Source organism: Sulfurospirillum sp. HTRB-L1 (assembly GCF_059415125.1).
The window spans coordinates 516,916-563,613 of sequence record NZ_JCAHZR010000001.1; the positions used below are offsets into that span (position 1 = coordinate 516,916).

Consider the following 46,698-nt stretch of genomic DNA (forward strand, 5'->3'; position numbering starts at 1 on the left):
TTTCCCTTGGTTGAAAGGCTACTGTCTCCCCATGTGGGTTCTGCATAGGAACCGTCCCACGCGTAAAAATTACCAACAGGATCCATAGCGCTCGTCGCAAAGCGTGAATAGGCCTTAAGGGTTTGTTCGTTATACATCATACCTGCGACAAGTTCGTGCTCTCTGCCTCCGAATTCAAAGGGGATGGAAGTGTAAATATCCACGTTGTCTTGCTCTCTGGTTACATCATACCACCCCGCATACCCGCTCAATCCCAAACCTGTGCTTTTATCTAACTCTCCAAACATGTAAAACAATTTTGCATCCACAGTATTTTTACTGTGGGAGTAGGCACTATACACCTTGATATTGTTTGCAAAATAGTGCTCTAGTGATGAAAAATAGGTCTGCACTTCGCTACCCCATGCACTCCACTTGGGTGCTGTGGTAGAAGAACGGCTCAGATTGGTTTTCGAGCCATCGCTATGCCATGAAGGCAATCCGCCCCACATGCTTGAAGTTGGGTCATTTTCTTGGTAACTAAATCCCGCGGAAAACAGGGTATCATCCGTTACATCCACGTCCACAACCCCATAAAATAAGGTGCGTTTGTTTTCGTAAAAATCAATATAAGAATCACGCTCTTGGTATTTTCCCACCACGCGCGCACGGATGGTTTTGTCTTCATTTACAGGAGACTGGATATCAACTGTCGCGCCATATTTATCCCAACGCCCCACTTCTCCTTCGATACTCCCTTTAAACTCACGGCTTGTAGCATGTTTACGCACCATATTAATCGCCGCCGAAGGATTTCCCGCGCCACTAATGAGACCATTGGATCCGCGAATGACTTCTACGCGGTCATACATAGCCAAATCTTGGCTCGTCTCTCCCCCACTCCAGCCTGCTTCCCACGTGGTGGAGACGCCATCAATCTGGTAATTATCGATATCAAACCCACGCGCAGAATATCCTTGACGTTCGCTGTCAAAAGTCTTTGTACTCACTCCTGTGATGCTCTTAATGGCATCGGTAATGGTTTCTAGCTTTTGGTCTTCGATTTGCTGCTGGGTAACCACCACTACCGATTGAGGGGTTTCCTTGATGGATAAATCCAATCGCGTCGCTGTATTGGTGTTTTTAGCCGTGTAGGATTGAGTCGTTTCTGTCGGAACACTCACTACTCTTCCGGAGATGGAAATTCCTTCAAGGGTAGAGACTTGCGCAGGGTCACGACGGATGACGATGGTGTCGTTTTGGATGATGGCCTCTAGCCCTGTGCCCTCAAGCAAACGTTTAAAGGCTTCTTCGAGGGTTTCTACCTCGTTAATAGGGTTGGCTTGTTTTCCTTGTAAAATCGTGCCATCCACAATGTAGGGCATCTTGGAGGCTTCCGAGAGCTGTTTGATGGCTTCGCCCAGTGAGGTTGTGGTGATGGTGTAGGCTTCCCCTGCGTACACATTTCCTGCAAGCAGCACTGCCACGCTTGCACTCATGAGTGACTTTTTTAACAAACCCATGTTTTGTCCTTTTCTGTAGTGTAATGATTTTGAGAATGAATCTCTTTAGAAGAAGACGAAAAAAAAGCAGATTCCTGACAGGGAAAATGCTTTTTTGGTTATTTTTTTAAAGAAGCTTGTTTGATGTGTACCGTTTGGGCATTTCTTTCAACCCTAACGGGGTGAATCAGTGGCAATACATGTAAAAAATCTTCAAAGCGCGCCACGTCAAAGTTGCCGCTAATGGGCAAAGAAGCGGCAGTGGGTTTTTCAAATACAACCTCTATGTCCAAGTGTTTTGAAAATTCGCCAAAGACCTCTCCTAGGCTCGCTTGGGTAAAGGTGTATTTCCCTTTATCCCATCGTGCCACATGGCCCACGTCAATGGTTTGCAACCGTGTCTGTTGCGCATGGTGGTCAAGGCAAAGGCTTTGGCCTTGCTCCACAACGGCGAGTGCTTTTGTTTTTCCAAGCACCTCCACCCTGCCCTCCAACACACTCACCAGAAGAAAATCATCCTGATTCACCAGTTCAAATTTTGTCCCAAGCACCCGCACTTGCGCCCCTTGCATGATGATGACAAAGGGTTTTTCAGAGGAAGAAGTCACGTCAAAAATGGCCTTTCCGCGCGAAAGCCGCACCGTGCGCTTGGTCTCATAATACGCCACTTCCATCTGCGTCCCCGCGTCCAAAGCCACCGTGGTACTATCAGGCAAAACAATGGCAGGAGCCACTTTCCCTCCTGCTAAATACGTGTGTGAAAAGGTGGCAATGTCGACAAAAAAAGCCACACTCGCCACCAAAACCAAACAGGCCGCCACAAGAGGAGCGACCAAGCGACGTGCTAAAGGTTTATTCGCCGGCCTTGGGGCTCTGCTTTGGCGCACTTCGTGTTTAAGCTCTTCCAAAAACGCTTCAGGAAGCCCTCGCACCGCGTCAACTAACGCTTTCTCCGCCTCAAAAGCCTTTTTGTGGCGCACGTCCGCTTCTATCCATATCTTAAAGGCGGCCTCATTTTCTAACACATGTCCTTCGCGCTCCATTGCCGCAAAACGGCTCGCCTGCTGTTGAATCTCTTGTGTCATAACGTACCGTCTTCTTGTTGAATTTTATCCCGAAGGTCACTGCTTGCGCGAGAGAGATGCTTTTCTACCGCGTTGAGTGAAATACCCATCATGTTTGCCACTTCTTCTCTTTTGTACCCTTCTAAAACATGCAACACAAAGACTTCTTTGCGCATCTTTGGCAGGGTTCTTAGGGCTTGCATTAGCACCATTTGGCGGTCTTGCGCAAGAAGAAGCGTTTCAGGTTCGTGGGCAATGGAAACATGCGCATCCTCTTCATAGGGCACCTCTTGAACGCCAGCATGCTTTCGCACCCTGTCGATGATGATATTTTTTGCAATACGGTATAAAAGCGCCCTTGGATTGTCGATGCGCTCGTGATGCCCCACCGAAATAGCCCGTGCATAAGACTCTTGCACAATCTCTTGGGCATTGTCTTTGTTGGGGATTTTGTGTTTAATGTAGCAAAACAACTCTTGGTAGTATTGTGTCATGGATGCGGCATTCTTTGTGTCATTTTAAGGGAAAATTTATAAGGTTTTGATAATCAGTATCGTATATAAACTTGCCTTTAATGCAGGTTAAATTCGTCAGTTGGCTTGCCTAGCAACCCAAACGGATGGGCTATTGTGCCCATCCACCTCCTAAGACTTTGTGCAGTGTCACGGTCGCATTAAGCAAAGAAAGCAACTGGGTTGCCCGCTGGTCTTGGGCTTGGTAAAAAGAGCGCTGGGCGTCTAAAAGGGTAGCATAATCGCTCACTCCTTCTTGATAACGCAGCGTAGATTGGGCCAAGGTTACTTTTTCAAGGCTCAAAATCTCTTCTTGTAAACTCAACTGTTTGGCACTTAAAGCACGCTCTAGCAACGCATCCTCCACCTCTTTTAGCGCGGTTAAGATGGTTTTTTCCACATCAAGTGCTGTCTCGTCCCCTTTGGAGCGGGCCGCCTCAAGGGCTTCTTCTAATTTTCCGCCATCAAAAAGGGTGTAACTTAGCCCTAAGGCACCTGAGAGTGTGGTGGTAAGGGGATTAGAAAGAGAGAGCAGTGCCCCAGAAGCAAGCCCCGCACTTCCCGTGAGGCTAAAGCTTGGAAAACGCGCCGCGTGCGCCACATGGATGGCATCTTGTGCATTTTGGAGCCGCATCATCGCCGCGGCGATATCTGGCCGTCTCGTGAGTAGGGTTGAGGGAAGCCCTGCACCCACTTCTAGCGGTGCAATGGCATCAAAAGAGACCACAGACACCGCCAATTCTTGTACTGGCTTACCCAAAATCAACGCCAAGGCATTGGCCGTTTGTTCGGCTTGGTTTTGCAAAGACAAAAGGCTCGATTGGTTTTGCAAAAGGGTGGATTTTTGGCGGTTAACGTCCATAAGTGTTGCCAACCCCTCAAGCTCTTTGTGTTGCACGATTTCTAAAAGCTTTTTGGCTACGCTAAGGTTCTCTTCCGCCAATGCGATGCGTCGCTCTAGGGCACAAAGCTGAAGGTAATAACTCACCACGCTAGCACTCAGCGAAAGCCTAGAAGCTTCAAGGTCATACACACTTGCCGCGTACGAACTCTTCGCCATGCGCGTTTGCGCCGCAATCTTTCCCCACAAGTCAAGTTCATAATTCACCCCCAAAGAGAGGCGTGAAGACTCACTGTTAGACCACGATTCTCCCGTGCGTCTTGACTCCGAAGAAGAGGTATTGGCTGAAAAACTTGCACTTGGAAGGGCATTTGCTTCGGCAATGCGTATCTGGGTGCGGGCTTGGCGCAACCGCTCTTGGGCTATCAAAATGTCGCGGTTATTGGCCAGTGCCTCTTCCACCAATGCATCCAAGGCTTCAATGTTAAAGGTTTTCCACCACTGGGGATTGACTTGGGCATGTGCTTGTTCTACTTGCGCCTTATAAGCCTCAGGCAACACCTCTCTTGGCTGTAAGGATTGCTCGCTTATGCTACACCCTCCAAGGACTATTCCTACTCCTATTGCTAATCCAACGTATTTCATCTGTTTCCTCTATTCTGACGCCAAGGCAACCACAGGGTCAAGCTTGGCTGCTTTTTTGGCGGGCAAATACCCAAACACAAGACCCGTTAAAAACGAACACCCAAAGGCTAAAGCCACCGGCCACACCGAATACACTACCGCCACGCCAAAGTGGTTCATGGCCCCCGTTATCACTAGACCAAAAAAGACCCCGATAAACCCTCCAAGGGCCGAAACCACGATGGCTTCGATGAGAAACTGTTGCATGATGTTGCGCATCCTTGCGCCATTGGCCATGCGGATGCCTATCTCTTTGGTACGCTCCGTGACACTCACCAACATGATGTTCATGACCCCAATGCCGCCCACGAGCAAGGAAATCCCCGCGATAGACCCCAGTAAAATCGTTAAAGTATTTTGGGTTTGGCTCACATCTTCGATGAGCGAAGCCATGTTACGGATGCGAAAATCTTCCACCCCGTGACGGGTAATGAGCAGGGTCTCAATCTCTTTTTGGGTTTCATCGATGCGTTTTACATCCTCCACTGCTACGGTGATGTTGCGCAAGTAGCGGTATCCTAAAATATGTAAACTTGCCGTAGTGTAAGGCATAAACACCACATCATCCTCATCCTCGCCCATGGCTGAAGCACCCCGTTCAGACATAACATCAATGACTTGAAACAAGATATTTCCCACCAGTACAAACTCTCCCAAAGGGTCGTTTTGCCCAAAAAGGGAAGAGGCTACTGTTTGACCAAGAATGACCACCTTGGCAAGGTTTTCTTCATCTTCTTCGCTAAAGAATGTCCCATGTGCCACTGGCCAATTGCGAATGAGTGGCATTGCATAAGAGGTGCCATTAATGGGAGTCTGAGCATCATTGCTACCGTATCGCACTGTTGTGTTGCGTCTGGATTCAGGCATTGTGCCTAAAATATTTTCCATGTCATTGATGGCTTTCATGTCTTCAGGTACGAGTGTGGCAATGTTGGCAAACCCCCTTGTGTTTGGCCCACCTGGGCGAATCACCAACAAGTTGGTTCCCATGGAACTGATGCGGTCCACCACCTCTTTTTTTGCCCCATCACCAATAGCTAGCATCACGATGACCGACGCCACCCCAATGACGATGCCAAGCAGGGTCAAGATGGTGCGAAAAATGTTCATCCTTAAAGCACGCAACGAGGATTTCATCGCCTCAGCCAACTCAAAAAAAAGGGTGCTTTTAGAAGGGGTCGGGGTTTTAAAGGTGCTCTCTTTGCGCGTTTGGTCGCGGGTAGTATCTGCGATAATCTCCCCATCTTTAATCTCTATCACACGGTTTGCGTGGCTTGCTACTTCTTTGGAGTGGGTAATGAGAATGAGCGTATGCCCCGCTTGCCACAGCTCAATGAGCAGCTTCATGACGTCTTCACCGCTTTTACTATCTAGCGCACCCGTGGGTTCATCGGCTAAAATAATCTGCCCGCCGTTCATAAGCGCTCTGGCAATAGAAACGCGCTGTTGTTGGCCGCCTGAGAGCTGGTTGGGGTGGTAAGAAAGACGCTCCTCAAGCCCCAAATAACGCAACAATTCTCCAGCGCGTTCTTGGCGTGCCTCAAGACTAGCCCCTGCGTACACGGCAGGCATTTCGACGTTTTGACTGGCATTAAGCGAATGGATAAGGTTGTAGCTTTGAAAGACAAACCCAAAAGACTCACGGCGCAAACGGGCAAGCCCATCGGCATCTAGCCTTGAAACATCGGTGCCTTTAAAAACGTATTTTCCCGAAGTGGGTCTATCTAAACAACCCAAAATATTCATCAGGGTAGATTTACCCGAACCCGATGCTCCCACGATAGCCACAAACTCACCTGAATAGATAGTGAGATTAAGCCCTTTTAGCACTTGCACCGCAGCTTCTTTTTCCCCATAAGAGCGCGTGATATCAACCAATGCAATAAGTGGCGTTGCGCGTTCTTGCATTAAGGCATCCTTTGAGGGGCAGGTTGGTTCATTCCTCCAGGGCCTGCATTGTTTGTGCGGTTAGTGCTTGTCGTTCTAGCAACATTGGATGTTACTAGGGTTTCTCCCTCTTTGACACCGGAGAGGATTTGTGCATAGATGCGGTTTGTCACACCCACGTGCACCACACGCTCTTCGATGGCTCCTTTTTCTAAAACAACTTTTACCAAGGCTTCTTTAGGAACACTTTGGGTTTGATTTTCTCGCGAAGGACGTCGTCTTTCTTGCCCTTCTCCACGAGGTTGGCGTGCGCCCTCCTCTCTTGTGCTAGGAGCTTGGGGAGGTTGAACGCCTTGGGCATTGGCAGGGAGTGTATGCAAGGCTGAAAGAGGCACCAACACCCCATTGCGCGCCCGCGCTTTGATGAAAAACACTTGCACCGTCATGGAGGTCATGAGTTCCCCTGCGCTGTTGTCCACGTTAAACAAGGCGTTGTAAAGAACCACATTATTGGTGATGGTGGGTGTGGGTTCAACCATTTCCAGTGTGCCATTCCAGCGTTTTTGACTGCCTAAGGTTTTAAAATAGACTCCCATCCCTTTTTTAAGATGCATCACATCCGCTTCAGATACTTCCGCGCGCACCGTCATCGTGGCCAAATCGGCGATGGTTAGGATGGTTGGCGTTGACTGGTTGGCGTTGAGGGTTTGGCCTTTTTTCGCACTCACAGAAACCACTGTTCCACTAACAGGTGCGTAAATGCGCGTGTATTGGAGGTTGGCCTCTTCAGCACGCAAGGTGGACTCGTTTTGCTCTATCTGCGCTTCAAGCATCTTCACTTGCGCCCTAGCCGAAGTGTAGCTAAGCTCCGCATTTTGCAAACTTTCCAAGGTGGCGACGTTTTGCGCGTATAAACGCTGTTGGCGTTCATAAACAATCTTAGCAAGGGCTGCTTGGGCTATTTTGTCTTCCATTTGAGCTTTTTGGTATCTTAATTGGGCGCGGGTGCCATCTACTTTGGCTTCGTACACGGTCGCATCGATGGTCGCCAAAAGCTGCCCCTCTTCTACCTTACTCCCCACTTCCACTAAGATTTCCATCACCTGTCCCGAAACCTGCGCGCCCACGTCAACCGTTTCATGGGGCTCAACAGCACCTGTGGCTGTCACCACATCTTCGATATCATCCACGAAGGCTTTTACATGTACTTGCACGGGTGCAGGATTTTGACCTTTTTGGTACTGTAGGTATCCCACATACCCCCCTCCTCCTAAAACACCCAATACGACAACCGTTACAAACAACCGTTTCATCTTTTTTCATCACCTTTACATGTAAAGTCTTTAAATGCATTAACCCAATGCCCTCATTTTGCGTGCAACATTATGAGGACACTGGGTTAATGGTTTTTTAACAACCTAGAGAAGAGACCCTTCTCTAGGCGTTTTGTCTGCGTTTCTTTTTTCCTTCACGTTTGAAGCGTTCGATGTAGAGCATCACCCCTGTTACAAAGAACAATAACATGAGCAAACATGCCACAAACATCAGTGCTCGCCCAATCTCTCCAAAATACTCCCCACTGTGCAGGGGTAGCATGCTGCGCATGAGGCGCACGTTTAGCGGCCTGTCTTCGTAGCGATCATGGGAGAGCAGTTGCCACGTGTTTAAGTCCAATTCCAACTGACTTCTCGCCCTTGAATGGGCAGGATTGGCCTCAAGGTAATTAAAACTGTATGTGCTCCCTGAAGTAGGGATACGCAGTGAAGCACTCTCATAACACTGCCCCAAAAACGCTTCAAAAAGCGTCCAAGCCTGAGCCACAGACCCGTACGAAACCTCCTGTGCTTGTGGCGCGTTTGCACCACGTCCTCCCCCTTGCCCGCGCGCTTGAGTACGCTGAGGCATTTGCTCTTGCCCTAAGGCACGTTGAGCACCACGTTCTTGGTCTCGCGGCGCCTGAGCTTCACGCTCAGGACGTGCTTGCTCAAGACGCACTTGTCCCCCATTTTCTTGGCTTTGAGAGGCTTGTTGTGTCTCTCGTGGTGGACCTTGACGCACCGGCAAAGGAACCCCACTTAGAGTATGAAGACCCGCACGGTACCAATCGTACGACCAATACAATCCCGTCAAGACAGCCAACACATACAAAAGCGTGACCCACATGCCAACAGCCGAGTGCATACTGTAGAGCAAATAACGCCCTTTGCTTTTGAGGCTAAAGGTGAGCGATTTTCCAAAGCTTCGCCTAATGCGCGGCCAGTAAAGGTAAATGCCTGAGAAGACAAGCACAAGCAGGATGAGAGAAGACGCTCCCACAATCTGCTTGCCTACATTTCCATAAGTGAGCCGACGGTGCAAGTCTTGCATAAAAACAAAAAAGGCACGGCCTTGAATCTGCGGCAATATTTCCCCCGTATAGGGGTTGATGTAATGGGTCACTCCGCGCCTGGCATTGGCACCCTCTCCTGGCACTGTGACACTCATAGAAGCCCTTGGGTCACTAGAAAGCGCCACTGCACTGATGGGCTTTTTAAGCTCCTCTTGCACTTGCGCCAAAAGGCGGTCGAGGGGAAGTTTTTTTGCCTGCTGGGAAACGTCGACGGTATAGGTGTTCTTATTTATTGCGTGCAAAATCTCTTTCTCGTAAGTCAGTGCCGCGCCACTTAGCGCCACAATCACAAGCACCAACCCTGCCCCAAGACCAAGAATCCAATGAACTTTAAACCACAACCTACTAAACATGGCCGCTCCCAATGCTACTGTTTTGCGCAATCATCACTGGTATTTCCCCAGCCGATACCCTTATCCACTGAAAAATTTAAGCTCATGGCGTAAGTTGTTTGGTCGTACGCCACACCATCAACCTCGCCCTTGGTTTCATCCACATGGCGCACTTGGGCCAAGTAGTCGCCTCTCCACGGGGTTTTAAAGGTCACTTTGCCTGCATCATCACTGCGCAAGGCAATGCTCCATTTTGGTGGGCCCCACAAGGTCACAGAGGCTCTTGGAAGCGGCTCTCCTTCTAACATAACAGTAAATTCATTGCTATGTGGCGCTACTGGTACAAGGTCTAAAGGCAGAAGCACTTTACTCTCACTGCGCCCTGCTCTTCCCATGTAAAGGGTTCGGCCAACAGTATCAACAAGGCGGCTTTTACGTGGAGCGATAGGTTCAACCACGGCGACATCTCCCGCGTGCTTGGTTTGGATAAAAATATGGTCGTATTCCCGTGAAGCTTCCGTCCCAACACCTTGGGGCAATACGGTTTCTGCTTTGATGTTGTCCAGACGCTTGCCTGTTAACTCTTTGGAGTCTTTGTCCCAGTCTCCAAAAAATACCTTAGTAGCATCGCCCTCTTTTTCTACCCAAAGGGCATGAGCCATCAACGAACTCAACCCCAACGATGCGGCACAGACCGCGCTTAATAGTTTTTTCATTTTTTGCCTTTTTATGATTTTTCTTGCGGGGATTGTAAAACACCCACCTTAACAATCTGATAATGATAAGTGTAATCTTTAGTTGAATGCTTTACATGTAAGGAAAAATCCTTACATGTAAAGCGGTAGTTTAGAAGGTAGCGTTCACACTAAGCCAAAATCTTCGAGGCTCTTCGAAAATATTGTGCTTTTGGGCATAGGCAGTATCTCCGTTGGCGTTTGTGTATTTCTCATACTTGAGAAAATCTTCGTCAAAAAGATTGTAAATCGTGGCATTAAGTGTTACATTGCTAGCGATTTTATAAGAAGCACCAAGGTGGAAAAGCATGTACTGGGCGTAGTTTTTCCCCACTTGGTCGTAAATGAGCTTATTAGCAGCGCTTAAGCTGTCGTAGTTACCCGTAAACCTTGCTCGCTTCCCGCGATATTCACTTTTAAGCCAAAATTTCAAAGCATTTGAGTGGGTGTAGGAGAGGTTTGCGTTTGCCATGTGTTCTGGCACAGCGTTGAGTTTTCCTGTCTTTTTGCCATCACTATCGTACGCCTTGCTGTCGGTATAGGTGTAGTTTACCCTTAAGTTAAAGTTGTACGGCAAGTCAAATCCAGCCCCAGCTTCCACGCCATAGGTTTCTGCTTTGTCCACGTTGGTACTTTGGCGAAAGCTTTCGATGTTGGTAAAAGAACCGCTTCCTAGACTGTAGCACGGTCCTGAAGTGTAGCCCGTATATTCGCAGTTTGCGATGGGGTCTCCGGTGGTAATCTTGTCTTCAAAATCATTTTGAAACAACGTAATGTTGAAGTTTGCGCCCCTGTGCGTATCATAATAGGCCGCAATTTCTTTAGAAATACTCTTTTCAGGCTTTAACGAAGGGGTACCGATTGTCGGGTTTGTTCCTTGTCCGGTTAAGCCCGTGAGACCATCATGCAACTCATCAAGCCCAGGCGTTTTATAGCCCGTGGCAACGCCACCTTTAAAGGTTAAGTTTTCCGTCGCCGTCCACACCAAATACGCCCTTGGGCTCGTATTCCCACCAAAGGCACTGTGGTCATCGTAGCGCGCGCCCACGGTTAAGGCAAGATTATCTAAAATCATCCATTCGTTTTCAGCAAAAATTGACTGGGTGTCTTGCTTGAACTTTTCTGACGCAATCCCGTCTTCCATTTTTGCATCAATATACTGCCCACCCACGGACAGCATGTGCGATCCAAGAGGCATAACCACCTTTGAATCTATCACCAGGTTCGTATTTTCTATGGTGCGTGGGGTGCCATCTTTGCTTGTGCCTGTGGCGACTATGAGTCGTCCAACTTTTTCAGTTTTTGTATTTGTAACACTTGTTTCCCATTTTCCAAAATCATACCTACCCTCATGGGAAAGTGAGAGTTGTTCTTTGTTAAATTGGAGTTCTTTTTCGTACCCTCCCGTTGCGCCCAGCGTCCCTATTTGCCCGTCTTTGTTGTCGTATTTTTGCTTTGTTACATCAACATCAAGGGAAATATCATGAGCTTCATGGGGGGTTAATGTGAGTTTTGCACCCACGTTAGAAACTTCGGATTTTACTGGACTCGGGCCACGCTTACTGATGGTTACAGCGTTTGAAGCATCTCCGCTTGCTTCGAGGTCAGAAGCCTCTCGACGCAACAAACTTCCGCGAAGTTGCACACCCAATAAGTCTTTAATAACTGGTCCGCTTAAGTAGATACTCCCATTTTGCGTTCCGCCAAAATCCCTGTCAGACTGAATCGTCTGGTCAAGCGTAACAGAGCCTGTCCATTCGTTGGAGACTTTTTTGGTGATGATGTTAATCACCCCGCCCATCGCGTCACTGCCATAAAGCGTACTCATAGGACCCTTAATGACCTCTATGCGCTCAATCGCAGAAAGGGGAGGCATGAAACTTGTGGATGTTTCACCAAAACCATTTGGCGTGGTACTGCTTGTCGTGTTTTGTCTTTTTCCGTCGATGAGAATCAACGTATAACTGCTGTCCATCCCCCGAATCCGAATGTCCCTTCCGCCTGTTTTGCCTACTGTTGAACCAACATCCACCCCTTCGACGTCTTCAAGGGCTTGGGCAAGGTTGGAATAGCGTTTTTCCTCAAGTTCTTGCGCGGTGATAACCGTAATGCTCGCGGGTGCATCGGTGATTTTTTGCTCAAATCCTGCCGCACTCGTTACTGTCACTTCTGACAACTTTACCGTTGATTCGCTTGCTAAAAGGGGATTCCCTAAAATAGCAACGGCTGCCGCTACTGCAATGGCATGCTTTTTTTGAACCATGGCCTAACTCCTTAAAATAGTAAGATTTTTTGGCTGGCTACTGGCGAAAAAAAGCGCTGGCTGGCTAAGAGGTAATTGATAAAGAATCTCGAATAGTAGTTAATGTTTACTTAACATTTAATTATATTGAGTACAATTATCAACTTTTTCTAGAAAAAGAGCTAGTTTTGGGATATTAAGAGGATTTACTTGCGACCGTTCTTCTAAAATTGCCGCTGTAGTGCTATTGTGCAAAAATCTATCTGCTTCCACTCTTTGATGAAAAAATCCTCCCTCATGATGCAGTAAATCTACCCCAAGGGCATCCTTAATCCCTTCTTTGGCTTTGCCTTCATAACACACTTTTGCTACCACCCTTCTTTGCGGTTTCACGGTTTTAATCACAGCAATGTCACCAGCTTTGCTTACATGTAAGCCATTGTGCTCAAACGGGCATTTTTGTCCTTGAGATTTAAGGAAAAGTGACTAAAATCATACAGTTTTTTTAGGGGACAAAATGAAAGTGAAACCTTGTTTTCAGCCGGCCTTTAGTGGCTACTTATTTTAGTACTTAGGGAAGTAACAGATGAAGTACCTTGCGCTAGGTTTGGCGATATTATTGCTCTGTGGATGCGCCATCAACCAAGGGGAAGCCGCTCTTGTTGCGGTCGAAGAGGCACGGCTTGAGCCTAAAATTTACACGAGCGAGAGTCCAGTCCAAGAGCTCTTGCCCAAGCAAGATAAAGAGGACTTAGTTTTGCCTCCTACTCCTGAACGCTCCATACGTGAAACCATTGTTGAAAATGCGATGATGTATCTAGGAAAGCGCGATGGCCGTGATTGCTCAGGTTTTGTCAATCTTATCAACATCCGCTCAGGTCGTCCTTTTTACAATGACAAGGAACTCAGTGAGAGTTTCGATAATGGCCGAAAATCACGTGCGATGTACAATCTGATGCAGAAAAAAGGCGTTGCGTATAACGATAGATTGCCCCATGTTGGAGATTTGGTCTTTTTTGAAAACACCGAACAGCATCAGGCAAAAAGCAAGGTCGCTGGCGTAAAAAACATCACGCACGTTGGTATCGTAACGCGCGTCGATGGAGATGAGACGGTGGAGTTCATACACCACTCCAACGGGAAAAATATCTTGGGTTATATGAATTTCAACTTTCCAAAACAAACCCACAAAAATGGCAAAAAAATCAACACCTACATCAAACGCTGTCCTTCGCAAAACGGCGCTATCCAAACGGCGTGTCTTAATATTGCTTTTTTTGTGGGATATGGAACCTTTTAGGCGTTTTGCCTGCGTTTCTTTTTTCCTTCACGTTTGAAGCGTTCGATGTAGAGCATCACCCCTGTTACAAAGAACAATAGCATGAGCAAACACGCCACAAACATCAGTGCTCGCCCAATCTCTCCAAAGTACTCCCCGCTGTGCAAAGGAAGCATGCTATTCATCAGTCGCTCATTTAACGCTTTGTCTTCGTAGCGCTCATGGGAGAGGAGCTGTTGGGTGCTAAGGTTTAGGCTTAGTTGATTTCTAGCACGCGGGTGGGCAGGATTAGCGTCAAGGTAATTAAAACTGTACGTGCTCCCTGAAGTAGGGATGCGCAGTGAAGCACTCTCATAAGGGCGCTCCACAAAGGTATCAAAAAGTGTCCAAGCTTGCGCCACAGGCCCATAGGAGATTTCTACTGGCGCTTTGGCGCTTTGACCACCGCCTTGACCCCGTCTTGTGGCTTCTTGGCTTTCTCCGGTTTTAGCGCCTTGACCCATCCCTTTATTGTGTCCGTGGCCCATTTGCATCGGTGTGTTGGTCATGGTGTGTAGCGCCCCACGGTACCAATCGTACGACCAATACAACCCCGTCAAGACTGCAAGCACATACAAAAGCGTGACCCACATGCCTAGGGCTGAATGCATACTGTAAAGAAAATACCGTCCTTTGCTTTTAAAATTAAACGTGAGTGATTTTCCAAAACTTCGGCGAATGCGCGGCCAGTAGAGGTAAATGCCTGAAAAAACAAGCACAAGCAACATGAGTGACGAAGCTCCCACAATCTGTTTGCCCACGCTCCCATAAGTCAGCCGACGGTGCAAATCATGCATAAACATAAAAAAGTCCCCACCTTGAATCTGCGGCAAGATTTCTCCGGTGTAAGGGTTAATGTAGTGCGTTACCCCACGCCTAGCATTGGCCCCCTCTCCTGGTACTGTGACACTCAAAGAAGCGTTGGCATTGCTAGAGAGCGTAACCGCGGTAATGGTTGTTTTTAGCTCTTTTTGCACCTGTGCCAAAAGGTGGTCTAGGGGGAGTTTTTTTGCCTCCTGAGGAACCTCAACCGTATAAGTGCTTTTGTTCATAGCGTACAAAATCTCTTTTTCATAGCTTAGTACCGCGCCACTCAAGCTCACAATTACAAGCACAAAGCCCACAACAAGACCCAATAACCAATGTATCTGAAACCAAAATCGATGTAGCATTTTAACTCTTTTTGTAGATTTTATTGTATGGATTATAATACGCGTATCTTAATCATCTGATAACAAATTTTTATTGACACACTCAAAGTGCAGGGGCTTTACATGTAAGGAAATTCCTTACATGTAAAGCGATATTTAGAAGGGAAGAAACGCCATTATTGTGAAACATCAGGCAATGGGGCGCCTTCTTTGACATTAAAAAATAGCGTCATGATGTAGTTAGTGTGCTCATAAGGCTTTCCCTCAACCTCGCCTTTGGTTTTGTCGGTGTAGTTAACTTCTGCCACATAATCACCCTTCCACGGGCTCTCGATGGTCACTTTTCCTTCCAAATCACTGCGGAAGGTTTTGCTCCACGAAGTGGGTGAAGTGACTTTTATGGGCGTTGCGGGCAAGGGTTCGCCCTCTAGCATCAGGATAAACGTGTTGGCGTTAGGCGCTGTTGGTACAAGGTCAAGGGCGAGTAAATTAACACTCTCACTACGCCCGTGGCGCGCCAAGAAGATGGTGCGCACGATAAACTCCACCAATTTTCCTTTGCGCGGTTCCATGGCTTCCACCACACCAATATCGCCCGCTTTGCTTACATGTAAGACATTGTGGTCAAACTGACGCTCGGTCTTGCTGTGCACTCCCTTTGGCACCACCACGGTGCCTTTGATGGCTTCTAGGCGCTTGCCATCGCTGTTTTCCTTAAAGTTTGGCCAATGCCCAAAGTACTCCTTCACCACATCCCCATCACGCTCCAACCACAACTGGTGTGCCAATGCTGGCAACGCCACCCCTACACAAACCGCCAACGCGATAATAACTTTTTTCATCTTTTTCCTTTAGTTAAAATGTATATCTAAACGAAGCGCGGATATCTCGTCCCGCTTCCTCACGCAACGAATCATCCCCGCCCTCTAAAGAGGTGTGTTCCACGTACGTTTTGTCAAAAAGGTTATTAACCCCAAGGCTTAGCGTTAGCCCTTTGATGGCTGGGGGCATGTACTGCACTTGCACATCGTGCAACACGTAACTTGGCCGCACAACCTCGCCCGCAGCCACATCATCAAACTTGCTCACGGAGGTTAGCGTGTAGCCAAATCTCCACACTTTTGTCGGGCTCCACGAAGTGTCCCACACGAGCGTGTCGCCCATAGAACCCGCCTTGCGGCGCGTGTTCATGATGGCGTTACCGTTTTCATCTTCGGTGTTTACATGTAAGAATCCCAACGAAGTCCTTATCGCCTCTTTTTCCCAAACGGCTTTGATTTCATAGCCTTTGGAAATCACATCAAGCGGGTTGTTGATGATAGCCGTCACGGGCCCACCACCCCCACCAACGCGCTCTACAAGGTCAGAAATCGTGGTACGAAACACACTAAAGCCAAGGCTCAGGCTATCTTCTTGGGCAAAAACACCTCGGGTGGTGTACTTCACCCCGCCTTCGACTTGTTTGGAGGTTTCAGGCTTAATGGTGCCATTGGTTGACCCGTTAAAGGTTGTACCGCTGTCAACATTGGAAAGCCACTGGATGGGAATGATGCTACCTATCTTAATAGACTCACTGTAGTTGGTAAACACGCTTAAGCCCTCCACCACCTGCACTTCAATGCCTGCATTGGGAGAAAATTCATTTCCCTTAAACGTGCGCGGCCCATACCCTGCACTGTAATCATCAAACCGCACCCCGTAGTTCACCATCACTGGTCCCATGTTGGTGTTGCCTTGCGCAAACAGGCCTAAGGTTTTTGACGTGTTGGTGGTGGCATTTTTTGTGATACCATCCTCGACATTGTAGTCCCCGCCCACCGTAAAAAGGTGTGCCAAGGGGCCTGTTTCAAAGGCCATGACGTTTTTGATATTGCCGCCTGTGTTTTTACTGGTTACTTCTGTGTCACTGGTTTTGTTGTACAAAATGCGTTCATTGATGTAAAGGTTTGTCTTAAGATCCACCCATGGCGTGGCGGGGTTGTAGCGGTAATCAAAAGTGTACGTCTTGCGTGTGCTTTCGATCTTGCTCGTATCTTGCGTGGCGCTTGGCACCCCTCCATCCGAACCCGTAGCTCCAGCCCACACGTAATCTCCCTTGTTTTGGTTGCGGGTAGCGGAGAGTTTAAGGCTGTGGTCGTTGTAGTCTAAAAAGCTAAACTTTAAAAAGTAGTTCTCATCTTTTGTGGCCGTATTGGGTGCGTCGTTTCCACTACCTGTGCGGTAGTCTTTTTGGTCAACACCCGAAACATCCAGTAAGATTCCTGCGTAAGGGTTTAGCTTTCCAAATACGCTCAACCCGCCACTTTTTCCCTTGGAAGCACCATAATACCCACCCCGCAATGCCGCGCCGAATTCTTTGCCTTTTTCGAGCAAATCCTGCGCATCTACGGTTTCAAAGGCGATACTTCCCCCCAACGCCCCACTGCCTTGGTCGGCACCTGCAATGGTCGAAACTTCAACCCGCTTTAGCAAATACGGGTCAATCCCACCCGCATCGCCTCCGTGTTGAAACAAGCTTCCCCCTTGCTTTGCTCCATCAATGGTGATGTTGAGGTTCGTCCCTTCAATCCCGCGCAAATAAATACGCTGGGCATTGCGCGCCCCGCCACCCACACTCACGGTAGGCTCACCCGCAAAAACATCTTTCATCTCTTTAGCTTGGGTGCGTTCGAGTGCTTCTTTTTGAATCACCGCCGCATCCCCGATGCCCGTTAACGCTTCCTCAGAGAGCATAATGGTCTCCAACGTTACAAAAGCATCTGCATTTAGCACGGGGGGAAGGGTTAACAACGCCGCCGCACCAACACTAAGCAATACTCGCTTACGCATATTTTCTCCTTTTGTTGCACTTTGGCTGGCTACACGGGTTGTGATGGCTGGCTACTATTTCAATAGTTATTCTAATAACTATTATCGGAATAATAACCGAGTAAAACTTTTTTGGTGCTTAAATAGCAAAAATTTAACTGTTTAGTCGCCAGAAACAAAGGATGGCTTTTAAAGTGAGAAGAGAGGGTGTGCGCTAAAGGCTTCAACAGGAGCCAAAGCGTCCAAAGACTGGGCAAATACCGTCTTTGGACGCAAGAAGAAGAAAAGGTTAATTCAGTCGGAAACCGATAGGGAGAATGATGGTCGATGTTGTCTTTGGCTTGGGAAAACTGGCCTTAGCCACCCGCTCCACTGCGCGCATAGCAGCACTATCAAGCACGCTTGAATCAGAGCTTTTGGAAACAAAATATTCCAATAAGTGGCCTTGCTTGTCAATCACCAAGGTCATCTCCACCACTCCCGTTTGCCCCATGCGACGCGCGATGTTTGGGTAAACCAAATTGCGCAGTACCATGTCGCGGATGATGGTGAAATTCGTCTGAACAAACTGCTGTGCCGAACTTGCTACCAAAGGAGCATCAGGGGAAGCCAACGAGGCAAGAGGAGGACCTGCTGGAGCGGGAGAGGCCTCTTTAAAAACCTCAGTTGATGTCTCTTTTACCGCTTCATATTGTGGCGCCGCTTCCACGACTTCTGGTTCCATAGGAATCACCGGCGCTTCCTTGACCACGGGCTTTGGCTTAGGCTTTACTACGGGTTTTGGAATCTCTTTTTTGACGATGGGCTTGGGAGGCTCAACGGGCTTGATGATTTCTTTTGGAGGTGGTGGAGGCGGAGGCGGGATAAACTCATGCACGATAGGAGCAGGTTCTGTATACTCCACCATACTAATTTGCATGCTAATGGTCTGTGGAGCAGAAGTGTTGGCATGAATATGGTGGGTTTGTATCAGCACAAGATACCCCAAAAATACTGCCCCATGCAACGCAAACGATGCCATAAAACTTCTTCGTTCAAGTCGCTTTGTCATCTCCTCTTCCTTTCTTACTTTGTCAAAATCAGCTTGTTGTCTTTAGTGATGCGCAGTACATACACATTGCCCTCGTGGGCAATCTTTACCACGCAATGCTCGCCAAAGATTTCCTTTGATTCGATTTTTTTGGGTCCGTCCGTGTGCTTTTTCACTTTTTGACCACCATAGAAATCTTATCAATACTGTTTTGTTTTAAGATGTCGATGACGTAAATAAAATCTTCATAATACGCCAGTTTGTCAGACATAATAGTCACCACATCCTCTTTTGAAAACGCCTCTATCTTAACCATAAGTTCTTCGCGAGAAATAGGCACATCGTCCAAGAAAAACTCTTTTTGTTCATTAATCGTAATAGTGCGCTTCACATGTTCAATCTCTTCCATAGCAGACGCTTGAGGAAGGTTAATGTCAATCTTTCCAAGAGCAATAAAATTTGAAATCACAAAGACAATCGCCAACAACACCAACAACACATCGATGAACGGAATAACGTTCATCGAGTCTTGACGTTTAAGCGACCTCATCTTCCCATTTCCCCACCAAGGTATCGGCTTTGCGCAAATACATGTTGTAAACCATCGTGGTTGGAATAGCCACAAGCAAGCCCACCGCAGTGACTTTTAACGCCATCGAAAGGCCCACGACAATGACGCCAGGATCAACCGAAGATTGGGTTCCCATGTCATAAAACACAATCATAATCCCGCCAACTGTTCCCAAAAGTCCCACATAAGGTGCATTTGAACCAATAATGGAAAGTGCAGCGAGGTTGTTGGTAAGCTGGGTCTCAGCCTCATTTTTCGTCTTAAACTGGCGCAGGTCAACTTTTCGGTAGTAAAAAAACCGCTCGATGGCAAAACTTAGCGACACAAAGCTCATGAGGAGCAACAAGGCTAAAACAGCCCATTCAACGTAGTCTTTTAACAGTTCCATAAACATCCTTGGGGGGCATGATAATCAGTATCATTACTTAAACGGAATGTTAACACAGGCAAACTTTAAGCACTCTTAACACTCTAAAAATTTAACATTTGACTCAGATAACTGCCCATCAATAGGGCGTTTGAGGATAAAGAAAATCGTAATCATAACTACAGTTCACAGCAGATTGTAGACACAAAAAGGGAAGATAAAATCAATCTTAAAAAAATATCTGAAACAATAATGTCATATTATCTTTATTTTTAACGTCATTCGTGCTACACTTTCACCTTAGCCTTCTACACTTTAGTTTATAAAGAGTAACGATGAAACCCTATTCCATTTATCCTGACCAATTCTTCTTTAAATTCAAGAAAATCATCAGCAAACTGGGCTTCATCAAAAATTCAAAACGCCACGAAGGGTTATTGCGCGAATACAAAGAAGCTATCGACCGAAGCGCCATCGTCTCCAAGACCGATCCAGAGGGCACCATCACCTACGTCAACGATGCCTTTTGCGCCATCAGTCAATACAGCGCCCAAGAACTTCTGGGAAAACCCCACAACATCATCCGCCATCCCGACATGCCCGCCCTCGCCTTTGAAGAAATGTGGCAGACCATCACCTCCAAACGTCCGTGGGGTGGCGTGGTCAAAAACCGCAAAAAAGACGGCACGGCTTATTACGTCAAAAGCCTCATCAACCCCATCCTTAACGAACACGGAGAAATCGAAGAGTTCATTGCCATCCGCCACGATGTTACCGAGTTAGAAATGTACCGCCAAGACTTAGAAACGCGCCTTCAAGAAAGTGTCGATGAAATCGTCCAAACCCAAAGAGAGATTCTCTACACCATGGGCGCTATCGGCGAAAAACGCAGCAAAGAAACAGGCTTACATGTAAAGCGTGTAGCCCATTATTCTTACGTCCTTGCCAAGCTTTATGGGCTCGATGAAAAACAAGCGCAACTGCTCAGAGAAGCCAGTCCCATGCACGACATCGGCAAAGTTGGCATTCCAGATTCTGTACTACTTAAACCTGGTCCGCTAGAGGATGAAGAGTGGGAGATTATCAAAACCCACCCAACACTAGGGTACGAAATGCTCAAACATTCCAAGCGTGAAATCCTCCAAGCGGCCGCCATCATCGCCCATGAACACCACGAACGCTGGGATGGCAAAGGCTACCCGCGCGGCCTTAAGGGTGAGGAAATCCACATTTTTGGACGCATTACGGCTATCGCAGACGTGTACGACGCACTAGGGCACGACCGTGTGTACAAAAAAGCCTGGTCTTTGGCACAGATTCAAGAGCTTTTTCACGAGGAACAAGGGCGCGGCTTTGACCCTGCTTTATCCGAACTCTTCCTCACGCACATCCACCAATTTGAAACCATCAAATCCAACCTCTCCGAATCTTCTTTTTAATTTTTTACCGCCATTTTAAGCGCTCTTTTAGAGCCAAATCGCTAAGGTTATAGCCCAAGGAGTTCCCCATGAAATCCCCTTCTGTCTTAGTATTGATGGACTTTTCACCCAAAAGTTTTGAAGCCCTACCTCACGCCCTTGCTTTGGCTGGTGGCAAACCTGTGTACGTGCTTCATATCGTAGAAACTTCTTTCTTTTCTGGCAAAGCCAACATGGAAGCCATTGCAAAAAGCTTACTCGGGCAACTGCTTTTGGCATTTCCCCATTTCCCCAAAGAACACTTTGTGTGTGCGTTAGGCTCCTTTAACACCGTTTTAAAAGAGCACATTGCCGCGCTTAATGTAACCCTCGTGGTCATGGGGCAAAATGGCGAAAAAGGAGCGTTGGAGACATTTTTTCTAGGCTCTCATGTCAAATCCATCGTCAAAACCGCGGGGGTCCCAACTTTATTGCTCAAATCCTACACGCCTGTGCCTTACACCCATGTACTCATCCCCTCAGATTTAAGCGGTGAATCCAAAGAGCACATCGCACACATGGTCGCACTGTTTCCCAAAGCACACTTTAGCGTGGTTTACATGTATACCGTTCCTTTTGAAAACCGCCTTAGCTTGTACGGCTTTAACCAAAACGAAGCAGAAACCTTTAAAATGGGATTTGAAAACGAAGAAGAAGACAGAGCAAAACTCTTTTTCAAGCACCTCAGTGACACTTACCCCAACATGCGTTGCATGGTGCGCAACGAAAGCGTGAGCCCCGCGACGTTTGTCGAACTTGCCGACACCCTAAAAGCTGACCTCATCGCCGTGCACACCACGGGCAATTTTAGTTTCTTAGCCTTTGATCTTTTGGAAGTGTGCGAGGATGATATTCTCATCCATCAAAAATGACCCATACCATCGACTCCCTGCTCTTAGAAGAATTTGGGCACCGCCACTTTAGGCCCAAGCAACGCGAAGCCATTGAGGCCATCTTGGCCAAACGGGATGTGCTTATGGTGCTGCCCACGGGCGGGGGGAAATCTCTCGCCTTTCAGCTCCCTAGCCTTCTCATGGAGGGTGTGACGCTCATCATCTCGCCCCTCATCGCCCTCATGCAAGACCAAGTGCGCGCCCTTCGCGCCAACGGCCTAAAAGCAGCCATGTTAAGTTCCGCTCAAAACGCCGAGGAAAACGCCATCACCATTGCCGCCATGCGTAAGCGCGAGCTCTCTTTTGTCTACCTTTCGCCAGAACGCCTCAACACCACGTTTATGCAACACGTCCTCTCCTCCATTCTCATCAACTTTTTTGTCATCGACGAGGCACACTGCATTAGCGAATGGGGACACGAATTTCGCGAAGATTACCGCGCGCTCTCCTTGCTCAAAGCCCAATTTCCCACCGTTCCCATCGCCGCATTTACCGCCACGGCGACCCCTGAGGTCCAGCGAGACATCCTAGGACAACTGCGCTTACACAACCCCCTTGTGCTCAAAGGCGACCTCTTTCGCTCCAATCTTTTTATCAGCGTCCAGCCCCGCCTCCAAAAAGGCACCGACGCTCTTTTGGCCTTTTTAGCACCCCGCGCCCATGAGAGTGGCATCATCTATGTTTCAAGCCGCAAACAAAGTGAATCCCTCGCGGCCCAGCTGCGCGCCAAAGACTTTCGCGCAGGGTGTTACCACGCAGGCATGAGTAAAGAAGACAGAGAGAGCGCCTTTGAAGATTTTGTCTTTGAGCGCGTAAACATCACGGTAGCAACCATCGCGTTTGGGATGGGTATCGACAAGAGTAACATCCGTTTTGTGGTACACATGAGCTTGCCCAAAACCCTCGAAAACTACTACCAAGAAATCGGACGCGCGGGAAGAGACGGTGAAAGGGCCGAAGCGCTGTTGCTCTATGGCGCAGAAGATGCCCTCTTGGCGCGCATGCGCATCGGGGAGGTTCAAGACACGGCACACCAACAGCTCTTGCACCAAAAACTCAACGCCATGGTGCGGTTTGCCTCGGCACAAACCTGTCGCCATCAAAGCATCGCGCGGTATTTTTCCGACACCATTGACCCTTGCGGCGAGGCGTGCGACAACTGCAAGGCAGGACCCGTAGAAGAGCGCGACATCACCACTCAAGCCCGTCAATTTCTCTCGACCATCATTCGCACCCACCAACGCTTTGGCAAAGGCTACCTCATCGACATCTTGCGCGGCAGTGGCACCCAAAAAATCACTCAAAACGGCCACGACACCCTCAGTGTGTTTGGCATTGGGAAAGAACACAGCAAAAAAGAGTGGTTAAGTATTGTTGACCGTTTGTTAGAGATGGAAACGTTGGGGCTTGGAGAACATTTTGAACTCTTTTTAACCCACGAGGGCGCACGCCTTTTAAAGGGCGAGACCACTTTAAGCATCGCTGCACACCGCCTCACGCCGCCTAAAAAAGAACGCACCAAACCTTTACATGTAAGAGAAGGGCTGTTTGAACATTTGCGCCAAACCCGCACAGGCATTGCCACACAAAAAGGCATCCCTGCGTACCTTGTTTTTAGCGACAAAACCTTGCACGCCATGGCCGAAGCAAGACCCCAAACCAAAGAAGAGTTACTCGAAGTAGGCGGCGTGGGAGAGAAAAAATACGAAGCCTACGGAGAAGCGTTTTTAGAGGCTATTGGGTCTTACATGTAAGGCTCAAAATCACCTCTTTGATGGTCTCGAAAAAGGGCGCAACGATGGCGGGTGTGTCCATCCCAAGCACTTCTTCAAGCTCCACCCACGCTAGGGCTTGGTGCTCTAAAAGTTGCAGACTTTCACCCGTGTTGAGCGTACAAGCGTACAAATGCAAGGTCACTTCGCCGTGGTCGTAAGGCCACACCTGTTTTCCCAAATAGACCTGCGGCGTGATGCGCGCACCCAACTCTTCCATGATTTCGCGTACGACACAGGCTTCTAGGGTTTCACCTAGCTCTATCTTGCCCCCAGGAAACTCCCATTTATCAGCCAAGGCTTTGCCTTTGGGGCGTTTTGCCAAGAGCACCTTACCTGCTTCGTCGTAAAGCACTGCCCCTACGGCTTCGATTTTAGCCATGTTTTAGGCCAAAATCTTTTTTACGCGCCCCACAGCGCCACCCACCAAACGCACTTTGATGCCATGGGGATGGGTGGGGGAGTTGGTCAAAAGGCTTTGCACCACACCCTCGGTAAGTGTTCCTGTGCGCTGGTGTTCTTTGAGCACAATAGCCACGCGAAGGCCTGCGCGAATCTCGCTTCTACGGGTTCCGTCCATGCTTTTTCCTTATTTTTGGTAAGATTATACCACGACGGTCTAAAAGGGAGGTTTTCATGCACACGACACTTCTTGCGCTTGCCCGCGGTGCCATCAAGGAGGTTTTTGACCCCTCTTTTTCCCTTGATGTACAGGCGTTAAAAGCGCAATATCCTGAGCTCTTAGCACCCCAAGCTACCTTTGTCACGCTTACCCTAAACGGAGAACTTCGAGGTTGTATCGGAACCCTTGAAGCGTACCGTCCTTTAGCAGATGACCTCATCGCCAATGCCAAGGCGGCGGCTTTTGAAGACCCGCGGTTTTACCCTTTGAGCCCTGAAGAGTTTGAGAACACCTTACTTGAAATCTCCCTACTCAGTGCGCCACAAAAACTCACTTACCACGACATCGCCGACCTTAAAGCCCAAGTCGTCCCAGGAGAAGATGGCATCATCTTACAGCTTGGGCATCGGCGCGCAACCTTCTTGCCCCAAGTTTGGGAGCAATTGCCACACTTTGAGCAATTTTTTAGCCACCTGTGCCAAAAAGCAGGTCTTGGGGCCAACTGCCTTGCTTCGCATCCTGACATCTACCGCTACCGCGCCCAGAAAATCCGATGATTACCTGTCCTTATTGCGCCCACCACTGCCGCCTCAAAGAGGGCCAGATAGGGCGTTGTGGGGTCAATCAAAACCTTCAAAACGCCCTAGTCACCCTCGTGTATGGCCATCCTGAAGCCTTGCATGTTGACCCTGTGGAGAAAAAACCTCTTTACCATTTTTTGCCTGGCTCCTTGACCCTTTCTCTGGGCACCGCAGGGTGTAACTTCGTGTGCGATTTTTGCCAAAACTGGCAACTCTCCCAATACGTCCCCAAAATATTCGCGCGCACCCTCTCTCCCGAGGCCATCGTCGCCCTCGCCCAAGAAAAAGGCTGCGCGTCCATCAGCTACACCTACAACGAACCCACCATTTTTTTTCCCTATGCCAAAGACATCGGCGTGCGTGCTAGGGATGTGGGGCTTAAAAACATTTGGGTGAGTAACGGTTTTTTCTCCCAAGAAACCCTGCGCGCCCTGCCCTCTTTTATAGACGCGGCCAACATCGACCTTAAAGCCTTCAACCCCACCACCTACAAACGCCTTGGCGGAAAACTTGAGGTAGTGTGCGACAACCTCATCGGCCTTAAAGACCTTGGGATTTGGACAGAAGTGACCACCTTGCTCATCCCTTCTCAAAACGACAGCGAGGCGGAGGTGCGTGCCCTTGCGCGGTTCATCGCCACCCAGCTTGGCACGACCACCCCGTGGCACGTGAGCGCGTTTCACCCGACCTACAAACAAACCAACTTACCGCCCACCTCGCCCCAAAGTCTGCTTCGTGCCAAGGCCATCGGGCAAGAAGAAGGCTTGGCAACCATTTACCTTGGTAACGTGGGGCTAGACAACCCCACCCACTGCCTTACATGTAGGACTTTACTCATCGAGCGAGACGGTTTTAAAAGCCGTGTTGTGGGACTCAAAGAGGGAAAATGCCTTACATGTAACCGCCCCTTAGAAGGAGTTTTTTCATGAGTTCACGCCCCTTAGCCGTTGCGGGAATGTTTTACCCCGAAGCGTGCGAAGAGATCGCGGGTTTGGTCGCCTACGCCAAAGACCGCGCCCCTGTTCTTGCCTCCTCGCCTCGCGCGCTCATCGTGCCTCATGCGGGGTACATTTACAGTGGGATTACCGCGTCGTTAGCCTACGCTTCTTGCGCCACGCCCAAGCGTGTGGTGGTCATCGGCCCAAGCCACCGCGTACGCTTAAATGGTGCGTCGGTGGCCCAATACGCCCACTTTCCCACCCCTTGCGGCGCCCTTGCCATCGACACGAATTTTTGCGCTTTGTTGCGCAAACAATTCGACTGGCTTGGGTTTTTACCCTCAGCCCATCACGAACACTCCACTGAAGTGCAAATGCCGTTACTCAAGTGCTTTTTCCCAAAAGCCAGTGTCGTGGAAATCGTCTATGGCGCCCTTTCCCATGAGGCCCTCGCCAAGCTTGTGCGCACCTGCCTTGACGCGCCAGAAACCTTGGTGGTCATCAGCACGGATTTGAGCCATTTTTACCCGCTTGCTGAGGCTAAAGAAAAAGACAGTGCGTGCATTGAGGCCATCAAAGCCTTACATGTAAAGACGTTAGAGGGGTGCGAAGCGTGTGGGATTATTGGGGTTAAAGCCCTTGTAGACGTCGCCGTATCATTCCCGCTCTCGCCCAACGTGCTAGAGTACCGCACCAGTTTTGAGCGCAACGGGGATGAAAACAGCGTTGTGGGGTATGTTTCAGTGGCGTTTAGCTAATGGCGACCTGATTAGCTTCGGTTTGCTTTCCTTCGCCCTTGATGTTATCGATTTTTTCCATTAAAGAGGAAATGTCGCCCACTCCGTCTTTAAGACCAACGCTAGAGAGCATATAGTCCACAATAGGTGCTTGGGCTCTGTATTTTAAAAGGCTTTGGATGATTTGTGCAGTGATGTCTCCCGCACCACCTTCAGTACTACCTTGCCCACCTACGACGCTTGCAAAATTACCTCCGTTGCCCGTGTCCATGATTTTGATGCTTTCAATGTTTTGCATGGGTTTTACGCTCTCGGCAATGATACTTGGAAGAACCCTAAAAAGCTCCATTTGTAATTTTGCAGCAATTTGCTCTGAAGAGAGTTGGTTTGCCGCCTCGTTGAGTTCACGCTTGCCCTTGGCTTCAACGCTGTAATCTTTTTCTTTTGCCTCAGCTTTAATCTTGAGTGCTTCTGCTTCTGCTTTTGCGGCGGTTGTGATGGCTTCTGCCCTATCTTGCGCTGCTAGTTTCTCGGCTTCCGCGCCAACCTTAAGCTCCGTTGCCTCTTTTTCTGCTTCTCTTTGTGCATCGATGATTTCAACACGTTTTTTACGTTCAGCCATTTCAACTTCTCGAACCGTTTTGATTCCCTCTTCTTCTTTGATAGCAATAGCCCTAGCCTTGTCCGCTTCACCACGTGCCACAGACTCTTCTTTGGATCTGTTGTTGATTTCAATCTGCTTGAGCTGGGCTTCAAGTTCGACTATTTTATCCCTTTGGATTTTGCGTTGCCCAATTTCTTGTTCGCTTAAAATCCGTGTTTGTTCGATTTTTTTATCCGCTTCTATCTTTGCCTCTTCTGCCAATTGTTTTTGTAACGCGCGCTTGACTTCAATATCTGCTTCTTGTTCTGCCCTTTTGGTTTGAATCTCTCTAACTTGTTCCAACGAAGCATACTCTTCATCTTTTTTGATATTAAGGGATTCTTTAGTCGTTTGCAAGTTTTTTTGTTGGATTTGCAACTCCGTATCTCGCTCGATATCGTTGCGTTTTTTTCTTCGTTCTTCAATCTCTTCAGTCAGGCGAAGCAAACCCTCTGCGTCAAAGGCATTGTCAGGATTAAAATGTTCTTTGCTTGTTTGGTCAAGACCTGTCAAAGAGACCGTTTCAAGCTCTAAGCCATTTTTAAATAAATCCTCAGCAACCACGGTTTGAACTTTTTGTACAAAATCAGCTCGTTTTTCGTGCAATTCCGTCATCTGCATTTCAGCAGCCACAGAGCGTAATGCGTCTACAAATTTACCTTCAATCAGTGCTTTAAGCTCGTCGGGGTAAAGTGTCCGTGAGCCAAGTGCTTGCGCCGCTTGCGCAATAGAATTTGCCTCAGGCTTAACCCTCACGTAAAACTCCGCTTGCACATCAACACGCATTCTATCACCAGTAATGAGGGCTTGATCATTTTTACGTGCAACTTCTAGGCGCAACGTACGCATATTGACCGATGTAATCTCATGAAAAACAGGTAAAACTATCGCACCACCGTTTAAGATTACTTTTTCTCCCCCCAAACCTGTACGCACAAAGGCCATTTCTTTTGTGGAACGCCTGTAAAGCCTTGCGACCACCAAACCAACAGCAATCAACGCCACAAGTATGGTTATAATCACTAAAGTTGCAAAATCAATGTGAGTATTCAATCCCATTTTCTCCCCTTATTTTAAGTATTCATTCGTAACATCTACGACGTAAAATCCAAATTTTGTCTGTTTACTCAACATAACAGAATCGCCTTGATAGAACACTTTATCTTTTTCTGGCTCTACCATAAAGTGGTGGTGTTGTCCGTAGCGATCCACATAACGTGCTTCTGCGGGAGCACCTTTTTTGGCAGTCCCAAGCGTAATAACAGCAACTCCGCCAATAAAATCTTCAAGTCGCAATGCGGAACTCTCATCTGAGGGTAAAATTTTACCCATGAGGTGTGTTGTTTTTTTCACAAGGGGCAAAGACCCTGCAAGTACTAATGGAACAGCCAAAAGTGGCGAGAGATAACTTCCGCTCACCGCAAACATAATGTACTGGACCGCAAAACCGCCAAGACCAAACAAGACCAAGATTGTAATAATAATTACAAGAAGCGGCACCTTTCCAACGTTCATCCAACCCAAGATTTGGCTTAATGCATTCGGGGACGCATCTAGGTCAAAATCAAAATTTGGCAAAAATGCGTCAAATACATTTGATAACCCCGCACCGAGTAAAAGACCAACTCCCTCCAGTAGGGCTATTAAAAACATTAGGCCAAGAGCTACACTAAAGGGCATCAATGCAGGGTCAAAAAGGACACTACTCATGCAGTGTGGCTTTAATGGCTTCTAATCGTTTTCGTACAGCAGTATCTTTGGTAAGATTTTCAAGCTCGGTGAGCTTGTTTTTTTGGGCACTGTCCTCTTTGGCCCGAAAGACCCCATCGGCGCCCATGACGCGGTGGAAGGCTGTTTCTGCGTCGCTTAGTTGCTCTTTAGAGGCAAGTAGCATGGATGCACTTCCAACCTTTTTGAATTGCTCCAATTCTTTTTCAATTTCACTTTTTTTTGTTTTTAAAGCACTTAAAAATCCCTCATACTTTTGAAGCTCTGCCTCTGTTTTGGTGATGTTGGTTTTTAAGGTTTCAATTGCTGATTCGATGCTCATTTGTTCTTCAATTCCCGCTTGCGCCAAATCTTCTCTCTCTTCGTGCAGTGCTGCTTTGATTTGGCCCAAAAGTTCTGCGTGCTCACTTTGAAGATGCATCAATTTTTCTTGAAGGTTTCTTTTTTGAAGGTCAAGTTTTCCAAGCTCTAGCTTGTTCTCACTCGCAACACTTTCGATTTCGCGGATGGTTTGCTTGGCTATGATGGCAGGATTACTGCCCTCTGCTGCGTCAATGAGTGCATTGATGTTCCCCTTAATAATGCGCGTTACCCTACTGGCCATATTATCCATCTCCAACTCCTTATTATTTTTTCATCCACAATTATAGACCTTTTTATGTTACAATGTCAAGACATTTATAGGTCATTTGGTACATATATGTCCTTTATAATGCAAAAAAAGAGGTAACATGCACACAGAATTTGATTGGGAAAAATTTGTAAGCACGCAAATAAAAGCGGAGATTAAAAAGAGAGAAATTGATATGGCGAAGCTAGAACAGCTTTTTAAAGCCCATGGATACACGGATACAACAGAAGGATCTATTCGCAAAAAACTAGACAGGGGTTCTTTTACAGCAGTCTTTTTATTTCAACTCATGCACGTCCTCAATCTCAACACCATAAAATTTAATTTTTACGATCAATACACTGAGCCAAACCTGCAACTCATGAATACAAAATCATAAATACAGGCATATTTGTTTAGCCTTCGTATTCGCCACATTGTAGAAAGCGAATAAGGAAGTTAAAAATTAAGTATTAATCTACTTCAAATGTTACCCACCGTTTACTCCTTTGGTGTTAGCATGGTTTATGGGAAAATTCCCAAATCCAATACAGGAGGAGAAGATGAATGTGGACACCTACTCTTTGTATGGAAGCGTTGCCTACCCGAGTTATTACACGGGTGCGACAGCCAAAGCTTCCCGCGAAGAGTTAGCCGATGCCTTGTTTAAGACCGTCGACTCGGACGAGAGTGGAGGAATTGACAGGGTGGAGTTCAGCCAAGCGGCGCTAGAACTCTCAAATATCAGTGACGAAAAAGCGCTTGAAGAAGCCTTTACCGCCATGGATACGGACGAAGACGGCTCACTAAGCTTTGAAGAATTGCTCAGTGGTCTTGAAGCAAGTGCTTCGGCTGGAACCGTAAGTGCAGCGCCACCTCCACCGCCACCGCCTTCGGGTAGTGAAGAGGATGAGGAAGAAGAGGACGAAGTTGGCACATTGCAAGCAAGCGCATCCAACTCTTCTGTTGCTGAAGCAGCCGATACTAACGAAGATGGAACCGTCACTGCTGCTGAAGCCATGGCTTACCAAGCTTCCCTCAAAGAAGCCAAAGAGGCCTCAGAACCTAAAGATTTGATGCAACTTTTGATGGCCAACATCATTGCTTCTTATTCTACTTCTAGTCTTACTGCCGAATCTGCTCTTAACCTTAGTGCCTAGCACGCGCAAACCACGCATACCCCGATGCGTGGTTTGTTACTTTTGGTTTACTCGGTCTTGGCTATAATCTCCCCCATGATACGCATACTCATCATTGAAGACGACAGCGAGCTTGCACAACTTTTGGGTGCGGCGTTACACACCGAAGGCATCGAAGCAAAGCTGGCCTACTCGCCCCTAGAGGGGCTTACTGCCTTGCAAGATGAGCGGTTTGATGCGCTGGTACTTGACCTCTCTTTGCCCCAAATCGACGGCCTTGAAATTTGCCGCGTGGTGCGTGAGTCTATCCCTGAGCTTCCCATCATCATCTCTTCAGCGCGCAGTGACATGAATGACAAAATCATGGGCTTTGAGCGGGGCGCGGATGATTTTTTACCCAAACCTTACAACCCCAGAGAACTCGCCTTTCGCCTGCGGGCGATTTTGCGTCGCGGCAATGGCGCTGTGGAGTCGGCGGTACCTTTTTACATTGACCACGAAAAACACCTCATCTTAAAATCTGGCAAAGCCCTTAAACTCACCCATGCGGAGTACGACATCGTGGCGTACATGCTCAAAAAAGAAGGCTGCGTCATCTCCCGCGAAGAAATCTTGCTCAACATCGCTGCTATCAAATACGAAAGTAGCCTCAAAAGCATCGATGTCATCGTCGGGCGTATTCGCCAAAAGATAGGAGACAATCCCAGAGACCCCCGCTTCATCCTTTCTGTGCGTGGGGTTGGGTACAAGTTTCTCAATGCGTAACCTTTCCATCACCGCCCTTGTTTCGCTTTTTTTTGCGTTTACACTCGGCCTCATTAACCTCGCACTCACCTTAGAATACAAACGCCAAATCAGCGAACGCCAAACCTTTGCTTTTCAGCGGTTTATGTTGGCCATAAAACTCCTGCACGACACACCACAAGGGGAAATAGCGCAGCATTTAGAAGCGTTACATGTAAGCATCAGCGAGCTGCCAAAATCTTTGCTTTTGGAAAAAGGGGTGACCCTTTTTGAAGACCATTTTTTCACCCTTGTGCGTTTTGATGAGACCCTTTATTTTGTGCCAAATCCACCGCCTCCACCTCCGCCTTTTACTCCCAATGAGGCGCATTTTCCACCGCTTCCGCCCCATACGTTGTTTGTCCTAGAAGACACCAAAGACGACGCGGCACACCATGTGTTTGTGCTTGGCATTCTTATCAACGGGTTACTGTTGGTGTTTTTTGCCGTGGTTTTGCGCAAACTTTTACGCCTTCAAAACCTAAAAAACGCTATCAAAGCCTTCAGGGAAAGTCCCGCGTCAAGCCCTATTGCCCTAGAGGGGCATGATGAACTTGGTGAGATTGCCCATGAGTTTAACATCACCATGGAAAAGATACACCACCTCAAAGAAGCCCGCACGCTTTTTTTGCGCAACATTTTGCATGAGCTTAAAACTCCCATCATGAAAGGGAAAATCCTCTCCGAACAAGTAGAAAAAGTGTCGCAAAGAACCTCGCTCTCGCGGGTTTTCGTGCGCTTGGAAAGTTTGTTAGAAGAGAGCGTAAAAGTAGAAAAACTCACCTCCAACGAGTGGTATTTTCAACTTGAAGAATACCGCCTTGTGGATGTTTTGGACCATGCGATGGATTTGCTCATGGGGGAAACGTCGCGGGTGCGCATCATGGGAAGGTCAGTAGCAGGGCTTGTGCGGGTGGATTTTGAGCTTTTTGCTACGGCCATGAAAAACTTGATTGACAATGCCTTGCGCTACACGCAAGATGGCGTGGAAATCACCCTGAGCAAGCGCGAGGTTTGTTTTACAAGCGTGGGCGAACCCCTGCCTAAAGAGCGGCTGGATTTTTCGCGCGCCTTCAACCGTGACCAAGAAGGGGCGAGCAATGGCCTTGGTCTTGGGCTTTACATCGCCAATGCCATCATCCAAAAGCACGGGTTTTTCTTGGCGTATTACCACGACGAGGGGAAAAATTGGTTTTGTGTCAGTTTTGAGAGGCAGGAAGATAGCCCCTCAAACGCTTAAAATTTTTCTTTAAAATCAATAGCCGTGACGTTGAGATTTTCAAGTGTGATGATAGTGAAATGGTCCTCTTTTTTAGGAAAATACGCCACATCGTCTTTCTCTTTAAGTAAGCCAATAGCATAAGTGTACTTTTTAAACTTTGGCAGCATAAACAGGCTCATGACTGGCCCAGGCACTCCTGCGGCATCCATGAGGTAAAGCGCGTCATTTTCACGCAAATAATCAGGGTTTTCCTCTAGGAGTTTTTTCATCACAGCTCCGTGCTTTTTAGTGTAAGCAACGATGATTTGACGGGTTTGGGGTGTCGCAACGAGGGGTTTTTCAAACTGGTCTTGAACGCTAGGCAACGCAAGAGGCGCACCCACGCTTAAAACATTAGCAAAAAGCCCCAAAGGCAGCAGCAAGAACAACGCGGTAAGAACGTATTTCATAATATTCCTTCAACAGTAAGATTAAAACGCATTATCAAAAAATGAGTATAGCAGGGGTTATTTAATAAAGTTTCAAATGCGTTACATGTAAAGAAAAAGCCCTGAAAATGGCGACAGTTTAAGGTGCTAAAATCTCTTTATTTTCAAAGGAGAATGACAATCTTTTAACCGTCCTAGCAAGCCATAATTCCATTATATCTATATAGGTGAAGATGACAGGTACCACCAGAAGGCTTAAAAGAGTTGAGGTTATTAGTCCGCCTATGACAGTAATCGCCATAGGTTGTCGAAAACTCGCATCGCCCCCCATGCCAAGAGCGATGGGCAACATGCCAGCAATCATGGCTGTTGTTGTCATAATGATGGGTCGCGCGCGCTTATGGCAAGCATCGAGGATGGCATCAAAACGCGAAAGACCTCTTTTTTGCATACCCATGATAGTGTATTCCACGAGCAAGATAGAATTTTTAGTAACAATACCCATAAGCATAATAATGCCAATGAGCGCAGGAAGGCTTATTTGCTCACCGACCATCAAAAGTGCGAGAATTGAGCCGCCAAAAGACAAAGGTAAAGCGGAGAGAATGGTAATGGGCTGGAAGAAATCCTTAAACAAAAGAATCAGTACGCAAAAAACACATAAAACTCCAGTGAACATGGCAATACCAAACCCCGAAAACAATTCGTTCATCAATTCCGCGTCACCTTTTTCCAATACGTTGATACTAGAGGGTTTATTCTTAATAGCCGGTAGCGCCAGGGCTTCATCGAGTGCTTGGCCAAAAGCCGTACCGCCTAAATCTGCACTGAGGGTCACATAGCGTTGTCGGTCGTAGCGGTCAATCTGAGAAGGGCCGGTACTGGTGGTGATACTAGCGACATTGGAAAGTGCCGTTTGCCCCAAATGTGTTGGGATGCGCAAAGCTGAGATGGTATCTATGTCGCGCAAAGCACTCTCGGCCATTTGCACCCGAATGTACAATTGCCTAGAGTCAAGATTGAGTCTTGAAAGATGCGGGTCAAAATCACCAGAAGTTGCTATACGTACTGTATCGGCGATGGCTTGCGTTGTTATGCCAAGTTCTGCGGCGCGGGCAAAATCTAGGCGTATATTAATCTCTGGGCGCTGAAGGCTGGCCGTTGAATTGATGTTGGACAAAATTTTCAAACTGCGCAACTCTTTTTCCACGGCGGCGGCAGTTTGCATTAACGCCTCCGTATTCTCACTAGAAAGGGAAATAGAAAAATTTTCACCTGGCCCGTCATTTCTCAACGTAAATTTAGCGCCGGGGATATCCAGTAGCACCTTTCTGATTTCACGGTCAATCACATTTTGTGACGGACGCTTTCCCTTTGGCTCAAAAACTAAAATCAACGTGCCTTTACGTACAGTGCCCGCAGCGTTCTCGTCATCTTCTCCCCCAGCACCAATCATCGCAAAGATATTTTCAATACCCTCAATATTTTCAACCGCCTTGCGGACAGCCTCCGCGGTTAACACTGTATCTTCCAAGGCACTACCAGGAGGCAGTTCGATGCTGAGGTTTGTGTATCCCATGTCAGAAGATGGTAAAAACCCCGTAGGGAGTTTTGTCGCTAAAAACAGTGACATTCCAAAAAAGGCAGCAGCCAAAAATAGGGTTTTCTTTTGATGAAAAAGGCACCACCGTACCGCAATGAGGTATTTCTTCATGATAAAGCCATCTTGCTCATGATGGTGTTTTGTGTTACCTTTAAGAAAATGCACGGCCATCAGTGGCGTTATGAGCCTTGCTACCAATAAAGACATAAGAACAGAAATAACAATTGTCCAGCCAAATTGCCTAAAAAGTAGCCCTGTGATTCCACTCATGAGAGCAGTTGGCAAAAACACCACAACAATCGTTAGTGTTGTGGAAATTACCGCCATGGCGATTTCATTTACAGCTTCTTTTGTCGCTTCGAGGGTACTTTTGCCCATGCGTTTATGGCGCACGATGTTCTCAATCTCCACAATCGCATCATCAATGAGGATACCAACGACAACGGCCAAAGCCAAAAGTGTCAGAGTATTAAGAGAAAAGCCAAACAAATACATAATCCCAAAACTTGGAATAATAGACAACGGCAAGGCTGCTGCAGAAATAAGTGTCGCACGCCAGTCTCGCAGAAAAAAACCAACCACGATAACAGCAAGAATGGCCCCTTCGTAGAGCATGTGCATCGAGCCTTCGTATTGTTCTAACGTATAAGTCACCGAATTTACAATAGGAGTGATTGTTAAGTCTGGGTATTCTTGCTTAAGGTATTCAATGGCCAAGACCACATCTTCTGCAATTTGCACCTCATTGGCGCCTTTGGAACCGTATATTTGAAATGCGATACTTTCCTTTCCATTTAACAAAGCAGCTTCAGTGCGCTTAGCGTGAGTATCATACACATGCGCTACTTGGTCCAATCGGGCATGACGACCGCCAGAGAGTGCAAGTGGCAAGGCGTTTAACTCTTCTACTCGCGTTACTGTTGCGATTGTCCTAAGGGATTGCTCCGCCTCCCCCACATAGGCACGTCCACCTGATGTTTCAAGTTGCACTTGCTTTAGGGCCATAGAAACATCCGCCGCTGTTATGTTTAAAGCCGCCAGTTTTACAGGGTCAACCTCAACCCTAACTTCGCGACTAACCCCGCCAACCCTACCAAATTTCCCCACACCCTCAATAGACGCAAAACGTTTACCTAGCGTGTCGTCCACAAACCACGATAACGCTTCCTCATTTAATAGTGAAGAAGAAATCGCATAGGTCATTAAAGATGAGTCGTTAAGGCGTATGGCAGAAACCCTTGGCGCTTCGAGGTTGGCTGGCAAATCTTGCCAAACGCGCTCAACAGCATCTCTTGTCTCTAGGAGTGCATCTGAAATATTTTTTTCAAGCACAAAAGAAACCCCAATTACAACACTGCCCTCTGTAATCGACGTGGACAGGTGCTTTATGCCAGCAACACTGGCGATTGCATCTTCCACTTTGCGAGCAACTTCTGTTTCGAGTTGTGAAGGTGCCGCACCAGGAAGAGACAAAGAGACCTCAACTTGAGGAAAAGTGATATCAGGCAAATCCTGAATTGTAAACTTGTTAAAATTATAAAGCCCGGCAAGGGTTAGAAGTATAAACAACAAAACAGAAGGTATCGGGTTTTTTATGGACCAAATGGCAAAATTCATTCTTCACCCTCTTTTCTAGGCAAAACCCGTACGTTATCGCCATCGTTTAAAAAGCCTGTGCCTTGCAACACAATACGTGTGTCTTTTGTTATGCCAGATAGAATTTGCGCCTTGCCGCCTTGCACCTGACCAAGCTGGACTTCATGTTGACGAACGACCGCACCCAAGGCATGGTCATTGATACTAAAAACATAGTTGCGCCCGTCGCGGATGAGAACGCTCTTTGCAGGGAGGCTTAGGGAAATTTGCCCACCAAGAATGATTTCCCCTTGCGCATACATGCCCGCTTGGGCGGCGCTACCCGCTTTAATATCCACAAAAACTGTCCTCATGCGGGTTTCTGGATTATAAAAAGGGGCAATCTGTCGGACTACTCCCTCCGCCTTATCGCCGTTTGGCAGTGACAATACCACAGGCTGAGATTGGACAACATGGACCATTTGCGCCGCTGTTAATTCGCCCCGCCACTCGAGTCTATTTTGTCTGATAAGGCGGAACAATTCATCTCCGGCTGCACCCACAGCGCCCAATGTTGCATGACGCGCACTAATAATCCCATCATCCAGCGCAACAACATTTGCATAGTTAAGCTGTAGCGCTTTAGCATCCATTTGCGCCTTCGCTACGGCTGCTTTATTGATGTAGTCATCCACAACCTGCCCGCTCATTGCGCCCGAGTCCTTCAGGGCTAGGGCGCGCTTTTGGTTTGATTCTGCCGCCACCCAATTTGCTTTCAATTCGGCGTATTCGGCTTCGAGTATTTCAGTATTGAAGCGGGCCAAAATATCACCTTTTTTTACAGTATCGCCCACATCAGCCATAATAGCAACTAGCCTATGGCCAGAAATTTCCGCACCAATAATCGCCTCTTGCCAAGCAAAAATGGAACCGGTAGCTTTTGCAGTCCTTGTCCATTCTGCCTCGATTGCCCTTGTTTCACTTACCGTGAGTGCCGCTATTGCTTGTGCTATCTCAGGTGCGTCATTTTCGGGCGCACTTTTTAGCAAAAAAAAGGCAATAAGGGCAAAAAACACAACAACAAAGAGTGTTAATAGGTTAATTTTTTTCATCAGTCCTGTTTTCAAAATAAACAGATACGCCAAACCCTCAGGGAGGCTTACCTGTGTGATAATAGAGTCGCGCTAGACTACCACCTTTATTTCATGTTTCTTTTGGCTTAGAATTTATAACTCATGGTTACAAATGTGGCGGGGTTAAAATCGTCTTTCACTATAGGGCTGTCTGCGGCATCGCCTAGTAGTTTGTCTGCTTTGACCATCACCTTTACTTCCCAGTTTTCTGTAACAGAATAAAAGGCACCAACAGCAAGACCAATGGACTTGATTCCAGATGTTGCATCATAGCGGCCATAGCCCGATCGCGCAGATTGGGTGGGAGAAACACCAAAATAACTCTTCATGTGATCCGTATCCGCCCAGGTTGAACCGACCGAAGTCATCAGCGTGAGTTGGTTGTTAATGTGAAACATACTGCCTACTTCCACTGTTGCGGTAGTACCATAATCACTGTTGCCTTTTGTAAGTTTTCCTGAAACTTGGATAGGGCCAAAGCTGTATTCACCCATCAAGTTAGCAACGAGCGACGTATCGACATCGCCCATGCCCCGCAGGTTTTCCTTATCGTCATCTTCGTCTCGCCCAAATTCAAATCCTATAGATGCTCCGATTTTATAATGTTCACCACGGATGGGATAACTGCCGATTCCATCAAAAATAGTTGCAAAGAATAAACCATCTTTGTAATCAACAGAAATATCAGGAAGCGCCTTGGCAGTGTAATTGTCCGAGCCTTCATACTTAGGGCCGTACATCACACCCCCACCTAGCGCAAAATTCCAGTCCTTTTTTTCAAACCATTTAGGACTAAGCCAATTTTTTTGTTCAGGGTTTGACCCGACCATTATTTCCTCAGCATGCACACTAGTGGCAGGCATAATGGCAAGCACAGAAAGGCTTACCAGTGAAAGTAACCGTATATTGCGTAACATAGATGACTCCTTTTGTTTGTGGGGTTGTATGAAATCGAAAATGGGAATATAGCAGTTTATTGCATTTAGCACATCGGGCTAAAGTCGCATAGGAGGGAGAAAATCATTGCAACTCCGCCTTAAGGAGGATGTAATTTTTGAAGAATTCTTTTATAATGCGGCATGAAGAATTTATCTAACTATTATCCGAATTTCATGAGGTACTTGTGGTGTCAACTTGCCATAAGCTACACACTGCTTTCTTTTTGTGCGATGATGATACTCATCATTATGCTATATGGCATCAATGACTACAGTGATTTCCGCAAGGCCATCACCCCTGAGGGTATCGAAAGCCTAGTGGCCGGTGAACAACTCATTGTTGCGCAAGCAATCCGTGACACCAACAACACCAAGTGGCTAGATAAGGCACGAGACAACATCCGCGAAAGATTGATAAACATAGAAGAACATGTTGGCGGTATTTCAACCTACCGCATTACCAATTCTAGTCGACCTGAAGTGTATATTCAGATTACCGACAAAAACGACCACCTCTTGTTATCTGACCCTGTAGATTTTCCAATAGACATAGCGCATGTATTTGCCTTGCAAAAACAACTGCCTCTCATGCAAGACCACGTCACGCGGTTGGCAAAAAAGGGGTCCATCTGGGTAGATAAGCACATAAGAGATGAGCATGGCACACTCATTGGACATTTGCGCGTTTTGCATATCGCCGAATTTAATCTCTGGATACAGCTCCAAAGCACCTTCTTTTTTCTGTTTTGCATCATCGGCGATTTACTTTTTCTCTCTGTGCCAATAGGCATAGCTTGCGGCTTGATAGCTTCTCGTTACGTGACAAAGCAATTGCAGAAAATGAACGAAGTTACGGAGAGTTGGCGGCAAGGTAATTTTGAGGCACGAATCGCACTACCAAGTGATGATGTGCTCATTCGACACAGCCAACATCTTAACGACATGGCCCAAGATTTGGAATTGTTTTTAAGCTTGAAGCAAAACATCGCCGTGAGTGATGAGCGAACCCGTTTAGCGCGCGAATTGCATGATACTGTAAAACAAAAACTGTTTGCGCTGGGACTTCAACTAGCAACAGCCAAGACCAAGCCCGCCGTAATGGAAGCCGCGCGTGAGCACATCCTTGAGGCCGAGGCTATCACCCGTGAAGCACAACATGATCTGATGGAAATCATCACCCAACTGCGCCCCACAGGGACTGGTGATGCCTCGCTTTATGAACGTATTACGATGATTGCGGATGATTTCAAGCGCCGCTTTGGCACAGATATTACGTTGGAACATTTTGATTCTATCCAACTTAACGCGCACACCGAGCACCATGTACTGCGCATTGTGCAAGAATCCTTCATAAATGCGGTACGTCATGGCAAAGCGTCTAAAATCATGGTAGCAAGCAAGATTAATCACAACAATGCCACCCTTACCATCACTGACAACGGAAGCGGTTTTGATGCTGAGAAAAAAACGAAAGGATTTGGCCTAATCTCCATGCGTGAGCGAATGCGAGATTTGCCACACGGAACATTTGATATCAAAAGCACTATGGGCACTGGAAGTCAGATTACGCTTTCGTGGGAGAATGAAACATGACCGATAAAATCACACTTATTTTGGCTGACGATCACGCCATGGTTCGCAAGGGCTTGAGCGTTTTTCTTGCCACCGCCAAAGACATTGAAGTGATGGCCGTTGCTTCTTGTGGAGCTGAAGCCGTGGCTGCTGCAAAAAAATATGCGCCTGATGTGGTGCTGCTTGATTTGTTTATGCCCGATCAACCTGCGGTTGAAACCGTGCGTCAGATTAAAAAAGTTAGCCCACGTAGCCAGATTATCATGGTCACTTCTCACGAGGGGGATGAATATGTTGTTCCAACAACCCAAGCAGGCGCAATCTCTTATATCTTAAAAGATACGACACCAGAAGACCTCATTGGTGCTGTGCGAAAAGCAGCAGCGGGCGAAAGTACGATAAGCCCACGCATTGCCAAAGCACTTGTGTCGGTTGTCACGCGAACGCAGGAGGCAAAGAGGCAAGAAGATTGTCTGCACGAAGACTTAACCGAACGTGAAATGGAAGTGTTGCATTGCATCGCAGAAGGAATGTCAAACATGGACATTGCAAACCGACTAACAATCTCAGAAAAAACCGTAAAGTCCCACGTGAGCAATATCTTAAGCAAGCTCTACTTGGAAGATCGCACCAAAGTCGCCGTATATGCGTGGCGTGAAGGAATCGTAAAATAACCCACACGTCTCACCAAGCTACAAACAGACCTTAACTCCTCACACATTGCTTTTCACGCAGTTGCGCCCTGCTTCTTTGGCTGCGTAGAGCAAGTCATCCGCCTCTTTGTAGAGTGCATCAAGGCTTGCGATCTCGCTAGCAGCCTTTACCACAAGCCCAAAAGAGGCCGTGATACAAGGGCTTACACTGTTGTGCTCGTGCGTAATGCCAAGCTCTTCGATGTCCACGCGCACGCCCTCTAAAAACGCCCTAGATTGTTGCGCGTCCAAGCCTCGGTAAAAAATGCCAAACTCTTCGCCGCCTAGCCTAAACAAAATATCGCCAGAACGGTTCAGGCTTTTCCCTACCCTTTGGGCAATCTCGCGCAACGCCCTGTCGCCCTCCTGGTGCCCGTACGTGTCGTTGTAAAGCTTAAAATAATCCACATCAAACACCGCAAAAGAAACCATCGCTTCGTCGCGTTTTGCACTGTTGAGCATCTTTGGAACACTCTCGTTAAAATGCCGTCGGTTAAACACCCCCGTGAGTTCGTCTTTTACAGACATCTCTTCAAGCAGTTTTTCACTGGTGATGCTTTGGCGAATAGCGGTGTAGCCTATCTTCTTGCCCTTATGGTCGAAGATAGAAGAAATCGCCGCGCGCACCCAGTAGTAGGTGCCTTTTTTTGCCTTGTTGCGTATCTCTCCTGACCAGTATCCTTCTTCAACCAACGCCTTCCACATCTGCTCGTAAAATTCTCTTGGCGTATCAGGGTCTTTGATGATGTTGTGTTTTTTCCCAATCAACTCTTCTTTGCTGTAGCCTGAAATCTCGCAAAACTTGGTCGAAACCTCCGTAATCACGCCATCCAAGTCTGTGCTGGAAATGATGATGTGTTTATCCACCAAATCGATGTAGCGCGTGAGCTTTTGCTCGATGATTTCCCGTCTGTCAATCTCGCCATTAAGCTTTTGGTTGGATTTGGCGACAAAGAAAACGATGACCCCAAAAACACTTGAAAGCCCCGCCATCCACCACAACACCAAAACATAATCACTCCGTTGCTCATAGCTCACCGACACCCAGCGGTTCAATATTTCCTGATGCACTTGGGGCGATGTCATGACGATGGCTTTGTCAAAGATGTCCTTTAGCATGGGCTCATCACTGCGCACCCCAACGCTTAAAGATAAAAATTCATCCAGTTTTGTAGCAATCTTTAGCTGTCCAAAATACCGCTGCTGAATCTGATACCCCGCCACAGGAAGCGTGTTGACAAACCCGAACAACTCACCCCGACGCACAAGCTCAAAACCCTTCTCAAGGCTCTCCACTTCTACAAATGTGATTTTTGGGTAGTTGGTTTTTAAGATTTCGTTAATCGCATGGCCCGCAATGATGCCAACTTTTTTGTCTGACAATTGATGCAATGCCTCCACAAAGAGTTGGTTAATGCTTGTCACAAGCACGAGCGGGACAGTTAAATACGGTTGCGTAAAATTTAAAAAACTGCGGCGCGCAGGCGTGTCCGAAATAAAAGGAATGATGTCACATTTTTGCTCCCGCACAAAGGCTAAAGACTCACTCCAACTAGAGGTTTCTATCAGTTGTGTGGGCACATCTGTATGTTTTTCAAACAGCGCCATATAATCCGCGCTCATCCCCACATGCGTCCCGTGTTCATTTTTTTCAAAGGGCATCCAATCGGGCTGAATGCACAAACGAATCATCTTCTTTTTTGCCAGATACGCACGCTCCTCGGGAGTAAACATCGGTTTGCTTGGCTGCGCGTTTTCGCTATAAGCAGCAAACACATACTCATCCACGGGCACGTTATTGTCGATGAGTCCGTGTTGCGCGTAGGTTTGTAGGGTGTATTCTAGCCTTCCTTTATCAAGCGTCCCAAGGGGTGTAATCTTGTGCGCAATCATCTGCTCAATGGCCTCTGCTTCAAAGCGCAAGTGTTCGATGGACTTATGGGGAGCGTATTTTTGATGAACAAGACGGATGATTTCTTCTTTGTTTTCAAGGGCATACTGCCACCCTTTTAACGAAGCACGCCGAAAACGCTCCACGCGCTCAGGGTGTTCCTTTGCCTCAGTTTCATTAGTAAAGAGCATGTCGCCATACATCGCAAACCCGTAGTTGGAAGGGTTTAGGATGTTCACTTCCATCCCCTCTTCCAAAAAATAAAATGGCTCATTGGTCGCGTACGCGCTAAGCGCATCCACCGCGCCTTCTTTTAAAAGTGTCACGCTATCTTGCGACTTTTCCCGAATGAGTTGCGGTTTAACATCCAAATGCTTTAGCATTGCCAAGACGCCAAACCCATCTGTATCTCTTGGGTAAAAAATGAGCTTTTTGTTTTCAAGCTTATAGGGCGAGTCGATGCCACTGCTTTTGAGTGTCAGAACGACACTAGGGGAGTGTTGAAAAATGGGAGAGACGATAACCACAGGCTCGCCCTTTGCACGGTAAAGCAACAAGATAGAATCCGACACGCCGTATTGGGCTTCGCCTCCAAGCACTTGGTCGATGTTGTTCACAAAAGGGTTGCGCGCCCGAATCGTTACATGTAAGCCTTCTTCTTCATAAAACCCTTTTTCAAGAGCAGCATAATACCCCGCAAACTGGAATTGATGAAACCATTTGAGCTGAAGCGAAACGGCTTCTTGAGCACTTATGCTTGAAAATACGATGAAAAAAATACTGATAATACGCACCATAGTTATCCATTAAACTGTTTGGGCTATTGTATACTTTTTAAAATGAAAATTGCGATAAAAACTAGCACAAATCGCGCGAATCCCCAAGCACACTTTTTGTACAATCCCTCATTATCTTTTGGAGCCATTGCCCATGCACCCCACCGTAAAAGTTATCTTGTTTTACTTAGCCATGTTTTTAGCCTTAGGCATTTTTTGGTTTTGGATGGCTTTGCCCTCGGGCAAACTCACCACACTCGCGCCAAATGTCAAGCTACAATGCCTCTCCTACGCGCCCTTTGGCAAAAACGAATCCCCTTTTGACTTTGACAAAGGGCTAACACTCTCCAAAGACCGCATGGATAAGGACTTAGAACTTCTCTCCCGTTACACCGACTGCATCCGTACCTATTCAAGTCTTGGGCTCGAAGAGCTCCCCGCACTCGCGCGTCAACACGGGCTTGGGATGTGGCTTGGAGTGTGGGTAAGTAGCGACCCTATTGCCACGCAAAAAGAGATAGACAAGGCCATCCTTTTAGCCAAAGAAAACGCCGATGTTGTCGAGGTAGTAGTCGTCGGCAACGAAGTGCTTTTGCGGCGGGAAATGAGCGCAACCCAATTGGTCGCGCGCATCGAAGGGGTCAAAAAAGCATTGCCAAACACGCGCGTCACCTACGCCGATGTGTGGGAATTTTGGAACCAACACCCCAGCGTCATCCCCGCAGTAGACAGGGTTACTATCCACATCTTGCCCTACTGGGAAGACGAACCTATCGCGGTGGACAAAGCACTCTTACATGTAAAGGATGTTTACGAAGAGATGGCGCGCAAAATTCCCGACAAGCAGATTGTCATCGGCGAAACAGGATGGCCAAGCCAAGGGCGTAGGCGCGAAAGTGCGTCGCCTAGCCCCACCGCTCAAGCTGCTTTTGTGCGCGGATTTGTACAGATGGCCGAGCAGGAAGGGTGGAAATACAACATCATCGAAGCCTTTGACCAACCTTGGAAACGCGCCAACGAGGGTACTGTTGGCGGATACTGGGGACTTTTTGATGCCAATCGCCTAGACAAGCACACCCTGCACGGGCAAGTTTCCAACTTCCCCGCCGCCCTTTGGCTCTTTTTGGGAAGTTTTGGATTGGCACTAGGAGGAGGCGCGTTGCTGTTTTCCAAAAGCGCTCCCACGCCCCAACACTGGTCTTACCTTTTTGCAGTACTTTTTAGTGGCGCGCTCACTCTGGCGTGGCAAACCCACGCGTATGTGCTTACATGTAGAAGCCCTGCTGAATACGGTTGGGCGTTGCTTTCTCTTGGCGTTGCCTTGATGCTGTGGGTAAAACTAACACGCTTTATGCTCACAGGCACAACAAGCAAACGCGGCTCCTTGCGCAGTGCTCTTGACATTTTGATGCGCCAAACGCCTTGGAATGCGGGCGCAAAGGAGGATGTGACGCACTTGCTTGCCGTTAGTTTAGTGCTCATAAGCGCCATCGGCCTGGCCTTTGATGGGCGGTATCGCAATTTTGAACTAGGTGCTCTGGGCATCATTGGTGTTGTGTATTTGGCATTTTTTATGTCAACAAAAGGCGAGCATGAAAATGGCATGTTAGAAAAAGCGAGTGCCTTGATGCTCTTTTTCTTGGGGTTAAAAGTGCTTTTTACAGAAACCCTTAGCAACACTAGTGCCCTTCTTTGGGTGGGGTTTGTGTTGATGCTTGGCCTTGCTTTATGGCGCTCAAAAGAGCGTTTGCAAGGGCTCACCAAGCCAGTGAGCCTCTTGCTTGCAAGCGGGTTTGCCTTTTGGCTTCTTAAGGAAAATATCTACGTGAAAGAGTCTCTCGTCGAAGCGTGCGCCCTCGCTCCCCAAACCCTCACATGCCTCGTTCGCCTCTGGCTTGGCAAGATAGTGCACTTTAACATCGCAGGTTGGATAGGGCTCTTTCTCGCCGTCCTTGCACTTGCGCTCAACCGCGCTGTTCTAGGCATGATAGCCATGGCCTTAGCCCTTTTTTGCCTCCTACTGTTCAACGGAACCTTCGGCGCCCTCATCTTTGTATTGGGCTGGTGGGTTGTGGGATACCACGCTAGCAAAGCGCCAAAGTCGCGCAAGAAAAAAAGCGGGCTTCTCTTTTAAAGGATTCTAGTAATTGCATTTTAACAAGCGCAGGGGAAAGTGTGGGAAGGTATTTTACTATGAGAAGGTATTTTTGTGGAAAAAGTGTCTGAAACGTCGATTTGAAGGGGTTTTAAAGATGGTGGCGAGGGGGGGACTCGAACCCCCGACCTCCGGCTTATGAGATTTAAAACCGGGGCTTTTATTATCTTTGATATTTCTTTACTAAAAGCTACAAAATGCCTATTTTAAGGGACTTTAGCAAAGAGTTTTATTTAAAAACTTTGAGTCTATTATATCTTTTTCTACCAAATACTGATAAAATAGTGCGGTAAATAGTGCGGTAAAGGATGGCTACAGTAAATGAGAAATGATTTAATCAAAACAAAATTCCCAGGCGTATACTACATAATAGATTCGACCTCAAAAGTTAAAACTTACTTTGCGAGAATAAAAATCATTGGTCTTGTAAACACTGATCAAATTGTGGGCTATTCAAACGATGAAATCAGAACCAACCCTTCTATTGCCTACCAAAAACGTAACGAACTTATTGCTTCGCTCAAGTCAGGCAAACCTCTTAATAAAAAAATAACCCTGCAGGCACTGTTTGATGAATATATTAAACATGCTACACTAACACAGAGAAAATCAACCCTAGATACGAAAGTTTACTATTTTAAAAAACATTTTTTAAAACTTTCAAAAAAAAATATTACCGACATTAAAACGAGTGATTTACAAAATCTTATCAGCAGTTTGTTACAAAAAGGATATGCTCCGCAAACTGCAAAACACCAACGAAACCTAATTAAAGCAATCTTGAATTATGCTATTAAAAAAAGGTATATCGAGATTAACCCAGCCCAAAATATTGAAATTCCAAAATTCAACAACGAACGAAAATTTTTCATTGAGGACGAAAAAGCCAAGATGTTATACGAAGAGATTTTAGATATTCCTAATAATTCATATCGACTAATGTTTTTGTTTCTTCTGCGCGGAAGACGGAAGGGTGAAATATTGAGTCTCGAATGGCAAGACATTGATTTTTACCAAAAAAGCTATACGATAAGAGACGAAAATAATAAAATATCAGAGTCTCAAAAATACCTTTTAGATGATGAACTGTTGGAGCATTTCACTTTTTTGGGAGGAGGTCAAAAAGGCCTTGTTTTCCCCTCCCCCATTACTGGAAAAAAAATGACCGATTTTCCCCGTTCGGTTTGGAGAGAAATGAAAAACAAGCTTGGGCTCAAAATGCGACTACATGACTTTAGGCACTTACTCGGCTTTACGCTTGTGAACAACAATATTCCACTTGAAATTATCTCCAAAACACTCGGGCACAAAAGCATAAAAACCACACAACGGTACAGCAACATGAAAGAAGAAATGGCAAAACTTGGGAGTGATACTTTCTTGAATTTATTAAAAAATA

Annotated in this window: 42 protein-coding genes (1 of these 42 only partly in view); 15 read left to right on the top strand and 27 right to left on the bottom strand. The window is 47.2% G+C overall.

The window, feature by feature from the left end; translation table 11 throughout:
* The 10 genes from fhuE to AC5SLM_RS02525 form a co-directional block, all read right to left on the bottom strand.
* Positions 1-1,502, bottom strand: partial view of a ferric-rhodotorulic acid/ferric-coprogen receptor FhuE gene (gene fhuE, locus AC5SLM_RS02480; RefSeq protein WP_495249342.1) — the 5' portion only. It extends 862 nt beyond the left edge of the window; only the first 1,502 of its 2,364 coding nucleotides appear in the window; its start codon is at positions 1,500-1,502; its stop codon lies off the left edge, out of view.
* A 98-nt stretch (positions 1,503-1,600) separates the two neighbouring features.
* The gene (locus tag AC5SLM_RS02485) at positions 1,601-2,566 is read right to left on the bottom strand and encodes a FecR family protein (RefSeq protein WP_495249343.1); all 966 of its coding nucleotides are present in this window, start codon (positions 2,564-2,566) and stop codon (positions 1,601-1,603) included.
* Positions 2,563-3,039 (bottom strand): RNA polymerase sigma factor, encoded by a 477-nt coding sequence (locus tag AC5SLM_RS02490; RefSeq protein ID WP_495249344.1) that lies wholly within the window; start codon positions 3,037-3,039, stop codon positions 2,563-2,565. The genes AC5SLM_RS02485 and AC5SLM_RS02490 overlap by 4 nt, the downstream gene beginning before the upstream one ends.
* A gap of 130 nt (positions 3,040-3,169) precedes the next feature.
* Entirely contained in the window at positions 3,170-4,543 is a 1,374-nt protein-coding gene (locus tag AC5SLM_RS02495; RefSeq protein ID WP_495249345.1) for an efflux transporter outer membrane subunit, read from the bottom strand.
* A gap of 9 nt (positions 4,544-4,552) precedes the next feature.
* The gene (locus AC5SLM_RS02500; protein WP_495249346.1) at positions 4,553-6,490 is read right to left on the bottom strand and encodes a MacB family efflux pump subunit; all 1,938 of its coding nucleotides are present in this window, start codon (positions 6,488-6,490) and stop codon (positions 4,553-4,555) included.
* Complete coding sequence (locus AC5SLM_RS02505) at positions 6,490-7,782, bottom strand: efflux RND transporter periplasmic adaptor subunit (protein WP_495249347.1); 1,293 nt, start codon at positions 7,780-7,782, stop codon at positions 6,490-6,492. The genes AC5SLM_RS02500 and AC5SLM_RS02505 overlap by 1 nt, the downstream gene beginning before the upstream one ends.
* A 124-nt stretch (positions 7,783-7,906) precedes the next feature.
* Positions 7,907-9,211: a PepSY-associated TM helix domain-containing protein gene (locus tag AC5SLM_RS02510; protein WP_495249348.1), complete on the bottom strand. Its 1,305-nt coding sequence runs from the start codon at positions 9,209-9,211 to the stop codon at positions 7,907-7,909.
* A gap of 14 nt (positions 9,212-9,225) precedes the next feature.
* Positions 9,226-9,906 carry a DUF4198 domain-containing protein gene (locus tag AC5SLM_RS02515; RefSeq protein WP_495249349.1) on the bottom strand — a complete coding sequence of 227 codons (681 nt, stop codon included), beginning with the start codon at positions 9,904-9,906 and terminating at the stop codon, positions 9,226-9,228.
* Between the two features lie 130 nt (positions 9,907-10,036).
* Positions 10,037-12,187, bottom strand: coding sequence for a TonB-dependent receptor domain-containing protein (locus AC5SLM_RS02520; protein ID WP_495249350.1), 2,151 nt, complete (start codon positions 12,185-12,187; stop codon positions 10,037-10,039).
* Positions 12,188-12,304: 117 nt separating this feature from the next.
* Positions 12,305-12,571 carry a hypothetical protein gene (locus AC5SLM_RS02525; protein WP_495249351.1) on the bottom strand — a complete coding sequence of 89 codons (267 nt, stop codon included), beginning with the start codon at positions 12,569-12,571 and terminating at the stop codon, positions 12,305-12,307.
* A 181-nt stretch (positions 12,572-12,752) separates the two neighbouring features.
* Between AC5SLM_RS02525 and AC5SLM_RS02530 the strand changes: the two genes are divergently transcribed.
* Complete coding sequence (locus AC5SLM_RS02530; RefSeq protein ID WP_495249352.1) at positions 12,753-13,466, top strand: C40 family peptidase; 714 nt, start codon at positions 12,753-12,755, stop codon at positions 13,464-13,466.
* Here the strand turns inward: AC5SLM_RS02530 and AC5SLM_RS02535 are convergent.
* From AC5SLM_RS02535 to exbB, 7 genes are all read right to left on the bottom strand, one after another.
* Positions 13,463-14,656, bottom strand: coding sequence for a PepSY-associated TM helix domain-containing protein (locus tag AC5SLM_RS02535; RefSeq protein WP_495249353.1), 1,194 nt, complete (start codon positions 14,654-14,656; stop codon positions 13,463-13,465). The two genes, AC5SLM_RS02530 and AC5SLM_RS02535, sit on opposite strands and share 4 nt — an antisense overlap.
* Before the next feature lie 155 nt (positions 14,657-14,811).
* On the bottom strand, positions 14,812-15,477 hold the full coding sequence (locus tag AC5SLM_RS02540; RefSeq protein WP_495249354.1) for a DUF4198 domain-containing protein: 666 nt from the start codon (positions 15,475-15,477) through the stop codon (positions 14,812-14,814).
* A 13-nt stretch (positions 15,478-15,490) separates the two neighbouring features.
* Positions 15,491-17,464 carry a TonB-dependent receptor domain-containing protein gene (locus AC5SLM_RS02545; protein WP_495249355.1) on the bottom strand — a complete coding sequence of 658 codons (1,974 nt, stop codon included), beginning with the start codon at positions 17,462-17,464 and terminating at the stop codon, positions 15,491-15,493.
* 268 nt (positions 17,465-17,732) lie between these two features.
* Positions 17,733-18,494, bottom strand: coding sequence for an energy transducer TonB (locus tag AC5SLM_RS02550; protein ID WP_495249356.1), 762 nt, complete (start codon positions 18,492-18,494; stop codon positions 17,733-17,735).
* A gap of 14 nt (positions 18,495-18,508) precedes the next feature.
* On the bottom strand, positions 18,509-18,649 hold the full coding sequence (gene hemP / locus AC5SLM_RS02555; RefSeq protein ID WP_495249357.1) for a hemin uptake protein HemP: 141 nt from the start codon (positions 18,647-18,649) through the stop codon (positions 18,509-18,511).
* On the bottom strand, positions 18,646-19,023 hold the full coding sequence (locus AC5SLM_RS02560) for a biopolymer transporter ExbD (protein ID WP_495249358.1): 378 nt from the start codon (positions 19,021-19,023) through the stop codon (positions 18,646-18,648). Before AC5SLM_RS02560 ends, hemP begins: the two co-directional genes overlap by 4 nt.
* Positions 19,010-19,432, bottom strand: coding sequence for a TonB-system energizer ExbB (exbB, locus tag AC5SLM_RS02565; protein WP_495249359.1), 423 nt, complete (start codon positions 19,430-19,432; stop codon positions 19,010-19,012). The genes AC5SLM_RS02560 and exbB overlap by 14 nt, the downstream gene beginning before the upstream one ends.
* A 314-nt stretch (positions 19,433-19,746) precedes the next feature.
* Here exbB and AC5SLM_RS02570 point away from each other — a divergent pair, with 314 nt between their 5' ends.
* The 3 genes from AC5SLM_RS02570 to recQ all read left to right on the top strand — a co-directional run bounded on the left by AC5SLM_RS02570 (position 19,747) and on the right by recQ (position 23,515).
* Positions 19,747-20,850 (top strand): HD domain-containing phosphohydrolase, encoded by a 1,104-nt coding sequence (locus AC5SLM_RS02570; RefSeq protein WP_495249360.1) that lies wholly within the window; start codon positions 19,747-19,749, stop codon positions 20,848-20,850.
* 68 nt (positions 20,851-20,918) lie between these two features.
* Positions 20,919-21,740 (top strand): universal stress protein, encoded by an 822-nt coding sequence (locus AC5SLM_RS02575; protein ID WP_495249361.1) that lies wholly within the window; start codon positions 20,919-20,921, stop codon positions 21,738-21,740.
* Positions 21,737-23,515, top strand: a complete 1,779-nt coding sequence (gene recQ / locus AC5SLM_RS02580; protein ID WP_495249362.1) for a DNA helicase RecQ — start codon at positions 21,737-21,739, stop codon at positions 23,513-23,515. Before AC5SLM_RS02575 ends, recQ begins: the two co-directional genes overlap by 4 nt.
* Here the strand turns inward: recQ and AC5SLM_RS02585 are convergent.
* Positions 23,496-23,915 carry a (deoxy)nucleoside triphosphate pyrophosphohydrolase gene (locus AC5SLM_RS02585; protein ID WP_495249363.1) on the bottom strand — a complete coding sequence of 140 codons (420 nt, stop codon included), beginning with the start codon at positions 23,913-23,915 and terminating at the stop codon, positions 23,496-23,498. The genes recQ and AC5SLM_RS02585 overlap by 20 nt on opposite strands.
* A gap of 3 nt (positions 23,916-23,918) precedes the next feature.
* Positions 23,919-24,113, bottom strand: coding sequence for a YwbE family protein (locus AC5SLM_RS02590; protein WP_495249364.1), 195 nt, complete (start codon positions 24,111-24,113; stop codon positions 23,919-23,921).
* Positions 24,114-24,169: 56 nt separating this feature from the next.
* Between AC5SLM_RS02590 and amrA the strand changes: the two genes are divergently transcribed.
* Genes amrA through amrB form a run of 3 tightly spaced genes read left to right on the top strand, consistent with a single transcriptional unit; the run spans position 24,170 to position 26,432 of the window.
* Positions 24,170-24,712 (top strand): AmmeMemoRadiSam system protein A, encoded by a 543-nt coding sequence (gene amrA / locus AC5SLM_RS02595; RefSeq protein WP_495249365.1) that lies wholly within the window; start codon positions 24,170-24,172, stop codon positions 24,710-24,712.
* The gene (gene amrS / locus AC5SLM_RS02600) at positions 24,709-25,665 is read left to right on the top strand and encodes an AmmeMemoRadiSam system radical SAM enzyme (protein ID WP_495249366.1); all 957 of its coding nucleotides are present in this window, start codon (positions 24,709-24,711) and stop codon (positions 25,663-25,665) included. Before amrA ends, amrS begins: the two co-directional genes overlap by 4 nt.
* Entirely contained in the window at positions 25,662-26,432 is a 771-nt protein-coding gene (gene amrB, locus AC5SLM_RS02605; RefSeq protein WP_495249367.1) for an AmmeMemoRadiSam system protein B, read from the top strand. Before amrS ends, amrB begins: the two co-directional genes overlap by 4 nt.
* Here the strand turns inward: amrB and AC5SLM_RS02610 are convergent.
* Genes AC5SLM_RS02610 through AC5SLM_RS02620 form a run of 3 tightly spaced genes read right to left on the bottom strand, consistent with a single transcriptional unit; the run spans position 26,425 to position 29,395 of the window.
* Entirely contained in the window at positions 26,425-28,113 is a 1,689-nt protein-coding gene (locus tag AC5SLM_RS02610; protein ID WP_495249368.1) for a flotillin family protein, read from the bottom strand. The two genes, amrB and AC5SLM_RS02610, sit on opposite strands and share 8 nt — an antisense overlap.
* Positions 28,114-28,122: 9 nt before the next feature.
* Positions 28,123-28,764: an OB-fold-containig protein gene (locus AC5SLM_RS02615; RefSeq protein ID WP_495249369.1), complete on the bottom strand. Its 642-nt coding sequence runs from the start codon at positions 28,762-28,764 to the stop codon at positions 28,123-28,125.
* Entirely contained in the window at positions 28,757-29,395 is a 639-nt protein-coding gene (locus AC5SLM_RS02620; protein ID WP_495249370.1) for a PspA/IM30 family protein, read from the bottom strand. The genes AC5SLM_RS02615 and AC5SLM_RS02620 overlap by 8 nt, the downstream gene beginning before the upstream one ends.
* A gap of 118 nt (positions 29,396-29,513) precedes the next feature.
* On the opposite strand from AC5SLM_RS02620, the gene AC5SLM_RS02625 reads away from it, so the two are divergent.
* From AC5SLM_RS02625 to AC5SLM_RS02640, 4 genes are all read left to right on the top strand, one after another.
* The gene (locus tag AC5SLM_RS02625; RefSeq protein ID WP_495249371.1) at positions 29,514-29,792 is read left to right on the top strand and encodes a DUF6471 domain-containing protein; all 279 of its coding nucleotides are present in this window, start codon (positions 29,514-29,516) and stop codon (positions 29,790-29,792) included.
* A 163-nt stretch (positions 29,793-29,955) separates the two neighbouring features.
* Positions 29,956-30,552 (top strand): EF-hand domain-containing protein, encoded by a 597-nt coding sequence (locus AC5SLM_RS02630; RefSeq protein ID WP_495249372.1) that lies wholly within the window; start codon positions 29,956-29,958, stop codon positions 30,550-30,552.
* Between the two features lie 75 nt (positions 30,553-30,627).
* On the top strand, positions 30,628-31,296 hold the full coding sequence (locus tag AC5SLM_RS02635) for a response regulator transcription factor (RefSeq protein ID WP_495249373.1): 669 nt from the start codon (positions 30,628-30,630) through the stop codon (positions 31,294-31,296).
* Complete coding sequence (locus tag AC5SLM_RS02640; protein WP_495249374.1) at positions 31,289-32,554, top strand: ArsS family sensor histidine kinase; 1,266 nt, start codon at positions 31,289-31,291, stop codon at positions 32,552-32,554. Before AC5SLM_RS02635 ends, AC5SLM_RS02640 begins: the two co-directional genes overlap by 8 nt.
* Here the strand turns inward: AC5SLM_RS02640 and AC5SLM_RS02645 are convergent.
* From AC5SLM_RS02645 to AC5SLM_RS02660, 4 genes are all read right to left on the bottom strand, one after another.
* On the bottom strand, positions 32,551-32,985 hold the full coding sequence (locus tag AC5SLM_RS02645) for a hypothetical protein (RefSeq protein WP_495249375.1): 435 nt from the start codon (positions 32,983-32,985) through the stop codon (positions 32,551-32,553). The two genes, AC5SLM_RS02640 and AC5SLM_RS02645, sit on opposite strands and share 4 nt — an antisense overlap.
* 118 nt (positions 32,986-33,103) lie before the next feature.
* On the bottom strand, positions 33,104-36,184 hold the full coding sequence (locus AC5SLM_RS02650) for an efflux RND transporter permease subunit (protein WP_495249376.1): 3,081 nt from the start codon (positions 36,182-36,184) through the stop codon (positions 33,104-33,106).
* The gene (locus tag AC5SLM_RS02655) at positions 36,181-37,287 is read right to left on the bottom strand and encodes an efflux RND transporter periplasmic adaptor subunit (RefSeq protein ID WP_495249377.1); all 1,107 of its coding nucleotides are present in this window, start codon (positions 37,285-37,287) and stop codon (positions 36,181-36,183) included. Before AC5SLM_RS02655 ends, AC5SLM_RS02650 begins: the two co-directional genes overlap by 4 nt.
* Before the next feature lie 74 nt (positions 37,288-37,361).
* On the bottom strand, positions 37,362-38,192 hold the full coding sequence (locus tag AC5SLM_RS02660; RefSeq protein WP_495249378.1) for a MipA/OmpV family protein: 831 nt from the start codon (positions 38,190-38,192) through the stop codon (positions 37,362-37,364).
* A 204-nt stretch (positions 38,193-38,396) separates the two neighbouring features.
* On the opposite strand from AC5SLM_RS02660, the gene AC5SLM_RS02665 reads away from it, so the two are divergent.
* Positions 38,397-39,806, top strand: a complete 1,410-nt coding sequence (locus AC5SLM_RS02665) for a sensor histidine kinase (RefSeq protein ID WP_495249379.1) — start codon at positions 38,397-38,399, stop codon at positions 39,804-39,806.
* The gene (locus AC5SLM_RS02670; RefSeq protein WP_495249380.1) at positions 39,803-40,459 is read left to right on the top strand and encodes a response regulator; all 657 of its coding nucleotides are present in this window, start codon (positions 39,803-39,805) and stop codon (positions 40,457-40,459) included. The genes AC5SLM_RS02665 and AC5SLM_RS02670 overlap by 4 nt, the downstream gene beginning before the upstream one ends.
* 39 nt (positions 40,460-40,498) lie before the next feature.
* Here AC5SLM_RS02670 and AC5SLM_RS02675 read toward each other — a convergent pair whose 3' ends face one another.
* Positions 40,499-43,165, bottom strand: coding sequence for an ABC transporter substrate-binding protein (locus AC5SLM_RS02675; RefSeq protein WP_495249381.1), 2,667 nt, complete (start codon positions 43,163-43,165; stop codon positions 40,499-40,501).
* 133 nt (positions 43,166-43,298) lie between these two features.
* On the opposite strand from AC5SLM_RS02675, the gene AC5SLM_RS02680 reads away from it, so the two are divergent.
* Positions 43,299-45,278: a glycoside hydrolase family 17 protein gene (locus AC5SLM_RS02680; RefSeq protein WP_495249382.1), complete on the top strand. Its 1,980-nt coding sequence runs from the start codon at positions 43,299-43,301 to the stop codon at positions 45,276-45,278.
* A 342-nt stretch (positions 45,279-45,620) separates the two neighbouring features.
* Positions 45,621-46,698: tyrosine-type recombinase/integrase (locus AC5SLM_RS02685; RefSeq protein WP_495249383.1), on the top strand; the 1,078-nt coding region annotated here is incomplete at its 3' end.

Excerpts from the sequence above, each read along its gene's own strand:
- AC5SLM_RS02485 (WP_495249343.1), bottom strand. The coding sequence starts at position 2,566 with ATGACACAAGAGATTCAACAGCAGGCGAGCCGTTTTGCGGCAATGGAG.
- AC5SLM_RS02490 (WP_495249344.1), bottom strand. The coding sequence starts at position 3,039 with ATGACACAATACTACCAAGAGTTGTTTTGCTACATTAAACACAAAATC.
- AC5SLM_RS02495 (WP_495249345.1), bottom strand. The coding sequence starts at position 4,543 with ATGAAATACGTTGGATTAGCAATAGGAGTAGGAATAGTCCTTGGAGGG.
- AC5SLM_RS02500 (WP_495249346.1), bottom strand. The coding sequence starts at position 6,490 with ATGCAAGAACGCGCAACGCCACTTATTGCATTGGTTGATATCACGCGC.
- AC5SLM_RS02505 (WP_495249347.1), bottom strand. The coding sequence starts at position 7,782 with ATGAAACGGTTGTTTGTAACGGTTGTCGTATTGGGTGTTTTAGGAGGA.
- AC5SLM_RS02510 (WP_495249348.1), bottom strand. The coding sequence starts at position 9,211 with ATGTTTAGTAGGTTGTGGTTTAAAGTTCATTGGATTCTTGGTCTTGGG.
- AC5SLM_RS02515 (WP_495249349.1), bottom strand. The coding sequence starts at position 9,906 with ATGAAAAAACTATTAAGCGCGGTCTGTGCCGCATCGTTGGGGTTGAGT.
- AC5SLM_RS02520 (WP_495249350.1), bottom strand. The coding sequence starts at position 12,187 with ATGGTTCAAAAAAAGCATGCCATTGCAGTAGCGGCAGCCGTTGCTATT.
- AC5SLM_RS02530 (WP_495249352.1), top strand. The coding sequence starts at position 12,753 with ATGAAGTACCTTGCGCTAGGTTTGGCGATATTATTGCTCTGTGGATGC.
- AC5SLM_RS02535 (WP_495249353.1), bottom strand. The coding sequence starts at position 14,656 with ATGCTACATCGATTTTGGTTTCAGATACATTGGTTATTGGGTCTTGTT.
- AC5SLM_RS02540 (WP_495249354.1), bottom strand. The coding sequence starts at position 15,477 with ATGAAAAAAGTTATTATCGCGTTGGCGGTTTGTGTAGGGGTGGCGTTG.
- AC5SLM_RS02545 (WP_495249355.1), bottom strand. The coding sequence starts at position 17,464 with ATGCGTAAGCGAGTATTGCTTAGTGTTGGTGCGGCGGCGTTGTTAACC.
- AC5SLM_RS02550 (WP_495249356.1), bottom strand. The coding sequence starts at position 18,494 with ATGACAAAGCGACTTGAACGAAGAAGTTTTATGGCATCGTTTGCGTTG.
- AC5SLM_RS02560 (WP_495249358.1), bottom strand. The coding sequence starts at position 19,023 with ATGAGGTCGCTTAAACGTCAAGACTCGATGAACGTTATTCCGTTCATC.
- exbB (WP_495249359.1), bottom strand. The coding sequence starts at position 19,432 with ATGGAACTGTTAAAAGACTACGTTGAATGGGCTGTTTTAGCCTTGTTG.
- AC5SLM_RS02570 (WP_495249360.1), top strand. The coding sequence starts at position 19,747 with ATGAAACCCTATTCCATTTATCCTGACCAATTCTTCTTTAAATTCAAG.
- AC5SLM_RS02575 (WP_495249361.1), top strand. The coding sequence starts at position 20,919 with ATGAAATCCCCTTCTGTCTTAGTATTGATGGACTTTTCACCCAAAAGT.
- recQ (WP_495249362.1), top strand. The coding sequence starts at position 21,737 with ATGACCCATACCATCGACTCCCTGCTCTTAGAAGAATTTGGGCACCGC.
- AC5SLM_RS02585 (WP_495249363.1), bottom strand. The coding sequence starts at position 23,915 with ATGGCTAAAATCGAAGCCGTAGGGGCAGTGCTTTACGACGAAGCAGGT.
- AC5SLM_RS02590 (WP_495249364.1), bottom strand. The coding sequence starts at position 24,113 with ATGGACGGAACCCGTAGAAGCGAGATTCGCGCAGGCCTTCGCGTGGCT.
- amrA (WP_495249365.1), top strand. The coding sequence starts at position 24,170 with ATGCACACGACACTTCTTGCGCTTGCCCGCGGTGCCATCAAGGAGGTT.
- amrS (WP_495249366.1), top strand. The coding sequence starts at position 24,709 with ATGATTACCTGTCCTTATTGCGCCCACCACTGCCGCCTCAAAGAGGGC.
- amrB (WP_495249367.1), top strand. The coding sequence starts at position 25,662 with ATGAGTTCACGCCCCTTAGCCGTTGCGGGAATGTTTTACCCCGAAGCG.
- AC5SLM_RS02610 (WP_495249368.1), bottom strand. The coding sequence starts at position 28,113 with ATGGGATTGAATACTCACATTGATTTTGCAACTTTAGTGATTATAACC.
- AC5SLM_RS02615 (WP_495249369.1), bottom strand. The coding sequence starts at position 28,764 with ATGAGTAGTGTCCTTTTTGACCCTGCATTGATGCCCTTTAGTGTAGCT.
- AC5SLM_RS02620 (WP_495249370.1), bottom strand. The coding sequence starts at position 29,395 with ATGGATAATATGGCCAGTAGGGTAACGCGCATTATTAAGGGGAACATC.
- AC5SLM_RS02625 (WP_495249371.1), top strand. The coding sequence starts at position 29,514 with ATGCACACAGAATTTGATTGGGAAAAATTTGTAAGCACGCAAATAAAA.
- AC5SLM_RS02630 (WP_495249372.1), top strand. The coding sequence starts at position 29,956 with ATGAATGTGGACACCTACTCTTTGTATGGAAGCGTTGCCTACCCGAGT.
- AC5SLM_RS02635 (WP_495249373.1), top strand. The coding sequence starts at position 30,628 with ATGATACGCATACTCATCATTGAAGACGACAGCGAGCTTGCACAACTT.
- AC5SLM_RS02640 (WP_495249374.1), top strand. The coding sequence starts at position 31,289 with ATGCGTAACCTTTCCATCACCGCCCTTGTTTCGCTTTTTTTTGCGTTT.
- AC5SLM_RS02645 (WP_495249375.1), bottom strand. The coding sequence starts at position 32,985 with ATGAAATACGTTCTTACCGCGTTGTTCTTGCTGCTGCCTTTGGGGCTT.
- AC5SLM_RS02650 (WP_495249376.1), bottom strand. The coding sequence starts at position 36,184 with ATGAATTTTGCCATTTGGTCCATAAAAAACCCGATACCTTCTGTTTTG.
- AC5SLM_RS02660 (WP_495249378.1), bottom strand. The coding sequence starts at position 38,192 with ATGTTACGCAATATACGGTTACTTTCACTGGTAAGCCTTTCTGTGCTT.
- AC5SLM_RS02670 (WP_495249380.1), top strand. The coding sequence starts at position 39,803 with ATGACCGATAAAATCACACTTATTTTGGCTGACGATCACGCCATGGTT.
- AC5SLM_RS02675 (WP_495249381.1), bottom strand. The coding sequence starts at position 43,165 with ATGGTGCGTATTATCAGTATTTTTTTCATCGTATTTTCAAGCATAAGT.
- AC5SLM_RS02680 (WP_495249382.1), top strand. The coding sequence starts at position 43,299 with ATGCACCCCACCGTAAAAGTTATCTTGTTTTACTTAGCCATGTTTTTA.